The sequence below is a fragment of the Pedobacter sp. SAFR-022 genome, from assembly GCF_051965375.1.
Classification (GTDB): Bacteria; Bacteroidota; Bacteroidia; order Sphingobacteriales; family Sphingobacteriaceae; genus Pedobacter.
In genome coordinates this window covers 230,687-288,357 of record NZ_JBQCME010000006.1, presented here as the reverse complement: position 1 = coordinate 288,357, position 57,671 = coordinate 230,687, and the positions used below count along the sequence as shown (strand labels likewise).

The following is a 57,671-nucleotide window of genomic DNA, read 5'->3' as shown; positions in this document are numbered from 1 at the left end:
TTAGTTAGGTTTTTTTATTTTTTGGAAGCCCTGCAGCGATGCGGGGCCTTTTTTTGTGAGAAATGTGATCTTAGTAGTGATGGGGAAGTGGAATCGAAGTTAGATGCTAATAAACGTCTTCAGCAAAGCAGATTTGAATCGTTAAGAACATATACTTCTCGCAATGGTTATCAAAATGCGTAAATTGCTGTCTAAAACAAGGAAACATTGTTATGAAAAAGGAAGTGGTGTTAAGCAAGTTTGAGGCTGATATTATCTCCCATACTGATGATATTGAGCGTCTAAAAAGAGATGTTTTTAGGCCTGACATTGAAAAATTGAAATTATTTACAAAAATGCTTCGTACCAATGCTACACTAAAGAGGGCTAAAATCATCCATAAATAAATATGGATATTATGGATGAAGCATTGTTACGCTTTTGGAGCTTGCTAAACAGTAATGATGTGCAGTATATAATGGTGGGCGGATTTGCCACCAGAAATTAGACGTTATGACTACCATGAAAGGTCTTGAATAATATACTTTTCAAGATTGTCTTAACTGTGCCTCTATTGCAGACTTTGAAGGAATACAGGTTCCTTTCCTCCATATCAATCAGCTTATCCTGAATAAAAAAGTCGTAAATAGGCCTAAAGATCAGATCGATGTGATTGAGCTTGAGAAAATCAAAAAGCTAAGAAATAGCTAAATGCAATTTAATTTGAATACTAAGTTATAGATAGGGCAGTTTCTGCGCTATCTATAACTTAGTATCTTAACTTAAAACTTCACAGTTGGCGGCAAATATTTCGCAATCAATTCCTCGTAGTAAGGCTTCAATTCAGAAAGCACCGGCGCCTTTGGACTTTTCGAATAAAGGTCGTAAGGATTAAATTTATCCACCCATTTAAACATCTCGTGATCATGCGCGTTAAGCAGGTGATCATAGGCATGCTCCCGGTGCTGTGAATAGAAGGAGTGATACCTGATCATATACAAGGCTTCTTCAGGAAGATAGTCTTTGGTAAGGTGATACATGTACTCATCGTGGCCCCAGGACATATGTACCTGATCCAAACCGCAGTGTTCGGAATATACGCCCAACTTCGTGTTGAACCTTTCATCATGTGAGTCAGGATTGGCCTCGAAGAACTCTGGAAACACGATTTTGTCAGAAAACTTGCAACCTACTGGGAAAGAATCTCCCACTACATTCCACTGTGGTTCACCAAAGAGACAAAGCACTTTGCCAAGATCATGAATGAAACCAGTTAGCACAAACCAGTCCGGGTGACCATCCGCTCTGATCGCTTCTGCCGTTTGCAGCAGGTGTTGCAGCTGATCCAATGAAGTATCCGGATCTGAATCATCAACCAGTGTATTCAGGTACTCCATAGCCGACCACCAAGGCATCTCCATCTGTTCGAACTTCAAGAACTTCGCTTTTTTCGCTAAGACATTATCGTAGGTCTGATAGGTGTGGTTAAGCCTATAGAATTCACGGATTGGGTTATCCGTTTCGCTGTCATAGGTTCTAAAATCCGACTTTGTCTTGGCCGGTTCAGGATAACGTGCTACGACATCGTCCTCCCATACTTCAAGGCTCGATAATGGTGACTTTTCTTTTTCGCTTAGCTGTTTCATAATTAAGGTGTTTATTTGATATCTAATTACCAGAAAACTGTGTACAGTGCCGCCAGAATACCACATATCACAACAGAGGCGACGATAAAGCCAGGTGTTACCCTGAACATTTCTTTGTTTATTTCAAGTCCTTTCGGATTGTTCTTGCTTTCGGGATCTGAAACAGTGATCAGATACATTAAGATAAGAATAATGCAGAACACCCAGGACATCCGGTTTAAAAATGGAATCGGCTCAACTGCGCCGCCGGTAAGGGTGGGCAGAAACTTGAACAGTACAGATAAAGGAATGGTGAGTAACGCTGCGGTGAGTGCTGCCCTGGAGGTTGTTCTCTTCCAGAAAAACCCTAAAAGGAATATTGCAAATACGCCAGGAGATATAAATCCAACATACTCCTGTATAAATTGATAAACCTGATCAAAACTCCGCAATGCAGGTGCCACAATAATGGCAATCAATGAAGAAACGACCACTGCCCACCTGCCGATGCTCACCATCTTGCTTTCCGTTGCTTCAGGATTGATGAATTTCTTGTAAATATCTAAGGTAAAGATCGTTGCGATGCTGTTACACTTGCCGGCCAGGGAGGCAACAATGGCTGCGGTAAGCGCCGCAAAGGCCAGTCCTTTTATGCCTACGGGCAATAGGTTCATCAATACAGGGTAAGCATGATCTGGCTTCACCGTACCATTAGCGTCCACCATTTCCGTTTGAAAATAACCTTGCTGGAAAAGCACGAATACGGCGATGCCTGGGATTACAACAATAACCGGGATCAGCAATTTAAGAAATGCAGCGAAAAGTAATCCCGCACGTCCGGTTTTCAGATCGGCACCAAGTGCACGTTGAACGATATACTGGTTACATCCCCAATAGTTTAGATTGTTGATCCAAAGTCCACCTGCAAGAACTGCAATGCCCGGCAGGTCATCATAATACTGGTGTCCTTTGGAGAAGATCATGTGAAAATGATCATCAGCTTCAACCCGCAGTACGGCAAGTGCGTCAATGATGCCATTGCCGTTTACTTTGTCAGAGACAAGCTGTAGTGCCATGTAACAGGTGACCAGTCCTCCAAGGACCAACACCAGCACTTGGATCACATCCGTGTAGCCAATCACTTTCATGCCACCAAGTGTAATGATTGCAGAGAATATAGCCAGCGCTATTACACAAACATAGAAGGGGATACCTGTAATGGTTTCTATCGCAAGTGCACCAAGAAAGAAAATGGAGGTCAGGTTCACAAAGACGTATACCAGCAACCAGAATACGGCCATGAGTGTGCTTACGGTGTTGTTATAACGTCCCGACAGGAACTGCGGCATGGTATAGATATGGTTCTTGACGTAGATGGGGAGGAAGAAAACAGCTACAATGATCAACGTGGCAGCAGCCATCCACTCATAACTCGCGATGGCAAGTCCCATAGCAAATCCAGATCCCGCCATGCCAATGAAATGCTCTGCGGAAATGTTTGAGGCGATAATTGATGCACCAATCGCCCACCAGGTTAGGGAACCTTCAGCCAGAAAGTAGTCCTTAGTGTCCGTTCGTGTCTGCTTTTTTCGCTGATAAACCCAGTATCCATAACTTAATATTACAATGAAATAGATTAAAAAGATAACGTAGTCGTAAACGGAAAGGTGGTTCATGTGTCGGCTTAAAATTTGGTTGATTCAATTTGAGAATAAATTTCATCAAATCCTTCATCTGCTGAATTTTATTTGCCGGAATAATATGAAAGTGTAAAATGTTGTGACCTGCTCCTGATTGCAAGGTTAAGCCATCAGACTGTATTTTTAGGTAGTCTGATAAGCGTCTTTGTGATTGAAAAGGATGTTGTTTTAACTAGTCGATCTTCCAATAAGGATTAGGAGTTCTGGCAGACTTAAACCGCTTATGGAATTCAGAAACAACTTTTGGGTGTTGGTTAGCCACGTTAATACGCTCGGCTCTGTCCGTTTCGAGGTTATAGAGTTCGAGCACTTTCGTGTTGGCGTAAAGCACAGCTTTCCATTTGCCCTTCCTTAAAGCTTGAACGGGTTGTTTTCCCTCATGGAACTCCCAATATAGATAATCATGATTTTTCTGCATTTTGCCTTTGCCTGACAGCACCGGAACCAGGGATATGCCCTCGGTCTTAATTCCGTTCTGCTGCAGGTTCACACCTGCGTAAGCTGCAAGAGTAGGCAGTATGTCGGGAAAACCGGAGATGTGGTCAGAGATAATGTCCTTCTCGATACCCGCACCGGATACAATGAAGGGTACACGGATTCCGCCTTCATAAACATCACGTTTAGCACCCCTTAAGCCGCCTGCACTGTTCAGTATATCGGGATCTGCGCCGCCTTCTTTATGCGGCCCATTATCACTTGAAAACATGATGATGGTATTCCTATCCAAGCCTTTTTCTTTAAGCTTGTTCATAATGCTGGCAATATCGCGGTCCAGCCTTACGATCATCGTTGCATAAGCAGCAATGGGGTTTGCCGAACTTCCATAACCACCCACTGAAGCTTCGCGGCTGTAATCTTTACCTGTATAGGGCTGTTCCTTGAATTTGCCTTTGAAGGATTCAAATAGTTCATCATCAGGGACAATCATTTCGGCATGTGGCGTGATGTAGGCCAGACACAGGAAAAAGGGTTCATTCTGCTGCTGCCGGTCTAAAAACCCCAGCGCCTCAGTAGTGAACAGATCACTGGAAAATTTTTCTTGTCGCCGGTTGGCATTTTCTGGAATTTGGATCTTCCCCTCGTTGCGGTACAGGTACTCCGGATAATGATTATGGGCATGTGCCTGGTTAAGGTAACCATAGAAATAGTCAAAGCCCTTTTTGTTTGGGTGACCGCTGGTGCCATCCATACCCAGTCCCCATTTGCCAATAATGGCAGTTTGATAGGCTGCTTTTTTAAGCACTTCAGCAATGGTGATATCCTCTTGGCGGAGTGGCAGTCCTGCCCCGAGGCCCAGGGGTCCCTTTTCGTAATTCCCTCTGATCCAGCTATGTCCAATGTCTCGGCCAGTCATCAGCGCTGCCCTGGATGGTGCACAAACAGGCGCCGCAGCATAGTGCTGCGTAAACTTTAGTCCGTGTGCGGCAAGGCTGTCGAGTGTAGGGGTTCTGAAATGACGCTGCCCATAGCTGCTTAGATCTCCATAACCCATATCGTCTGCAAGAATATAAATAATGTTGGGTTTTGCAGGTTTGCTGGTTTGCGCTTTAAGCTCAAGGTGAGGTTGGGCGCAGACTGCAACAAGCGCTATAAGGCAGCATCTTTTCAGTATGTCCATTCGTAATTATTTGTTTGTTTTAACTTGCACATCTGGCGCTTCATTGTTCAGAATGGTTTCTGTGACCACACTTCTTTTTCCGCTTGGCATAATTACGATCGTTTTCAAAATGCGTTTTTGTCCTTTTGGAACATTCACTTTAATCGCTGTTTCATAAGGATGTGCCGTTTCAGATGGCCGGGTATTATCCAGGGTATAGTAAATCTTTGCGCCCTGAGCTGCTGCTTTCAACTCAATGTTAAAGTTTTCGCCGTTTAAAAGCGGCTCTTCCTGTCCGATGGGAGTTGGTACCCAGTAGTTGGTGCCTGTTTTGTCTAAACGGGAAAGGTGCGCCGGAACGCGTTCTTCATAGAAATTCTTGAAGTCTTTACGGTCCTTTTGGCTCCATGCAACTTCTGCAAGTGAGTATAACCTTGGAAAGATGGTGTATTCTACTTTCGCTGGTGTTTCGATATACTCTGTCCAAACGTTAGCCTGTACACCGATGATGTACTTCTGTTGTTCAGGTGTTAATGCTGCCGGAACCGGATCGTATGCATAAACTTTAGTTGCCGTAGAGTGTCCACCGATACTAAGTGGTTCATCCGGCGATTTGGATTGTTGGTGGTCGAAATACAATCCACCACTGTTTGGCGTCATAATTACATCGTGATTTTGTTTTGCTGATGCGATTCCACCATCTTCACCTCTCCAGGACATCACCGTTGCGTTCGGTGCTAAGCCACCTTCCAGGATCTCGTCCCATCCAATGATCGAGCGACCCTTGCCATTTAGGTATCTTTCCATGCGCTGGATGAAATAACTCTGCAAGCCATGCTCATCTTTAAGGTTGTTGTCCTTGATGAACTGCTGGCAGAATGCAGATTGCTTCCAGTATTCTTTCGGGCTTTCATCACCACCAATATGAATGTACTTCGATGGGAATAGGGCAATGACCTCGTCTAAAACATTCTCCAGGAATTTAAAAGTATTTTCAGTTGGCACGAATACATCGTCGAAAACGCCCCAGGTTTGCTGAACCTGCTTGCCTTTTCTAGATCCTGACCATGGTGTCTTAGGGTCAATGAAAGTATCCCGATCAGGGAATGCACTCAGCTCCGGATAGGCTGCGATTGCTGCAGAGGCATGACCGGGCATTTCAATTTCGGGTACTACATTAATGAATTTCGTAGCTGCATAAGCAACCACTTCTTTGACTTCATCTTGGGTATAGTAGCCTTTGTACACTTCGTTGTCGGTTCCGATACCTGGATGACGGCCAATGATGGTTCCATTACGTGAAGCGCCAACGCTAGTTAACTTGGGGTATTTCTTGATTTCGATTCTCCAGCCCTGGTCTTCAGTTAAATGCCAATGAAAGTTATTTAACTTATAAGCAGCCATCATATCGATGTACTTCTTGATAAAAGACACCGGGAAGTAGTGACGTCCTACATCCAGGTGTAATCCGCGGTATTTAAATCTTGGGAAGTCATTGATCTCAGCTGTTGAAATGGTGATTTTATCATTCTGTCTTTCCGGCATCAATTGCATTAGCGATTGTACGCCGTAAAACAAACCGGCATCCTTGCCCGTAACAGTGATCCTGTTGTTTTTAATAGAAATCTTGTAACCTTCAGCAGGTAACTGGTCCGCACCTTCAGAGGTAAGTACTACCGCTTTTGTTTTCGCATCAGCAACTTTAACCTCGCGGAGCGCAAATCCCCCTTTGGTAACAATAAAGGCGTTTAACAAGTCTGCATGTTTTTGGTTCTGGGCATCTGTAGCGACAAGTACAGCCGTTTTATCAAGTACAAAAGTTCCGTTCGATTTTTGGATAGAAACGGGTACCGGAATGATACCCATGTTTGCATCATGCTGTGCAAACGCCGGAACAGCGATAGCTGCGGCGATAATACAGGTTAGAATTTTTTTCATTTTTGTGTTTAGTGAATAAGGCTCCAATATAAATACAAAAGGGACTTTTTTATGTAACAAGCAAATTCCTTGTACAAATTTGAACAGAAAATAGACAGTATTGTACAGCTGACCTCAGCTTCAAATGAGCCTAAAAGCTGTTCCGAATGGTTTCGCGCTATTCATTTAAGAATTTATCTGTGCTTTGGAGCACTCCGTAGTTTTAAATAGGTGATAACTAGAAATGCACCCAGCGGGCTGGCTAGAAAACAAAGCAACACGGAACCCCAGTATCCTAATGCCGTGTTTCGGCCATAGTTACCCAGTGCTACAATGAACAATAATATCACTGATAAGATTCCGAACTCGGTCATGCCGAGGTTGAGAAATGGTAAGTTCATACACCTTTTTAATTGTTGATACAAGTTATGCTTATTTTAAATTGCTCTCATCCCACAGGTTAGTCGATATATAATTTTGGAAGAAAAATGGACGTTTGAAAACATGCAAGCTTTGATCCTAAGCTATATTTGCGCCCAATTATGGCTAAGAGCTGCCACATTTTAATAGATACCGATGACCGATAAATCAATTCCTTTACCTGATAATGAGCTGCAGCGAATTATTGGACTTTCTGATCTGGATATGGACTTCATAGATATGGAAGGCGCTTTTAATGACCTGACCTTGTTAGCAACAAAAATTACCGGTATGCAAACCTCATTAATCAACATCATTGATGCCCATACGCAATGGACCATAGCGAAGCAAGGAATCGATGTTAAGCAGGTGCCGAGAGCAGATTCTGTGTGTCATTATACAATCTTGGGAGATAAGTATGTTGAGATTCAAGATCTTAGGCTTGATGCGCGCTTCAGTTATAGAGACTTCGTAGCACGGCCTGACGGCTTCCGGTATTATTTTGGCATTCCGCTTCGAATCACCGAAGGCATTAACATCGGGACCTTATGTGTTTTGGACACCAAAGTAAATTCGCTCAGCCCCGAAGAGATTGAATTGTTGAAGCTGGTTTCGCAGACGGTGGTTGAGCGGCTGAAATCGATGACCGTTATTCGCCAGTTAAATGAAAAGCTGCATGAATTAGAAGCTTCCAAAAGGAAGGCTGCACATGATATTCGTGGACCCCTCGCAGGAATTGTAGGGCTTTCATCGTTGCTAAAAGAACAAGGGACATCAGTAGATGCCGAAGAGTTAAGTAAATACGTAAGTATGATCTATAAGAGTGGGCAGTCATTGCTTGATCTCGCTGACGAGATCTTGACTGACGGTGTTAACAGATCGGTCATACCGCAAGGCTTCGATTTAACCTTGTTTAGCGAAAAGCTCACCACATTGTATCAGCCTCAGGCGGAAGCCAAGCATGTAGAATTGGAATTCATGCTCGAACCATGCAATCAGATCGTGCCATTTTCTAAGAACATGCTCATGCAAATCGCCGGAAATCTGATTTCAAATGCTATTAAATTCACTTCAGCGGGGGGGAAAGTTCAGGTGAAACTTAGAATGATTTTAAGAAGGAGCAAAGTATTTCTCCGGATCCATGTATCAGATACCGGTTCGGGCATGGACGAAAAGTCAATACAACGAATCCTCCTTGGAAAAGCAGAGACTACTCCAGGTACAATCGGCGAAAGAGGATATGGGCTTGGTCTCAGCCTCGTAAAACATCTGGTAGAACTTAGAGGTGGGAAGATAAAGATCACTTCAATTGTTGATCAGGGTTCGGTGTTTGTAGTCACACTGCCTCAATACCTTTAGTTAGGCCTGGGTTTAACAGCTGTTCAAGTTAAGATTGAACAAAACGTAGACAGGAATGAACACGCAGACCACGCTCTAGAGGGTAAATTTGGTATAATGCATTATTCAAATGCGGCCTCTTTCTTATATTAACGATTAACTTTAGAATTAACACCCTGAACCTAGAATGAAAAAAAGAGCTATACTGCTGAACGGTCTTTCCTTAGTATTGGCCTGTTCCACACTCCAAATCAAAGCACAGTCTGGCGTAACTAAGGCCCTGCAGCAACAATCTTCTCCAGCTGAAGGTCCTGCTAAAGCGCGGGTGAAGTGGAAACTGGTATTTTCCGATAAATTTGATTCCAACGGTGCATTTGACCAAAGTAAGTGGGTGTACAGCAGCCGGGGAAATCCGGCATGGGCCAGATACCTTACTGCCTCACCTGAATATGTATATCAAAAAGGTGGCAAGCTTCTGCTGAAAATGGATAAAGCTAACCTGCCAGGCGATTCGGTGCCCTACCACTCCGCAGGCATTCAAACCTCTGGTAAGTTCAGCCTGCTGTACGGAAAAGTTGAAGTACGTGCAAAATTTACAAAAGGGAAGGGCTCCTGGCCAGCGATTTGGATGATGCCGGAAGGCTCCGGTGCTTACGGCGGCTGGCCGAATAGCGGTGAAATCGATATCATGGAGCACGTCAACAACGAGCCGGTAATTCACCAGACCATCCATAATACCGCCATGACAGACGCTGCAGGCGCAAGTAAAGCGACACATCAGGCCAGTTATGATGCCGAGGATTTCAACACCTATGGAATTATCTGGAATGCCGAAACCATACAATTCTATGTAAATGACGTGCTGCAATACACCTATGCCAAGCCTGAAGGTTCGACTTTCAAGGAATGGCCTTTCGATAAACCTTTCTACCTGATCTTAAACCAGGCTGGTGGAGCAGGTTGGCCTGGAGCACTTGAGGAGCAGGATCTTCCTTTTGAAATGCAGGTCGACTGGGTGAAGGTTTACAAACAGAAATAACCTATACGCCTTCGGCTTGCTTCTCCCGGTTCCGGTAGGTCGTTGGCGTGCAATTGTAGTACTGCTTAAAGACCGTGCTGAAGTACCGCTGATTGTTGAATCCCAAGCTGTCTGCAATCTCCATAATGTTTTTATCGGTATGGAGCAGCAGTTGTGCTGCTCTTTCCAGTCTTAGTTTGTTGATGTAGTCGTTCACACCAATATCCGCGATATTCTTCAGTTTGTTGTAGAGCGTTGCCCGACTCATGGCCATCTTATCGGTCAAAAAATCCACATGCAGATTCTTACTTTCCAGATTGTCATTGATGAGCTGGTTCAGTTTGCTGATAAATCGTTCATCAGCAGTGCTGAAAGTTCCGTCGACAGCTGGAATAGGTGCCGCTGAGCTTTTGTATCTCGCTTTCACCAACTCCCGGTTTTGCAGTAGATTGGCAAGGATGGTTTGCAGGTAATCCAGATCAAATGGCTTAGCGATGTATGCGTCGGCACCCAGTTTATAGCCCAGGTCTCTGCTTTCGGCATCACCCTGCGTCGTTAACAGCACAAAGGGCGTATGACTCACGTACAGATCTTCCTTTAGTCTCCGGCACAATTCAAAGCCGTCCATGCCTGGCATCATAACATCGCTCAGCACAATGTCGGGACGGTTTTTCTCCAGCAGTGCTAAGCCCTGCAGACCATCAGCAGCGACCAGCACTGCTTTAAAATGTGGCCGCAGGCTTTCTTCCAGGAAGGCCAGCAATTCGGGTTCATCCTCAACGATCAAGAGCGTATAGCTTTTGGTTTGTTGAGCCAATGACTGTTGTACCGGAGCGGGGTACTTTCTTTGTGGCGTGGTAAGAGGCTGAAGATCAGCAGGCAGCTCGAAGTAGAAAGTTGCACCTTTTTGAGAATTGGCCAAACCATCTATACGGCCGCCATGCATCTCAATAAGCGTTTTTGAATACGATAAACCAATACCACTCCCTGGCTCCTGATGTGCACCCTGATAAAATTGTTTAAACAATTGCCCGGTCTCTACATGGGCCAGCCCAATACCTTCGTCTATTACAGACACGCGCACAAATCCCTGATTCCGCCCGGTACGCACCGTGATATTGCTGTTTGCGCTGCTGAACTTCAGTGCATTGGCCATTAAGTTTGTTAACACCAGCGAACATTTTTTAGAATCAAAGACCAATTCGCCTATGTTATCATCCAGTTCATAATGGAGATTTATACCTTTTTGATTCAACTCGGCGGAGAAATTTTCAACAATGTTTAAAACCCAGTCATTCAGGTCGACCCGCTCCAGTTTAAGTTGTTCCTGCGCGAGTTCTAATTTTTGCAGGTCAAGCACCATATCAATGATATTCCGCATATTTCCGGCCTGACGGTAAATACCTTCCAGTATTCTGGCCAGTTCACCACTGAGGTTCTGCTCACTGATCAGGCGCCGTAGTGGGGAATAGATCAGCGTGAGCGGTGTTCTGAGCTCATGACTGATGTGGATCAGGAAATTGATCTTAGCCTCATCCGTACGCTGCTTGTGTTCCTTAAGATCCCAGCGCAGCTTGCGTTCACGTTTTGCAATTGCCATACGGTATAAGATCAGAATGCCGGCGGAGAGCAGCACTAATACCAATGCGATGAACCAGAACCGTTGAAACCATGGTGGGTTGACTTTAATTTCCAGGATTCTGGTGTATTCACTCCATCCGCCGCTCTTTAGGTTACAGGCCACCAATATCTCATATTCGCCCACTGGTAGGGAACCGAGTGCAAGGGCATGATCGTAAGTTTCGATCACCCTTGAATCCTGGCCGGTTATTTTATATCGAAACATACGCTTGCGGAATACATCCTTTTCACGTGCCATCACCGTCACCAGCAGCGAAGTATGGTTCCAGGAAACAGTGGCTTTATTTTTATCCGGCTGAAGTGGCACGCCATTAACCTCCAGTGACATTAATTTTAAAAGGGGTGCATTGAAGACCTCTGATGCGGTATTCTTCTTGATTTCAAGCAGTCCTTTTACCCCGCCCAAATAGGTGTTGCCATTTTCTGCAACAATGGAGGCTTTATAAAATAGTTCATTTGGAAGTACGCCGTCTGACTCATCATAAGCTACAAATTTCTTTTCGCGGGCATTAAAGGAAAATATCATGTGCTGTGCGGCGATCCAGAGTCGGTCCTGTTTGTCGATCACCAAGCTGGAAACCTCATTAAACAGGCTTGTTGGCACCTTGGTTAGTTCTTTTTGTTGTGGATCATAGTACATGAGGCCATCACGGTTACCAATCCAGAAGGTTCCCTTGCTGTCGCGAGCCACAGCGGTAATCGGATCTCCATTGCCCGGGAGTTCCAAAACCGGACGGAACTTATTCGCAGCGTGGTTAAGTTCAAAAATCCCGTAGGGTGCAAACAGGAAGGAGCGGGCTTTATCAGAATGTATTTTCAGGAGGGAGCTATAGGCATTTGAAGTCGCTTTATAGTCCACGGGGTCGACTTTTCCCGTAGGTATATGGTAGCGGATGATCTGGTCTGCAAAAAGATATAAATATTCGTCTGAAACACGGTTTACATTAATCGAGATTCCTGAGGTGCGGATATAAGCGATCTGCTCCCTGGTAATACCAGGAACAGGCCTGATGCTGCCAGTGTTTTTATTAAATAGATGCAGGCCTTTATTAAAGAAGTAGACCAATAGTTCTGTGTCGTTGAAAGCAGTAATAGAAGCTACTTTAAGTCCGTAAGTTGGCAAAAAGTGTTTAAAGCTGGCGGTTTTCGGGTCAAAACGGTTCAGGCCTCCGCCATCAGTGCCGAGCCACAAGTAGCCCGAACTGTCCTCGTGTACACTCAATACCGTTTTATGGCTTAGTCCGTGCGTGCCGCCGAGTGCTACTTCGCGATAGGTGGTCATGCCTGCTTTTTGAATAGCGATCAGCCCGCCGCGGATACTACCTGCCCAAAGATTATCCTCATGATCATGATAGAGGCTGAGGATAGAATTTTCTGGAAAGGAACCTGGACTACCAGGTACCTGCTTCAGCACAGAAAACTTGTTCGTTTTCAGATCAAGAATGTTGATTCCTCCGCCGTCAGTGGCCAGCCATAGCTGATGATCATCTTCCAGGATATCGAGTACCACATCATTAGTAAGCCCCGAGTTTTTAGTGTCGTACTGCCGGATCAATTGTCCGTTCCTGTCAAAGCCCTTCAGGCCCTTGGCGTAAGGAGAGACCCATACCTGTTGTGCCGCGTTTACATAAAGGCCAACCAGCTCGCGGTCGGTTAAAAATCCGGCCCGTTTCAAGCTATTGTCTTTTGGATTAAACAGCCATGCGCCATCTCTGCGCGTTTGTAGCAGTACTTTGTCTTGCCATTTTACCATTTTGGTATATACTTCCGCGCTCTTCTCCTTTCCTTTTGTTGGGATCTCCAGCAGGAGGTTTTTTGAAGTATCATACCGGTATAAGGCCCCGGTTCCGCCAAACAGCATACCACCAGGAAGCTCCACCACCGAACGGGGCGTGATGGTCCTGGGCCGGGATTCGATGGTTTTGAATTTATCCGTAGCGGGATCATACAAGGCCAAACCGTTCTCCGTACCCACCCAGATGTTACCTGTGCGATCTTCGGACAGAAAATTAATCTGATTTCCGGGAAGGGAACCTGGATCATGCTTTTTATAAAAATAACTTTTTAGGTTGTACCGGTCATATCTGTTCAAGCCGGACCTGGTGCCGATCCATATAAAACCGCGTTGATCATTAAGCATGCAACGGACGCTCGATTGCGTCAGTCCGTCCTCCAGCGAAATTTGCTTGAAATAGTAGCCCTCTTGCGCTTGGATTGTCGCAAACCCTGCAAGAAAAAAATAGAAGAGGGAAATAAATATCAGCCTGGGAATTTTCAGTTTCAACGATTTTTCGGTTAGAAATATAAAAGTAAATAAAGAAGCTCCGCAATACGAAACTATTGGCCGGTTTAATTTCATTTATGCCCTGTAAATAAGCTAATAGACGATTTTAGATCATTTTCGGACGGTTTCGAACACTCACAATTTCGCTGCGCGGTACATTTGAATTCATTGTTTAACCAAATTTGAACCTAATGACAGGTGTATTTACGTACAAGAGAAGGTCTTTGATTTTTACTGCACTGCTCCTTTGCTTTTTCCTGGATGTCTCCGCACAAGGTGGCGCTGAAAAGCGTCCCAATATTGTGATTATTGTTTCTGATGATCATGCTTACCAAGCCATAAGTGCCTACGGTGCCGGGTTGATGCAAACACCGAATATAGACCGAATTGCGAAATCGGGAGCCCGTTTTGATAAGGCCTATGTAACCAATTCTATCTGTGGTCCGAGTAGGGCAGTTATCCTCACTGGTAAGTACAGTCATAAAAATGGTTTTAAGGATAATGAAAGCTCCGTATTCGACGGCAGCCAGGACTCCTTTATAAAACAACTCGGCAAAAACGGCTATCAGACAGCATGGATTGGAAAATGGCACCTGGAAAGTAAACCGGAAGGATTTAATTACTGGCAAGTGCTGCCCGCCCAGGGTGATTACTATAATCCTGATTTTGACATGATGGATGGGAGCAGAAAACGCTTTGATGGCTATGTCACTAATGTTATTACGGATGTGAGCGAAGAATGGCTCGATAAAAGAGATGCTGCTAAGCCATTTTGCCTGGTAATCGGGCATAAGGCCACCCACCGCATCTGGTTACCAGATACGGCGGATCTTGGAAAATTTGACAAGAAAAAATTCCCACTTCCCGCAAATTTCTATGACCAATACGATAATAGGAAAGCTGCAGCTGTTCAGGACATGTCGATCGAGAAGACCATGCTCATGGACTACGATCTTAAAATGTTCGGTTCGAAAGAGCATAAGGATAAGAGCGGCAATTTCAAACGCATGACGCCCGAACAACGTGCCAAAATGGACGCCTACTATGAACCGATAGAAGCGGAGCTGAAGGCATTAAATTTAAAAGGCAGAGCGCTTACGGAATGGAAGTACCAGCGTTATATGCGCGATTACCTGAGTACGGCCGCTTCGCTGGATCGTAACATTGGTCGCACGCTTGATTACCTGGATGAAAAAGGGCTTACCGAAAACACGATCGTGATCTATCTATCGGATCAGGGATTTTTCATGGGTGAACACGGCTGGTTTGATAAACGCTTTATGTACGAAGAGTCATTCCGCACGCCAATGGTGATGCGTTACCCTGGCAAGGTTAAACCGGGTACAATATCCGACCGGCTGGTGATGAACCTCGACATCGCACCTACATTGCTGGATGCCGCTAAAGTGCCTATTCCAAAGGATATGCAGGGTACCTCCATGCTGCCGGTGCTTACCAACAAAGCTGATGCTGGTCGTAACGCTTTATACTACCATTACTACGAGAATGGTGAACACTCCGTATCACCGCATTTCGGCGTCCGTACTAAAAACTATAAACTGATCCGGTTCTATAAACGGGTTGAAGGATGGGAACTGTATGATCTTGAAAAAGATCCTAAGGAGATGCAGAACATTTATGGTAAAAAAGGATATGAATCTGTTACCGCCGATTTGCACAAGGCATTAAAGCAACAGATTAACAAATACGAAGATAAGGATGCCTTAAAGATTTTAGAAACTGAATAATATGAATGCTTTTAGAAAAAAACTTATGCTGGGTTCATTGCTCACCTTGTCGCATGTGGTTTATGGGCAGACAAACTTCAGCTTAATACAGCCCGGAGACAGCCATGCAGAAATCATAGCCAAGGCGGCAAGCGTAAGGCCCTCTGCCAAACAGCTGCGCTGGCAGCAGCTGGAACTCACTGCCTTTTTCCACTTCGGCATCAATACTTACAGCGGCACCGAATGGGGTACAGGCAAGGAGGATCCAAAGATCTTTAATCCTACCAAGCTGGATGCCGATCAATGGGTGCGGGTAGCAAAGGAGGCCGGCTTTAAGCAAGTGATCCTTACAGCAAAGCACCACGATGGCTTTTGCCTCTGGCCCACAAAGACAACCAAACAATCTGTAGAAAGTAGTCCTTGGAAAAATGGAAAGGGTGATGTGGTCGCTGAAGTTGCTGCAGCATGTAAAAGATATGACATCGGATTTGGGGTGTACCTTTCACCATGGGACATGAATTCGCCGGTTTATGGTAGTGATGCCTATAATGATTTGTTCATCGAGCAGCTCACAGAGCTTTTAACCAAATACGGCAAGGTGGATGAAGTATGGTTTGACGGTGCAAACGGCGAAGGGCCAAATGGTAAGAAGCAAGAATATGACTTCAACCGCTGGTATGCGCATATTCGAAAACTGCAGCCACAAGCCGTAATTGCGATCATGGGACCTGACGTACGTTGGGTAGGCACGGAAACCGGCTACGGCCGGGAAACGGAATGGAGTGTGCTTCCCGCGGACAACCTCGATCAATCATCCATTTCCGGAGATTCTCAAAAAGACATTAACGTTAAGCCCTCAGGCTTCCTGAAAGGACAGGATATTGGCGGTCGGGAGAAACTGAAAAATGCAAAGGGGTTGGTCTGGTACCCTGCAGAGACAGACGTGTCCATTCGTCCGGGCTGGTTTTACCATGAAAAAGAAGACAGCAAGGTGAAAACACCAGAAAAACTGCTCGACATCTACTACAGCTCCGTAGGACGAAATGGGGTGTTACTGCTGAATATCCCGCCGAACAAAGAAGGGCTGATCGCAGATAGCGACATAAACAGCTTGAAAGAACTGACCAGACTTCGTACGGAAACCTTCAAAAAGAACCTCGCTAAAAACGCGAGCATCGTGTCAGCTAATGGGAAGAATGCTAAAGCCATGCTCGACGGAAAGTACAATACGAGCTGGACGACCAAAGGTAGCGACAGCACGGCTGTCATTGAGTTGAACCTGCCGAAGGCTGAGACCTTTGATGTCCTTGCTTTACAGGAAAACATCAGTATTGGTCAGCGCATCGAGAAGTTCAGCTTCGAATACTGGGATGGCCAGGCATGGAAACAAGCAGCAAGTGGCACAACGGTAGGCTACAAGCGATTGCTCCGCTTTGAACCTGTAAGTGCGTCAAAGGTACGACTGCGGATTGCGGAATCCAGGCTTAATCCAACGCTTTCTGAGTTTGGGCTATACAAACAAATCAAATAATAAATCAAACCAAATAGATGTATGAAACACAATTACGTAAACCCGTATGTTGCTTCAGCAGCCTGGAAGAAATCACTTCTGGTCCTCAAAGTAACGACATTCTTGCTGGCGGCTGCCAGCATGCCGGTAGCTGCAACAACATACAGCCTTGAAACCGAGTCTGGTTTTGTGAAAGGCAGTGTTGCACCCATTACTGTTAGCGGTAGGGTCGTAGATGAAAAGGGAGAGGCGATTCCGGGTGCCACCGTCAAAGTTAAAGGTAGCAAGATGGGGGGCATAACGGACAGTAACGGACGTTTTACACTCCAGAACGTGGATGAGACAGCTACGCTTGTGGTATCCTATGTCGGCTACGATTCTAAAGAAGTGAGGGTCAGCCGTTCGGCCATGATCGTAAGTCTGACGTCCCAATCCAATAACCTAAGCGACGTGGTTGTAGTGGGATACGGTTCCCAGAAGAAAGTAAATCTAACAGGGGCCGTGTCTAGCGTTGATGCAAAAGCACTGGAATCGCGACCGGTACAGAATGTGGGTCAGGCTTTACAAGGATTAATTCCGGGATTAAATTTCCAAACCGGTGGTCTGGGTGGAGAGCTTAACCAGAACCTGAGCTTCAATATCCGTGGTACGGGAACCATTGGTGCGGGTTCTTCTTCTTCACCATTGGTGCTTATCGATGGTATGGAAGGTGATTTGAATTCCATCAACCCACAGGATGTGGAAACGGTTACCGTTCTGAAGGATGCTGCGGCTTCCTCCATTTATGGTTCACGTGCGCCATTCGGGGTGGTTTTAATCACCACCAAGAAAGGTAAAATGGGGACCTCAAGTGTAAGTTACAGCAACAACTTCCGCTGGACCAAACCTATGGGCTTGCCGACTATGATGGACTCCTACACTTTTGCAAACTATTGGAATGAAGCCGCTGCGAACGGTGGTGAATCACCGAAGTTTGCCGAAGAGGTACTGGACAGAATCGTTAAATACCAGAAAGGGGAGATCGATTATACCACAATTGCTGATGCAAATGGAGATAAATGGCAATATTACACTGGTTCTAATGCGAATACCGACTGGTTCAAAGAACAATACCGCGATTATTCCTTTTCTCAGGATCATTCCATTAACATCAGCGGTGGTAGCGAGAAAACACAGTATTTCGTGTCGGGAGGTTTTCTGGATCAGGGTGGGATCACTACTTATTCAGGTGATGCATTCAAGCGTTACTCGCTAACGGGCAAGGTATCAACAGCGTTAAGCAAATTCGCCAAGTTTAATTATACCAGCCGGTTCATACGTGAGGATTATACTAAAGCCTCACACCAGAATGACCTGTTCTACCATAATGTGGCCAGACGCTGGCCCACGGTGCCGGTGAAAGATCCGAATGGCTTTTATTCGGAGCCTAGTGAAATTGCACAAATGCTTGATGGTGGTCGTGTAATTAACCAGCGGGACATATTATTCCAGCAGGCTCAATTGATCCTAACACCTGCGAAAGGATGGAATATTGTTGCAGACGGTAATGTCCGCATCACCAACCGGAATAACCATGAGGATATATTGCCTGCTTATGGCTACAATGTGGCAGGTAATCGTTATCCACTTGCAGTTGGGTACAATGCCGCGGATTACAGCTATGTATATGAATTTAATGACAAGGCGAACTATTTCACGGGAAATATTTATACGGATTATGAATTCAAAGTAAATGATGCACATAATTTCAAAGTGCTTGCCGGTTTCAATACGGAGCTGAACAAACTAAGAACATTAGGTGCTTCCAGAAGCGGGTTGATTACACCAGAACTGCCTACGATCAACACCGCGACAGCGGATAGCAGGGCGACTGAAGGTGCTTATCAGAACTGGGCGACCACTGGTTTTTTCAGTAGACTAAACTATAACTTTAAAGAGCGTTATTTATTGGAGATCAATGCCCGTTATGACGGTTCATCGCGCTTTTTGAGAGATCAGCGCTGGAACTTGTTCCCTTCATTCTCTGCAGGCTGGAACGTGGCGCAGGAGGATTTCTGGATGCTGAAAGATTATGTTCAGGTATTTAAAATCCGTGGGTCTTATGGCGAGCTGGGTAATCAGAACACCGATTTATGGTATCCATTTTTCGCTACCATGCCTGTTGGTGTGACCAATGGAAACTGGCTGCTGAATGGTCAAAGACCAAATACTTCGAGCGCACCGGGACTGGTGAGTACGATGTTGACCTGGGAGCGTATTGCCAGCTGGAATATCGGCTTTGATATGGCCATGATGAAGAACCGCCTGAACCTGAGCTTCGACTACTATAAACGCAACACTTTCGATATGGTTGGTCCGGCTCCGGAACTGCCGGTGACACTAGGGACGACAGTACCACAGGTAAACAATGCAGACATGGAATCTTATGGTTTTGAGGTAGAGGCTAAATGGCAGGATCGTATCGGTGATTTTGGATATTCCATCCGTGGTGTCTTATCTGACGATCAGCAACGAGTTACCAACTATCCGAATCCAACTGGAAATATTGCAAACTGGTACAATAACAAAATGAATGGCGAAATTTGGGGTTATACGACTGTAGGCATTGCAAAAACTCAGGCGGAGATGGATGCACATCTTGCCACGACCAACCAGAATGCCATGGGTGGAAACTGGACCGCCGGAGATATCATGTATAAAGATATCAATGGTGATGGTAAAGTAGATGGTGGAGCAGGTGTTCTGGGTAATACCGGCGACCGTTCTATCATAGGTAACTCCTCGCTCCGTTACCGATTCAGTCTGGATCTGGGTATGGATTACAAAGGCTTCGATTTCAGGGCATTCTTTCAGGGTGTAGGTAAACGTGATTACATGCCCAATGGTCCATATTTCTGGGGCGCAAGTGGCGGCATGTGGCAATCTGCCGGATTTACGGAACACATGGACTATTTCCGAGACGAAACATCGGTGATGGTAGCCAGTGGTCTTGCCGGTGTGAATTCAGATCCTTATTTCGCTAAACCATACTTCAACACCACTAAAAACCAGCAGGCACAGACCCGTTACATTCAGAATGGCGCATACCTGAGGTTGAAAAACCTTCAGCTGGGTTATAGCCTGCCAAAAACGGTTACTTCTAAGCTGGGGATTGCGCGGGCAAGGTTCTACCTGTCGGGAGATAACCTTTTCACGATTACCAAGATGGCTAAAACATTTGATCCGGAAACTGTAGGCCTGAGTGGCTACGGCGATGGCAAAACCTATCCATTAGCGCAGGTTTATTCTTGTGGTGTAAACATTACCTTCTAATTCAAAGTCATGAAAAAAAATTTTAATAAAGCATATTTAATCCTGCTGCTTTCCGGCCTTACCACAGTTGTGGGTTGTAATAAACAGTTGGATATGGAGCCGCTATCCGCGGTAACACCGGACAAATTCCTCTTTACGGAAGCCGACCTGGCAGCATATACCATTGGACAATACCGCTTCCCAACACATGAAGGCTGGGGGCCGGGCAGATTTGCAGCCGACAATCATACCGATAATCAGGCGACATCAGGGTTTTCCACCATCTGGGTGCCCGGAGAAAAAAGAGTGCCTCAATCCGATCAAGCCGAACTCGACGAAAATTGGAACTTTGAACAGATCCGCAATGCAAACTATTTTATCCAAACCGCTGTGCCACGTTGGAAGGAAAAGAAGATCACCGGTGCTGCTGCAAACATTGAACACTACATTGGTGAAGGTTACTTCCTGCGGGCTTATACCTACTTCAATAAGGTTCAACATTTTGGTGACTTCCCAATCCTGAAGAACACCCTTCCAGACAGAATGGATGAACTGGTGCAGGCATCCCAACGCCGTCCAAGGAATGAGGTTGCCCGCTTTATCCTTTCAGATCTTGATTCCGCCATTACTTTATTAAAGACTGTGGCACCAAATGGATCGAACCGTTTGTCGAAAAATGCGGCGCTTCTGTTTAAGTCCCGTGTGGCCTTACATGAAGCAAGCTGGCTAAGCTACCACAAAAACACGGCGATGGTACCTGGTGGACCGAACTGGCCGGGTGCGGGGAAAGTACCGGGCTTCAGCATCAACATCGATGCAGAGATCGACTATTTCTTAACGCAGGCGATGGACGCTGCGGCGCAAGTTGCTGATGCCGTGCCGCTGGTGATCAACACGAAAGACGATGGTTATAATTCTTCGGCCAATCCTTATGCAGCTATGTTTGCCGACATCGATATGAGTAAATATGCTGAAGTGCTCTTATGGCGCCGTTATGATCCAACGCTTGGGCTTAGCCATAATGTGAACCATTACATCAACAACAATGGCGGAAATACTGGTTATACCAGGGGTTTTGTTGACAATATTTTAATGCAGAATGGATTGCCAATTTATGCACCGGGGTCGGGCTATGCAGGTGATGATTCGGTGCAGCTGGTAAAGGTTAATCGCGATAACCGTCTGCAGTTGTTTATGAAGACGCCAGGAAACCTAAGGTTTACCGATAAGACCAACCCAGATGGTTCGCCAGTACTTAGCGGCAGACCCGATATCGTCGGCCTGGCAGAAACCAGGGATGTGACCGGGTACTCGGTAAAGAAAGGCTTTTCTTACCTCGCGTCGAATGCTGAAGGTAGTTTGGGCAATACCGGAAGTATTGTGTTCCGTGCCGCAGAAGCTTACCTGAACTACATCGAGGCTTCGTACATGAAAGAGGGTGTTGTAAATGGAAAGGCAGCTCAATACTGGCAGGCACTGAGAACCCGCGCAGGATTAAACCCGGACTTCAATGTGACCATCAACGCAACGATCATGACGGAAGAAGCGAAGCATGATATGGCCGCTTATTCCGCTGGAGCATTGCTTGCAGACAAAACTTTATATAACATCAGACGGGAGCGTCGTACCGAGTTGATGGCAGAAGGGATGCGGATGTATGACCTGAAAAGATGGAGAGCATTGGATCAGTTGAAAAGCAATCCCTACATCATTGAAGGTATGAAGGTTTGGGGTCCTATGGAAAAGTGGTTTGTAAATGCTACTGGTTCCAGTATCCTGATCGAATCCGGTACCTCCGGTAAAACGCCTAATATTTCGAAACGTTCAGAAAGTCCTTATATTCGACCATACAGGATCAATAATACCCCAAGTAATTTTGTTTTCAATGGTTATAGATGGACCGAGGCCCATTACTTGGAGCCGATTGCAATACAGCACCTGGTAATTACCGCCAATGGCGGCGATCTGGCGAATGCAGTGATTTATCAAAATCCTGGATGGCCAACAGTAGCTAACCAGGGTGCTAACTAGTTATCGGAACCATATGAACTATAAACAAACATTTGCCAATTAGACTTCCTGCAGTCATTTGCGAGCCTGCTCCAACAAAAAGTTGAACCCGGTAATGCAAGGGACAGTGAGAACCACCTGGAAAGCTTTCTTGGCAGAAGTACTGCCGGCAGGTCCATCTATGTAAAGCAGGGGGCTACATAGTCCATAACCAGGGGAAATTGGAAATACATTAGTCCTAATGCCGGGCCTGCAGTATCCAAACTGGTGAATATTGAAACTGGAAACTTAAAGACGCCGCAACTGTACGATCTGCGTACAGACAAAGGCGAGCAAAATAACGTCGCTTCTAAATACCCGAAATGGTAAAGGAGTTGGCAGCATTGCTGGAAGCGACAAAGAAATAGAACATGATGATTCCTAAGACTGTATGTTTCGCCACCTTATCCTGCATGCTTGCCCTGGCAAGCTGCAGGCATGAGGAACGTCAAGCTTATGCCGGGCAAGTAAGTACCTGCAGCAGCATGCCGGAAGTACGCTTTGCAAGCTACACCGAAGCTGAAAACACCAATAGTATGCCCGGAGATACTACCGGGATGGCCTGGATCCCCGCAGATCAAGGTTTTTGGATGGATAAATCAGAGGTCACCAATGCCGAGTTTGCCGCTTTTGTGGCAGCTACGGGCTATATAACTACAGCCGAGCAGGTGCCGGATTGGGAACAGCTGAAACAACAGGTTCCGGAAGGTACCCCGAAACCGCACGACAGTGTTTTCGTGGCTGCGTCACTGGTTTTTACGCCACCTGTCCATGCGGTTGCGCTAGATGACCCTTCCAGATGGTGGACCTGGACTAAAGCGGCGAACTGGAAACACCCGCAAGGTGCAGGCAGTAACCTGCATGGTAAGGAAAACCACCCGGTTGTACATGTTTCTCATGAAGATGCAAGTGCCTATGCGCAATGGGCGGGAAAAAGGTTGCCAACAGAAGCGGAGTGGGAATTCGCAGCAAGGGGCGGCATAGCAGACGCCCTTTTTCCATGGGGCAATGAGCCTGTTGAATCCGGACGTCCTAAGGCCAATACCTGGCAAGGATCCTTTCCAAATCAGAATACCAGCTGGGACGGTGTGTATGGCCTGGCCAAGGTAAAGTTATATGCCCCCAATGCTTATGGCCTGTATGATATGGCAGGAAATGTTTGGGAGTGGTGTGAGGGAACTGCAATTGTCCTCAAAGGGGGGTCATTTCTTTGTAATTCTTCCTACTGTGAAGGCTACCGGGTGACATCAAGAATGCCGACCGCACCTGACACCGGACTCGAACATACCGGCTTCAGATGTGTGAGGGACTAACACGACTATTACTGCTCCTCGATTTCGCAATTGGTAAATAATCTTTAATTTCGCCATATACATAGGAAATAGCGGAAAATGGATTATCAATTCAAAGAAATAGAAAAAAAGTGGCAGGGCTTCTGGGCAGAAAATCAAACCTTTAAAGCAGCGCAAACGACTGACAAGCCGAAGTTTTATGTTTTAGATATGTTCCCGTATCCATCTGGTGCCGGACTACATGTTGGACACCCACTAGGATACATTGCTTCTGACATTTTTTCCAGATATAAAAGATTAAAAGGCTTCAACGTGCTGCATCCGATGGGCTATGACTCGTTTGGCTTGCCGGCAGAGCAATATGCGATTCAAACCGGACAACATCCGGCATTGACAACCGAGCAGAATATCAATACCTACCGCAGACAGCTGGACCAGATCGGATTTTCTTTCGACTGGAGCAAGGAAATCCGTACCAGTGAACCATCTTACTACAAGTGGACCCAATGGATCTTCATGCAGCTGTTCAATTCCTGGTATAATGTCGAAACTGACCGTGCAGAAAACATCAGCACCCTGATTGCGAAGTTTGAAACTTCTGGCAGTGCCGGCATTAAGGCTGCGGCAGATGAGGATGTGCTTACATTTGATGCTTCGGAATGGGCAGCAATGACCGAAGAAGCTAAACAAACAGAATTGCTGAAGTACCGCTTAACATATCTAAGAGAAAGTACTGTGAACTGGTGTGCGGCACTTGGGACGGTACTTGCAAATGATGAGGTGATCGGCGGTTATTCAGAACGTGGCGGTCACCCGGTAGAGCAGAAGAAAATGATGCAGTGGAGCATGCGCATTTCTGCATACGCAGAACGTTTACTTCAAGGTCTAAATACGGTTGACTTCCCGGAGCCAGTAAAGGAAATGCAACGCAACTGGATCGGCAAGAGTGTTGGTGCTAGCGTGAAGTTTCCAATTGAAAATCATACCGGCCATATCGAAGTTTTCACCACGCGTGTGGATACAATTTATGGGGTATCTTTTCTGGTACTTGCGCCGGAGCATGAGCTTGTGGCGGAACTGACCACACCTGAACAAAAAGACGCGGTAGAAAACTATATCGCACAAACCCGTAAAAAGTCCGAGCTGGACCGTATGGCAGATACCAAGACGGTTTCTGGTGCTTTCACCGGCCGTTATGTGCTTAATCCGGTAAGTGGTGAAAGGGTGCAGCTTTGGATTGCCGACTACGTACTTGCAGGCTACGGAACTGGTGCAGTGATGGGTGTTCCAAGCGGTGACCAGCGCGATTGGCTATTCGCTACGCATTTCGGTCTGCCCATCCTGCAGATCTTAGATAAGCAAGCCGACCTGGATAAACAGGCGGATCCGACCAAAGAAGGTCAATACATCAACTCTGGTATCATCAATGGTATGAGCTACAAAGAAGCCATTGATACTTTGAACAAATGGCTGGAAGATAACAAGGCGGGTAAAGCGAAAATCAACTACCGTATGCGTGATGCCATATTCGGGCGTCAGCGTTACTGGGGTGAGCCGATTCCGGTGTATTTTAAAGCCGGTATTCCATACCTGATTAAAGAAGAGGAGCTTCCTTTATTGCTGCCTGAGGTAGATAAATATCTGCCTACAGAAACTGGTGAGCCTCCGCTGGGCCGGGCCACAAACTGGAGCTACGAGCAGCAATATGAATACGAATTGAGCACCATGCCGGGCTGGGCAGGTTCCAGCTGGTATTGGTACCGTTATATGGATTCAAAAAATGAGGCAGCTTTTGCGTCTAAAGAAGCGATCGACTACTGGCAGGATGTGGATCTTTATATCGGTGGTGCGGAACATGCTACCGGTCACTTGCTGTACAGCCGTTTCTGGAACAAGTTCCTGAAAGATCTTGGCTATGTGCAACAGGAAGAGCCTTTCAAAAAATTGATCAATCAGGGCATGATCCAGGGCCGCAGTAATTTTGTTTACCGCGTGATGGACGAAGATGGTAAATCCACAAACACCCTGGTATCTCATGGGCTTAAAGGCAGCTATAAAACCACTGCACTACATGTGGATGTGAACATCGTAGAAAATGAGGTACTGAATATCGAGAAGTTCAAGCTTTTCCGTCCGGAGTTCAAAGACGCTGAATTTATCCTGGAGAATGGTAAATACATCTGTGGCGTTGAGGTGGAAAAGATGTCAAAATCTAAGTTCAACGTGGTGAACCCGGATGTGTTGATCGAGAACTATGGTGCTGATACTTTGAGGATGTACGAGATGTTCTTAGGACCACTAGAGCAGAGTAAGCCCTGGAACACCAATGGTATAGAAGGTGTATTCAAGTTTTTGAGAAAGTTCTGGAGGTTGTTCCATAACGATGCATGGGAATTCAAGGTAAGTGATGCCGAGCCTACGAAAGCGGAGTTGAAAGCATTGCACAAGATCATCAAGAAGGTTCAGGATGATATTGAACGTTTTTCTTTCAATACATCTGTTTCCAGCTTCATGATCGCGGTGAATGAACTGACGGACCTAAAGTCTAACAACAAGCAGATCCTCCAGGATATGGTGATTGTACTATCATCTTATGCACCACATATATGTGAAGAACTTTGGACCTTGTTAGGTAATGAAGCAGGTACATTATCCTACGCTGCATATCCGACATTTAATCCGGATTACCTGGTTGAAGATGAGATCAGCTACCCGATTTCTGTTAACGGAAAAACTCGTATGAACCTGAGTATCAGTTCTACAATGGAAGCAAAGGAGATCGAGGAACTTGTGTTGGCTAACGAACAGGTTCAGAAGTATCTTGATGGTAAATCGCCTAAAAAGGTGATTGTTGTGAAGGGTAGAATTGTGAACATCGTGGTTTAATAAACACTAACTAACATAGTTGTTAACATTTAATGTTGATAACACAACGCCGCATTTTTTGAAGATGCGGCGTTTTTTATTGCCTGTGAGTAACTAACATCTATACCAGGGTTATGAACAGCTATTGCACAGCATATAAACACTAGTTAACATAGTTGTTAACAGCTAATGTTTATAACCAAAGAACGCCAATTTCAACATTCGGCAATCAATGCAGGAATGCATTAGACTCTTTTTTGCTGACTGGTGTTGTACTGGTGTGTCTATATCTTATTGTTAAACAGGCGACTAGGCTATTGCAGAAGCTCCTGCGCCATAGTCAACAAGCGCAGGCTGAATGATCAGCAGGCTTCAGATGAAGTGTAGACTTATTAACATAAGGCCTAGAAGTTCAGAGGCGCATGCGTTGTGAAGGGTCATTCAGATCATCCAGAATATAAAGCTGTCCTTTTTCAATCAACAGGCCCTTCGTTTTTCCACTGAATTTATCCTGACCATGTTTCAGGTCTATCTTAATTACACGACCCTCGTAGGCAGATTTGATATCACTGACAATGCTGTGTCCGATAATGATCTTTGAGGCCTTATAGTAGTTTAGAACTTTCTCCAGATCCTGCTGGCTTTGTGCGGAGGGTATTGGCTTGAAAGGTGCTCTATAGAAATATTGTATCTTGTAGAAGATGTTCATGGATAGCGTACGGTCCCAATACGGGCTATGATTTGATTTTAAGATCAGGTAAGCTGCTCTATCCAGACTGTCTGCATCTGGATTGCGTCCATAGTACTTTTTGGCGATTTCGTTGATGTGGGTTTGTGTGATACCTTCTTCAACAAGTATTTTATTTAAACCTGCGTGCACAAAGATGTAATCCCCAATCTTCTCCATGACGTTTTTACTCCGCAGCCATCGGCCTAAGAAAGACTTTTCACCATAGAGGTATTTGTTTGCGCGGTTCCAATCGGCTTGTTTGCTGATCTGTTTGGCAGCTTCACGGTATTTGTATTCTGCATAGGAAGTATTGCCATACATATTCAGGATCTCATGGTTCCCGAGAATGTAGTGAACCTTTCCACCCGCTAAGGCGGCCTGCTGTTCCAGGTGGTAAATTAACCAGAGTACTGCCGTGACATGTTTTCCTCGATCTACAAAGTCGCCATTCAGCAACAGATGACCCTTTCCGAAGATCCAGCGATAGCTTTTATCCATCACTTTATTCTTTATCAGGAAGCTGTAAAAGCCGTTGAAGTTCCCTTCTATATCTGAAATGGCAATCAGCTTTTCCGGCATGGCCGATGTTTCTGGCTGTGGCTGTAAGGTCTTGTCTAGATGTACCCGAAAGCTATCCAGATCTTCGTTGTTCACACGAACCATAACAGATTGAGTACTATCGAGGAGTGATGCGGTCAACTGGTTCTTCGCGCTAACCTGATACACTAAACTGTCGATGATGTAAGGGCCATCAATTCCGTCGAAACTCGTTTTAACCCTACCTTCGGATTTAAACCCAAAAGTTCTGTCCTTTTGCCATAGTGCATTTAATCCAGACCAGTAGAAGCTGTACCTTCCGGTTTGCTCGTCGATATTTTGATGTCCAAAGAATAAGGTGGCTATAACCCAATAGGCTATGCCAAGGCCGACCGCCCATTTGAAAACCTTTTTAAGGAATGCACTTGCTTTCTTCATTGATAACCTGTTCAAATTTTCTGCATTGGATACTTCTTTTGAACATTCGTTACATGGGCCTTCCTCGTTTATGAATTCCGGACAGTCGTGAATACACTTGCCTGAGTCTTAAAATGAAAATCCAACGGAGATATAGGGTAAAGCACCTTCTCTGGAGAAGCCCACCGTTCCTTGAATCAGGATCAACTCCGCTGGTCTTACATACAGGCCTCCGCCAAAACCATCATGCCAGGTTGAGGAGGATTCTCCAGGCTCCCAAACTCTACCGACATCATTGAAGGCAATCATACCCACTTCCCCGGGGGTAATGTAAGATGTAAAATCAAAAAGCTTCAGACGCAGGTCCAGGTTATAGTATACTGCAGATTTTCCGCTGAACCTGTTACTGTGAAAGCCGCGGAGGTTTCTTGCGCCACCCAGCTGCATGCGCTGGAAGAATGTGGGGTCTCCGAATGTTGTTCCAGCTCCAATGCGGTTCGCGATCACCAATCCGGAATTACCAGGGTTCAGGTAAAACCTGAACTCCGAACGCAAGTAGCCGTAACGGTCTTGCGCTTCAGCTACCTGCTGTTTCCCGCTGATTGCGGTTTGCCAGTAGATACCTTTGGTCGGAATTGCCTCATTATCCCTGGTGTCGTAGGTGATCAGTCCGATAAGTCCAGCGTAGAAGCGGTTGTTGAATACATCCTGCGCAGGATTAAGCCGATCGTATTCGCCAAGGAAGTGTTCTGCATTTCTGGAAGATTTGCTGCTGTAAAACTCGGTGGAAATGCCACCTTCAAGCGTCAGGTTCTTGACAACTTCCCGTTTTAATTTTATATCTGCATTTAGGTAATCATATCTGTTCCGGTAAAAGGAGATCTCCCTTGGTTCATCATCTTCAAAACGGGTGTCATTACCTAGTCCAAAGAAGTTACTTTGATTGTTTGGACCCAGGTAATCTACATCGATCTTTAGATCATTTTTCCCGATCGCTTCCTTGAAGTCTCCTTCATAGGTAAGGTGAAAAGCTTGCCGACCGGTGGAGTAGTTGACCCAGAACTCATTATGGAAAGCATATGGTGTTTTGCGAAACCCTTGTTTTTGGTAGATCAGACCGACACCTGGCTGTAGTCCCCGGTCGATGCTGTAATTAAGTCTGAACAGTGGACCAAGCTGGTCGAAAACGAAGCTGCGCTTGTTAAAGGAATTTACCACGGTATCATTTGCCAGCCTGAGTTTAGCGTATGATCTTGATGGAACCTGATTTTGCTCATCCTGCCGGTCATAGACAAAAGGCTTTTTACCTCCTTTTAAGCTTTCTGCGATGTTGAAGCGATCATTACCCGCGCCGCCAACAAACCTCAGCCGAATGGGAGCGCTTGCCTGGCCTTTAACGTCAAAGATGTCATCTCCCCCAAAGCCATATAGGCGGATTTCCTCCGTTTCATCTGCTTTGAAAGTACGATGGAAAATGCTTCTGCCCAGGGTGCTGTCCTTTTTGATGTTCTCAATCCGAAGCTCAAGGTCGCCGTTAGCTTGATGATTTATGCTGAACTGTTCGCGCTTGTCCGAAGCGGGGATGTCAACGGTCTTAGCCAGGAACCTGTAGTACTCCAGGGCGATCTGCTCGAGCTGCTGAATGCGACCGTTCAGGTTTGTGCTGATCTCCGCTTCATTCTGACTTCTTATTTCAGGTGGGAGTAAGCTGAGTGCCCGTTTTACAAGTTCGGGACAAAGCTGTTGCTGCACATACTTGATCTCCTTACGCCAGTCAGCCTCATTCAGGTCGGTAAGGAAATAGCGGTCGAAATACCGGTTGTTAAAATTCCATGTTTTTACATCTCTGATCCCTGGGGAGTAGGGCTGAAGATTTGCCTTCAGCCACTGATGGGAAAGCACCCAAGGGAGAATACCACTGGTTTTATAGAATACTTTATCTCTATCCCGTGGAATGGGAATGTAAGTGGTGACGCCACCTTTTTTCTCATCGCCCCAGCGCCAGTTGTCTTCGTGCCGATCCCAATCGCCGATGACAAAGTCCAGCAGCCTGGCTCTTAGTGTTAGCCGCTGGTCGGCAACATGATCATTATCCTCCTGCAATTCCGTCTGCACCTTCTCCGTATTGTCGGTGTCTTCAAATTGCAAAGGCTCACGTTCCTCAAAGAGGTAGGCCGCATTGGCAAATTCCTGGCGGTATTCACCGAGGCCAGGATCATCACCCACATAAACGATTTCTGGATTAGCATGTGGAATTTGCAGTGCATCCGCCAGGGGCGGAACGATCAGGGCTCCAAATGGATGCCCTGTAGATACCTGATCCTGTACAATATCCCTTGCGATTGTTGCTTTCAATCCTTCCGGCAGTGCACGGTCCGGATATTTCTGGATGGTTCGAAGCACCCATTCTTTTCCTTTAGGGTCCACGAAACGGATGGACTTGGTCTGATTGCCACCACCAAGCTTCAGGATCTTCAAGCCACCCTGTTCTTTTTGGATGTTCAGTATACGCAGCTTTACAGGTGTAGCCCAGAGACTGCGGTAGTTCTCGCCGAAGAACTTCCGGTGCAGCGAACCTACCGCGTCATATTCCGGTGCAATCGGTTTAATGATAAACTGCTCCGGATCATATTGCTGCCCAAGGCTGAGCAGGGGTGAAAGCATGCAAAGGGATAATAGGAATTTCTTCATTTTATGCTAATTTTCTTGTTGGCAGCAAAGCATTTCAGCTGGGTAAGCTGTCAAGGTTAAGACTTACTCTTAATGCTTTTAATCCTTCTACACCCTGTAATTCTTCAATTTCTAAAAATTCCACGTCCGATTTTAAGATCTCCTGCGTTGCCAAGATGTTAAAGTAGTTGAGGTATTCTTCGGCTTCCCATCTATTCATATAAACAATTGCGAGCTTGCCAGGTTGTGTCAGTCGTTCATCGGTGAATTTAATATGCGCTTTATCAATGCGCTTTTTCACCAGCTGATAGCGGATGTTATAACCGCCTTCTACGTCAAAACGCTGCTCATCAGGCCGGAAGCTGATGTCGATCAATTTCTCATGAACAAAGATAAGCTGTGTAGTTCGTAAGGGGATCGGTAAGCCAGGAATCAGGTTATGCGCAGCACGGGCGATGTTTGCGACCGCTGCAAGGTGTTTAAATCTGAAAACCTGCAGCAGATCTGCCGGCATTGGGCGATCTGGTGTAATGGACTGCCCTAGATATATATCGAACTCAACGCCATCTGTTCTGAACTTTTCAAAGTAGCATGGGAAGGTATTCTGTATATCTGCATTGAACTCGTCTAACATGGCATTGATGCTGCGGTTAAGCGTCTGCATACTATGCTCGAACAGGTTCCGGTTTTGGTATAGAGGCCCATTAAGGGCGGTTTGTTCAAAGTAGTTATCGATGATGTGTCCAATCTCTGGCCTTGCTTCCTTTAACAGTCGCAGGTATGGTGGCAGCTGCCGGATCAAGTAATCTTCGATACGGATGATCTGCCGGTCACTCAGATGCGTTTCCTTTTTATAGTTCCATACCTGTTCCTGATCAGGCAGGTTTTTCATGACGTCCGTTTCTGTAGATTCTTTGATAGCTTTAAAGGTTTGCTCAAGCACCTGAAAATGGGTATTCAGGTCTTTTCGGATGGCCAGGTTGCGGGAAACGCTGGAATCCTTCATGTCAATAGCGGCATAGAAGGGCTGCACGTCTTTAAATACAATGGGCTCAATTGGCAGGTCTTTCTCTTTACAATCAAATCTAAGATAGTTGTATGCCGCCTGATTAAAACGCCAGGCTACTGCCGGCTGAATCGCAGTAAACTTACTTGTGATCACTCTGGTGATCTCGTTGTTGAAATCAGCGGCAATGTTATGAAACAGTTGAGCAAGTAAAGGAAAGGCTGCTTCAATCTTGGAAAGCGTTTTAGCCGTTAAATATCTTGGGTTTTTGGCATAGATTTCCAGGCAGCCCACCAGCTTACCACTATAGTAGAGCGGAAACAAGGCATACGAACGGATGCCACTTTTACTCAAAAGCTTTAATATTGGATATTCCTGTTGCTCTTGCTCCAGGATCTCAGGAAATATCAGGGTTCTGGGGTTAGACAGGTACTCTTCCAATAGTAGTCTTGCATTGCTGGCACTTTCCTGCTGATTGACGTAGGTAAGGAGAATACTCTTGAAGCTGGAGTGATCATCAAGCAGCGTCTTCCCGCTCAGCCTTACATAAGGTAGAATACCGAACTCCAGCGCATTGGTACCGGCGATGGTCTTTAGTGCTTTTGAGATCCCTTTATCATAACTCCCGCTGGCACATTCATTATGTGCAATAATCACATCTTTGATGGATTGTAAGGCATGTGTTGCGGTAACATCAATCATCTCCACCACGGCAAAGCCTTCCAGGCGAAAGCGCTCTGGGGGCATCAGGCGTTCAAGTAAATGCAAGGTGTTATTTTCACCAAGCAGGTTGTCTTTGAAGTTCTCCAGGTTGAGCTTAGGCAGTTCCATATCGGTATGGATTTTCACGAAGCTGTTGTTGACATGTAGCTGGTAATATTTAAGCAGCTGTGTTTTAGGATCTATAAGGGTTTTGATGGTGAAATCCCAACCCGACAAGCTAACATCGTAGTATTTTTCCAGTACAATATTGTAAAAGGTCTTTAGCAGACTGTCACGCATTTGATCAAGTGAGGGCAAGTTAAGACCTGCCCGGAGGTTTTTGCTCAAAGGGTCGACCAGTACGCTGTAAAAAGCGGGTGTGCCGAAATAGAACGTCCCGGTAAGTGGGGCTGACAAGGCCCAAAGGTGCTCTGTTTCTTCTGCAAGAATCGGGGATAAAGAGGTATAGATCAGCTCAAACAGCGGTGTATATTTGGTGAGATTGTCCGGATCAATTGGCTCCTCCAACTCTGGGAATTTCTTGAACTGGTCCAGAATATAGCTGAAGATATTTCGTTTGGCAGTCGTTTCAGCACTAATTCTTTTTTCCAGATAATCAATAAAAGGTTGTAAACAGAATTTGGTCTCTGCGCCATTGATTCCTGGTGTCAGATCGGGGTATTGCCTGGTTAAATCAACCGTAAGTGCTTGCATTTAGTAAATATATTTTTTAACGGTTCGCCTTCTATCTCTAGGGATAAAGAACTAATCTGTGATTGCCGTATAATGTTTTACAAATCTAAACGTTTCGGCTATTCCGCCTGCTTGCTCTTCGTAAAATTTGATGTGGAGGCTTTTGTCTGGAAATAGGTCCATGACCACATACCCCTGAACTGCTTTGCCATAAAGCGCATGTTTGCCCCTGACAACCTCACTGGTTTTCGTTCCTGCACCACTGACAATCTGAATGTAGTCATTCTCTTTGATAAATTGGAGTCCATGGTCATGTCCCGCGACATGGATGAGGTTCGGTATTCCTGTAAATGCAGCATCAACGCCATTGATCATTTGCTTGTATGCTTTATTTCTAAGGTCTTCCGGGCCGGGGAAGGTACGTCTGATCAACGGGTAGATGGAGCCGAGGACCGGGAGTGGAATATATAGGTTTTTATGGAGGTCTCTTAGTGGAAAAAGATGTTGCATGAAACTGAATCTGCCACCATGGATGCCGTAGCTTCGGAAGGGATGGTGGGCAGCAAGTAGGAGGATTTGATCTTTGTGTTTTTCTGCCAGCGACTTCATTTGCCTGAGCACTTCCCCCTTGCTGTTGCAGGCGCATGCTGCTTCCCCGGTGTCTTTTTGATGGGGGTACACCCACCACTCGCTGTCGAAAGTAACAATGGAAAGGTTTGCGGTAATGGGTAGCAGGACAGGACCGGGACATCCGTTTTCGGGCACCATTCGCAGGTTAGCGTCTTGCTGGTTTTTAAGGAATATAGATTGGGCTTTGACTTTCGCCAGGCCCTGTGGGCCCGACTTATCCCAATCGTGATTACCCGGAATGAAATATACTTTGGCGCCCTTTGCCCGCATAGGACTGAACTGTGAACGTAGCACCTGTCCCGTTTCCTTTTCCTCAACACTGCCGGGTAGGCCCATGCCCTTTGGATAAATGTTGTCGCCGAGATAAACCACAGTTGTTTTCCCCGGAAGTACCCGCTCAGCAGCATGACTTATAACCTGACTTTGTTCTGGATCAATTTCACCAGCGTCGCCAATGAAGATCAGCCTGGAAACAATGGTGCTGCTATCTTGTGCCTTGCTGGTAAAACTTAAGAGGAATATGCAGCAGATGCCTAACAGCTTTCTCATTGTTCTTTATTTTGTAGCCAAGGGTTTGAACTTCAGGATATTTCCATTCGTGATTTCGTCGCCTTCATTAGAAATATACAGGTTCAGGTCTTTATCGAAAGTGATGCCTTCAGGCTGGTTGAACGTTGATGAATCAAGGTCATATACCCCTTTGATCTGCCAGTCAGAGCTTGCAACAACAAGCAGTTTCTCTGCAGAAGAGAGGATGTACCATTCCAGGCTTTTCGGTTGCCGTGTAATTGCCGATACACGCAAGCCTGACTTGAGTTTAAAGCCGAGTTTTTCGACGACATCCTGGTCAAACTTTAATTCCGAAATGGTACCCAGGTCTTTGCTGTTGGTATCGATCTTGATTTTATACCCCAGTGTATTACGTTTTTTCTTTCCAGCACTTTTTGTCAATACATACAGGCTTTGCCCCTTTACATCAGCATATAGACTTTCATATTCTGCTTTCGGCAGGAAGTTTTCCCAATGTTGTACCATTGAGCTGATATCATCATTGTCTGCATTCAGCGGAAAGCTGTAGAAGTCGCTTGAGCTGGTAATTACATACACACGCCCGTTTAGAATGGCCAGATCTTCATAATCGCCTTTAGGACCAAACTTGATGCTCCGGGCTTTTTTTATGCCCCAGCTTAGGCTAAAAAGGCGGCCGTCCTCATCCTGAATCGCATAGATGCTTGAGGGATCATCGTTGTTGAAGGTTATTCCGGAGATTTCCAACAGGCTTTCGGGCATGTTGAATTTCTCAGCTGCTGTTAAATCATAGTTCAACGCTGGTTGCTGGACACTGCTCTTAGTTTTGGGTTTACAGGCAAAAAAAGAGACAATGCTCAGCATTACCAACAATTGAAGTGTTTTCGATAGTGCTTGCTTCATGATAGTTCCTGTTTAAATTGAGCTGCCCTAAGCAGCTTATAAATTTCCTCCTGTGCACGTATTCCGTTTCTTTGAGCTATAGGGATGTTCTGGAGCATCGGATCCAGCTGTACTGCTTGTTCAGTATCGTTGAGTTGAATATCCAGGAGTTGCTCGAGCTGTGTCTTCAGTTTTGGGTCATGGATTGGAAAACACACTTCTATTCTGGAATAAATATTCCGGTTCATCCAGTCTGCGGAGCCCATAAATACGTCTTTGTTTCCGTTGTTATGAAAGATAAAAATCCGTCCATGTTCCAGATAGCGGTCTACGATCCGGATAATGCGGATGTTTTCGCTTTGCCGCGGCACCCCGGGTATGAGGCAGCAGATTCCCCGGATGATCAGTTTAATTTTTACGCCGGCATTGGAGGCATCATAAAGCTTGCGGATCAGTGTTTGCTCTTCCAGATTATTCAGTTTGATGGTTATGGCTGCGGGGCGACCGGCTTTTGCGAACTGTATCTCGCGCTCAATAAGTAATAAGAATTGATCCTGAAGGTTAAACTGCGCAACCAATAACTCCTGGAAGTTCAACGCTTTCTTTAGTGCCATGGTCTTCTTCGGAGTAGCTAAAAACTGAAAAAGCGATTCGAGTTCTTGCAAAAGGTTTGGCGCTGCGGTAAGTAAGGCATGATCGGTGTAGAACTTCGCGGTATTCTCGTTTAAGTTTCCGGTCGACAGTAAGCCAAACCGTTGGATGCCCTGGCTGGAGCTTCTTTTTACGACTGCGACCTTCGCGTGGACTTTGTACTTCACACTGCTGTAAATGACTTCTGCACCTGCTGCCTTAAGTTTTGTTGCCCATTTGATGTTATTCTCTTCGTCAAAACGGGCTTTTAACTCCAACATCACCACCACTTTCTTGTTGTTCTTCGCCGCATTGATCAATGCAGTGACTACGCGGGAGTTCTTGGCCGCCCGGTACAGTGTGCAATAAACTTCTGTGACTGCTGGGTCTGTAGCTGCGGTTTCAAAAAAATGCAGTATCGGTTCGAACGACTGATAAGGCAGGTTTATCAGCAGATCCTGCTGCTGTATGCGGTCAAAGATGGAACGTTCATGTCCCTGTGGAAACAGCTGCATTGCGGGCCAATCGGGATAGTTGAACTCCGGTCCGTTTAAGGGAAAGCTGTTTAAATCCTTAAGATTATGATAATAGCCACCCAATACGATCGACGAATGCTGCAGATTAAGTGCATAAACCATCTTATAGAGATGTCGGAGGGGGATATCGGGCTGACAAAGGAACCTCGAGGCAATGCCATAGTCTCGCTTAGCCAATTCTTTTTCCATAGCAGCAATAATATTCTCATCTACTTCTTCCTCCAGGTGCAGTTCGGCATCTCTGGTTACCTTCACCGCGTAAGCTGCCGTTACAGTATCATGCTCAAACATTTTTTGTAGGTTGAAACGAATGATGTCGTCTATAAACAAGATGTGTTTGATCTCTCCGTTCGGAACTACGTACAACCTTTGCAAAACGTCTGAAGGGATATTTAGCATCAGCAGCTGCTCGATATCGGCACTATTGCGGAGCACAACACCAAGGTACAGCTTGTTGTTTTCTGCAAAGAAGGCCGTATTTGCCTGTTCCATATAAACAGGTTTTAGCAAGGGTTTTATGTTATCGTCGAATAGCGCACGCACAGTAGCGGCAATGTTCTCCGGAATGTCTTTCCGGTAAAGCCAATGGTAGTTATTCGCGGCCAGTTCAGGAATGATGATGTTGCGCAGGATTTCCCCGTATCGCTGTTGTTGCAGGTTTATGCGCCTTTTCGCTTCACGGTAGGCGAAGTCATCACTTTGAATATCCTTATCCACAGCCTTCAACACAGGCATACGTACCCGGTAAAACTCATCGAGATTGGAAGAGTAGATGGAAAGGAACCTGATCTTCTCCATCAACGGCACCTTTTCAGAGGCAGCCTCTTCCAGCACCCTCTGGTTGAAGGTGAGCCAGCTCAGATCACGGTTAAAAAAGGTGTATTCATTCATGTTATACTTCAAACGCTACAGCCAGGATAAATCCTAGTACAGAAACAATAATTCCGAACATGAATACATTATAAGCAATTCTCAACAAACGGTATTTTCTGCCAAGCACTATACCTTGCGAGTAGATGTCTTTGATTAAACTTCCGTAAAGATAATCCCGGTTGTCCATCATCTTCTCCATAGCTGCATTATAGTCATGGAGGCTCATACGATAAAAATTTCCGAAGAAGAGCAGATTGGGCTTTTTCTCCAGTACCTCTTCTGGCGTAAACCTTCCGGGCGGCACTGTAGGTCGCGTGGCAAGGATGGAAAATACCATGGTCACCAGGCAGATCAACAACAAGGTAACAGTCGGCAGGATCAGGTGTTCGTTGTCTTCCAATTTTCTAAGTAAAACACTGAGCACTACAGAAAGGATGATGGAGTTGATGGAGATCATGATGTGAGCTTTATTATCCGCCATATCACTCAAACGCTGGTGGTTGTTGGAGGTGATCCGGAACATCGTTTCAATCCCTTTTTCCGGTCTGCTATCTTTATCGTCTTTCTTCTTTTTTTCTTTAGCAGCGGATTTGTCTTCCATCGTGTTCGTAGGAGTATTTTCAGGGACAACCGGCTGGAAGGACTCTTGCAGCTGTGTTTTCAACATTCGCATGTTCTCTTTTTTCCTTGCAGTAAGTTTATCAATGCAATACTGCGTATGGTAATTATGTGACTCAAGCAGCTGTAGTGTCCCAAGCCGCCAGATGTTTTTATCGATCTCTTTATTACAAACGGCAATGGTCTCCTTGCGCATCAACTTATTACGTTCCTTGAAATCTTCACTTCCCAGGTGGTACAGGTCGGCATCACACACAATCTGCTGCAGGAGGGTTTTCGGGGATTGGGGCATCTTGGTTGCCAAAATACAACCTTGCACTTCCTGGATACTTCCCTCATCCACATTTAAGCTTCGGAGAAATTTGGCGGCAGTCTCTGCACCTTTATTTTCATGTTGCTCAAGCCCTTCCAGATATCCGACGTCGTGGAACCAGCAGGCGCATTGTACAATAAAGAAATCCCGGTCTGACAGTTTGTAGAAGTTTGCAATTTCTACAGCGTGTTTAATGACATGTTCGGTATGCTGAAGGTTGTGGTACACCAGCTGTTCATTGCTTCCGCTCTGGAATAAATGTTCAACATGGGTCTTTACGTCGTCTAAGATTTCAAGATAATTCATAATAGGTAAATATGGGGAATAACCTTGAAAAATGGTTATTTCTGCACTATAAACCCTGCATTCTTCATATTGTTTCTTGAGAAAGTTTTGCTGCAGCCTGTAACAAATAAACACCTTTGCATACTAAATGGACATACATTAAGATTTTATATGAAAAGATTGATACTCTTATTTTTTTCGGTGCTGACCTTTCTACAAACGAAAGCACAATTGCCAATTCCTGGCGCTACCACCAGGGTTACTGTTGTAGGGAAGGTCTCTGCAACAATTATTGATTCCCTGACCAACAAACCTGTAGACTACGCCAGTACATCCCTGGTAAGAATCTCCGATAACAAAGCCGTAAACGGTGCCGTTTCAGATGAGAAGGGAAAGATCTCTATTCAAAATGTAAGTCCGGGTAAATACAAGTTGACCGTAGGATTTATCGGCTATACCACCAAGGTGTTAAACGTAACCACAACACCAGAAAAACCAGATTTAAGCATCGGGACCATTCGGCTGGCTTCTACAGCAAACAACCTTGCAGAGGTAACCGTTACCGGTCAGAAGGCCCTTGTAGAAACGAAGATTGATAAGGTGGTATATAATGCAGAGCAGGATGTAACCATTGCTGGCGGAAATGCAAGTGATGTGATGCGTAAGGTGCCGATGCTTTCGGTTGATATTGATGGCAATGTTTCCCTTCGTGGAAGCTCACAGGTGCGGGTGTTGATCAACGGTAAACCCTCAGGAACCATGGCCAACAGTGTTGCCGATGCGTTGAAAATGATCCCTGCGGAGCAGATTAAGAGCGTTGAGGTCATTACCAGTCCTTCTGCCAAGTATGACGCTGAAGGATCAGGTGGTATCATCAACATCATCACCAAAAAGAAAACCGCTCAGGGGGTAAGTGGTTCTGTAAACGCATCTGCCGGTATTCGTCAGAATAATGGAAACTTCAGCCTGAATACCCGCCAGGGCCGATTGGGCGTGACCAGCAACCTGGGGGTTCAGTATGCCATTCCTCAGGATACTCGTGTAGTGCTACTAAATGAAAACTATAATCCTGCTTCTTCATTAGCTCAGGACGGTTTTACAAAATCCAAGCGCTGGGGCGGTAATGGTAATATTGGTGTGGATTACGACATTAACAACTACAACAACATCTCAACCAACTTGAAGTATAACCGCTTTGAAACCGGCAATGACGGTATGTTGGCTGTTTTGCGCCAGGTAGCTGACCTGCAGTCTGCATTCTCACGGGAGACAAATAGTGAAGCTTCCATGAGCAACTTCGACTGGACTGCAGATTACCGCAGGACAACCAAAAGAGAAGGCGAGGAGTTCAGTGTTTCCGGCCAGGCGTCTTTTGGCCGAAATGTGAATGACTTTGTGACCAGATATTTATATCCAGATGAAAACCCTATGGAAGTAAATGGTGACAACACGGGTAAAAATAATGAGTATACGCTCCAGGCCGATTATACATATCCGTTTTCAAAGGTTGTTGTTTTAGAAACAGGGTTGAAAGGTATCTTCAGAAGTATTGAAAGTAAGTACCAGGATACCGAGCAGGACTTTAACTACGGTCAGGATGTGGGTGCAGCCTATGGTGTGATCAGCTTCAAGCTGGCCAAGAAGTTATCTTTTAAAGGTGGCTTACGTGCGGAGTATACGAACATCAATGGTACCGCAGGATCTTCGCTCGACTTCAAAAATGATTATTTCAACCTGTTCCCGAGTGCAATCTTGTCTCAGGCTTTTTCTCCAAGGACAACCTTGAAGCTGAGCTATAACAAAAGGATGCAGCGTCCGAGTTTATTCTACCTGAACCCTTTCTTAGATGAAAGCGACCCGGAGAATCAGCGTCAGGGTAACCCTGCCTTGAGCCCCGAAATAACAGACATCATTGAGCTTGGTTATTCGACCTACGTAAAAGGTTCAGTGATCAATGCTTCAGTATTCTACAGAAACACGCAGGATGTGATTGAAAGTGTATTCAATCCCTCACAAAGGCTGACTACATATTTCAACGTCGGAACCAGCAAGTCTTTCGGTTTTAACACTTTTGCAAGCTATAACCCGGTTCCAAAATGGACACTCATGGGTAACTTCAACATCAACAGCTATGAGGTTATGGACCCAAGTACGAATTCAAGTACAGGTGTTTATGCCAACTATTCGGTATTCCTAAGATCTGCACTGAGCATTAAAGGCGGCTGGAATACCGAGATCTTCGGTGTTTACAATGGTTCACGGAGATCCTTCCAGGGTACAACAGGTGCGATGGCCTTCTATGGCGGTGCCTTGAAAAAGGACATCATGAACAAGAAAGCTACGGTGGGTTTGAACGTTTTCAACGTGTTTGCGAGAGATCTGCATATTGAAACACGCAATGAAACGCCTGAGTTCTTGCAAAGCACAAACATCTATTACCCAATCCGATCCTTTGGTGTAAACTTCAGCTACAACTTTGGAAAGATCAACTTCAATGCAAAACCAAAGAAGAAGTCTATCAAAAATGACGACTTGAAACAAGGTGAACAACAGATGGGTGGCCAAATGGGCGGCCCGGGTCAGGGATAAACCTTAGCCTTTTTTAACCCGCTTAAGGATCATGAGATTAAGCGGGTTTAACGGAAAACCGCTGATGTTGTTTTGCAGCATCACGACCGACTGATCATAAAATAGCGGGATCATGGAGCCATGCTCCATGATCATGTTATCCATCTGGTGGTAAAGCGCGTAGCGCTTCTCTGCATCATTCTCATAGTAGCTTTGTTCAAAAAGCTTGTCAAATTCCTTGTTGAAATAACCGGTGTAATTAGGGCCGAAAGGCACCTTGTTCTTCGAATAGAACACAGAAAGGTAGTTTTCCGCATCCGGGTAATCGGCAATCCAGGAGCCACGGAAGAAGTTTACTTCATTTTTCGCCATCAACTCGCGTAAACTTGCATTCGGACTTACATCTACTTTTACCTTTATGCCGATGGCATTTAACTCACCTTGTACAAATTCGATCAGATCTTTATAGGTCGTCGAGGTACTTAGCTTAATCAAGGGCAGGTTCTTCCCGTTAGGATATCCGGCTTCAGCAAGTAGCCTGGATGCTTTCGCAGGATCATAATGGTAGCCTTTTACAACGGTGCTGTCGAAGCCCGGCATACCCAGCGGTACAAAGCCAGCAGTAGCGGGAATACCCACACTATTGCGCAGGTATTTGATAAGTTTGGGTTTATCTATGGCGTACTGGATCGCCTGGCGTATCTTTTTGATTCTCAGTGGCGAGTTCTTTACAATGGATTTCGAGGTGTCTACCAGGATGCCAATGTACTCCGTACAAAGGTAGGGTCGCTTCAGGAGCTGAAACTTGCCCTCATATTTCTGTGTCATCTTGCCGCTCTTGCTGAGAATATCATCGCGGTAGCTGCCATCAACCTTGTCAAAGAAGTCCAGATCTTTTTTGATGAAGTTCATGAAAGCACTTTGTTTGTCGCTGATGAACGTTGCCTTGATGGCATCCAGGTAGGGCAAGCGCTGGTCACCATCTTTCTCCCAGTATTTTTCATTTTTCAGCAGGACAAGGATTTCATCTTCCTTCCAGTACTTGAACTTAAAAGGACCGGTTCCAATGGGATGGCTGCGGAAATCTTTGCCGTAATGTTCCACAACTTCCTTAGGAACCACGGAGCAGTACTGCGCAGTGAGCAGGTTCAGGAATGCCGGAAAGGGTTTGCTGAGCGCGATGCGAAAGGTGGTATCATTGATGGCTTTGAAGCTGTTGATATCTTTGACTTTGTCGTTAAAGATCCATCCACCTGAAGAAGCAACCTTTGGATCAATCAGGCGGTAAAAGCTGTAAGTAAAATCTTCAGCAACCACCTTGCGACCTTTACCATCCTTGAACAGCGGGTCGTCATGGAAATAAACATCATTCCGCAAGTGGAAGGTGTAGTGTAGCCCATCCTCAGAAACTTCCCAGGATTTTGCAATGGCAGGAACGGTATTGAGGTTGCTGTCGACCTGCACCAGCCCATTGAAAACCTGGTTGATCATCCAGATCGCATTCTGGTTCCTGGCAAAAGCCGGGTCCATGGAAGTGAGATTCTGATCGATATTCAGGTTGAAAACGGTCTTGTTTTCATTGGATGATTTGGTCTTGCAGGCACTAAAGCTCAGGAAAAGCAATCCACAAAATATATATTGAATAATACGGCGCATCTGTTCAGGAATACTAATTTTGCACAAAGTAACCAATTTAATAGTATGTCTTTTTTAAATGAAGTGATAAATAATGTTGAAGATGAAGTGTTAAGAGAGACGCTTCAGGAGCGTGTAGACCTCGTCTTACATAAAATCAAGTTCATGGAAAAGGTACATGTAATCTGCCTAAATTCACAGAATCAGCTAAATACCAGATTGAAAGAACTGGTGGAGGCAGCAGGTGGCATTATGCAGATCGACCCGCTTGAAGCCAGGGTATTGATCTATGAGGAACCTGGAAAAGGCATGCTGGAGCTCATGGGTATCGTGCCTGGCTTGCTACAGAAAGACTGGCCTGCGGTTACTTACAACCGCGTTTACCTGTTTGATGAACTTGATGTAGCTGACATGGATGCACCTGCACTTGTTGCTGCCATGGAAGACATCGCAGAGCTGATGTACCCTGGATATTTTGTGTTCGGCAATGAAGGCAGGACCTGGACTTCATTCGGCGTTTAACAGGAGATCGGCTGACGGTTCCTAAAACTTGATCAGCTTGTTGATCTGATCATTTGTGAACTTCAGCGTATCTTCCTTGAAGAAATCTCCCGCTTCATTCAACTCATATTTTATCGCAGGAATGTGCAGTCGTAAGGGCAGCACATTCAAATGCAGATATCCGCAGATGCCGGAGAAATGATCTATGCCCCGGATGTTTCCATACTTCCCGGAGGATATGCCGGTTAGCGCTGCCTTTTTATTGTAAAAACTATCCGGGAACTCGCAGGCATCAATGAAGGTTTTAAGCACCCCGGGGAAGCTTCCATTGTATTCGGGAATGATAAACAAGAATTTTTCTGTGTTTGCCACCATTTGCTGAATGGGCTCGAATTCGGGGCTGCGTTTACCGTAAAGGTCGGTAGCGATAAGTCTTTCCGGCAGGCTTTCCAGGCTGAAGAGTTGTGCCTCGGCCCCAAGTTGCTGAAGTGTTTTAAGATAATATCTGGACACTTTAAGCGTATTACTATTGGGTCTGTTGGTGCCGGAAATGATGGTGATCATAGCTTGTAATTTGTTAGTAAGATGTGCAAAACACTTGTGGCTTTAACAGTATAATTGCTATTTAGTTTGTATCTTAGCTATTTGTTAAAAAGCCCCTGAAACGTACAAAAATAGTACTTTCAGGCCAAATAAACGCTAGTGTTCAAGAGCCTCATACACTTAACAGGTAAATTTAAATAGATAGATGAGTAAAATTATTGCGTTGGCAAATCAGAAGGGTGGGGTAGGTAAAACGACATCAGCCATTAATCTCGCCGCAAGTTTAGCCGTATTAGAATACAAGACCTTATTGGTCGACGCTGATCCGCAGGCCAACTCTACATCAGGAATAGGGTTTGATCCAAGAAACATCAAGAACAGTATTTACGAGTGCATAATCAATGATATAGAACCAACAGAAGCGATTCAGAAAACCGAAACGCCAAACCTGGATCTTTTACCTGCACATATTGACCTGGTAGGTGCCGAGATTGAGATGATCAATCTGACCAACCGCGAGTTTAAAATGAAGTCCGTCTTGGGGAAAGTGCGCGATCAATATGACTTCATTATCATTGACTGCTCCCCATCTTTAGGTTTAATCACAATCAACGCGCTTACTGCTGCGGATTCTGTGATCATTCCGGTACAATGTGAGTACTTTGCATTGGAAGGGCTAGGTAAATTACTAAACACCATCAAGATTGTACAAACCCGTTTAAACACGGAGCTGGAAATTGAAGGTATCCTGTTAACGATGTATGATGTTCGTTTACGTTTATCTAACCAGGTGGTGGAAGAGGTGAGAACACATTTCCATGATCTGGTGTTCGACACGATCATCCAACGAAATACCCGCTTAAGTGAGGCGCCAAGTTATGGTGTATCTGTAATTATGCACGATGCAAACTGTAAGGGCGCAATAAACTATCTGAATCTGGCTCGCGAGATCGTCCGCAAAAACGGACTTGTTCCCGAGCCTGAAGAATTGACAACGGCAAAAATCAAAAATATTTAATGACATCTTTCCAGCGAAAAACAGGTTTAGGCAGAGGATTAAGTGCGCTTTTGGATGATACCGAAACTGCACATGCGCCAAAGAAAAGCGTAACGCCTGCCGCCGCTGCACCTGAACCACGTCCAGAAAGCAGCATCGGTAGCATTGCTATCGCGGACATCGAGATCAATCCATACCAGCCCCGTACTGACTTTGACCAGGTATCGCTGCATGAGCTATCGGAATCTATCCGTGTGCAAGGTCTTATTCAGCCCATTACTGTACGTAAACTAGACACTGGCAAGTATCAGCTGATATCCGGTGAAAGAAGGTTCCGTGCCGCAAAACTTGCCGGGCTTGATGATATACCTGCTTATGTGCGTTCCGCAAATGATCAGCAGATGCTGGAAATGGCGCTCATTGAGAACATACAACGTGAAAACCTGAATGCCATTGAGGTTGCGCTGAGCTTCCAGCGTATGATGGAGGAATGTAACCTTAAACAGGAGCAGCTGGGCGAACGTGTCGGTAAAAACCGTACCACCATCACTAACTACTTACGACTGCTTAAACTACCACCTGAAATCCAGGTATCCATCCGCGACCAAAAGATCTCTATGGGTCATGCTCGTGCGTTGATCAACGTTGATGATGTTGAAAAGCAGCTATTCATCCATCAGGAGATTATTGACAAAGGTTTGTCGGTAAGAAGGGTGGAAGAGATGGCCAGAAGCATTCATGCGCTGCAAGTTAAGCCTAAGGCAGTAAAACAACCTGCAGCTAGCTCTTTCGAATACCAGAAACTACAAAAAGACCTGGCTTCCAAATTCGCCACCAAGGTGAAACTGAAAGTGGGTCAGAATGGTAAGGGCGCCATTGAGATTCCTTTTGTGTCCAATGATGACCTGAGCAGAATTTTAGAATTATTAGATTGGTAATGGCTGGTAGAATATGGTTTATCGTAGTTCTTGCGCTTGCATCGTTATCGGTGAAAGCGCAGGACCCAATAACCATAAAGGCTGATAGCTCCGGTGTTAAAGTGGCTAAAGTAGATACGCTTAAATCGAACTACGTGAATGTGGGTAAGATTGCAGCACGCCGGGCCATTCTTCGATCGGCGATCATTCCAGGCTGGGGCCAGTTTGGCAATGGCTTAAACGTGTACCGCGGCGTGAAGATCGCCGCTATTTACACCGGCGCCACACTACTCACACTTTCTTACATCGACAACAATAACAAGTACAAAGAATTTCTCGCCGAATTACGTGACCGCCAGGCCAATGGCGGAAAGGCGGTGATCGGTAGTCCTTACTACGATGTCCAAACGGCGGGGCTAACCTCCGCAAAGGATACCTACCGGAGGAACCGCGAGGTGGTGATCTTCTCGATGATCGGATTATATGGTATTCAGGTGGTGGAAGCTTATGTTGACGCCCGATTGAAGTATTTCGATGTCGGTGATGATCTTGCCATCAGCATCAAACCATCGATCATCAACTCAGGGACCCTTTTCGGCTACCAATCTTATGTTCCGGCTGTTAAAGTTTCATTTAAACTCTAAACTTTAAATGGCATCCGGAACCGCATTTATAACCTTATTTATTCCTTTAACATGAAAATTGCATTGCTGGGCTACGGTAAAATGGGCCTGATTATAGAACGTTATGCTTTAGAACGTGGACATGAAGTGGTCCTGAAAATTAACCTGGAGAATCAAGCGGATCTTACGCCCGAGAATCTCTCGAAAGCCGATGTAGCTATCGACTTCAGTGCTCCCGATGCTGCAATCACAAACATTTACACCTGCTTTGATGCCAAGATCCCTGTAGTGGTTGGTACCACAGGTTGGTATGGCGAATTGCAAAAAGTAAAAAATGATTGCCTTGGCAGTAACAATACTTTGCTTTATGGGTCTAACTTCAGCATTGGGGTAAATGTGTTCTTTCATGTAAATAAGGTACTTGCTAAATTGATGAATAACTTCCCTGCTTATGATGTGCAGGTGGAAGAAATCCATCATACCCAAAAGCTGGATTCACCAAGTGGTACAGCAATGACCATTGCAGAAGGCATCATTGACAATCTGGACCGTAAAGAAGAATGGGTGAACATCCTGGATGGCGATGCACCTGAAGTAAACCTGAAGCAGGAACAGCTACTTATTGCTTCTGAAAGAGTAGACCAGGTACCCGGAACGCATACCGTGGTGTACAGCTCTGAGGTTGATGAGATAGAATTCAAGCATACCGCACACAGCAGAGCTGGCTTTGCCTTAGGTGCCGTAATTGCCGCAGAATGGCTGCAGGATAAACATGGCTTTTTCAATATTGCCGATATATTTAATTTTAAATAAACTGATATGAACTATAAGTTCTGGAAGAAGAAAGCTACAGATCCAAATACGAAAAAGAAATCTAAAACCAGAGAGTGGGCAGATGCCATCATCTTTGCTGTTATCGCAGCAACCATCATCAGGGTGTTCTTTATTGAAGCCTATACCATCCCCACAGGATCCATGGAGCGGTCCTTAATGATCGGTGACTTCCTGTTTGTGAGTAAAGTGAACTATGGCGCCAGGATTCCAATGACGCCAGTTGCCTTTCCCTTTGCCCATCATACCATGCCGGTTACCGGTGGAAAAGCTTATTGGGAAGGGGTACAATGGAAATACCGTCGCCTGCCAGGACTATCAGATATCAAAAGAAATGATGTTGTGGTGTTCAACTTCCCTGAAGGGGATACTGTAGCGCTTGAGGCACAAGACCAGAACTATTACAACCTGGTTCGTTCAATGGGCCATGCCGCAGTAAATAGCCAGTTTACAGTTACCAGCAGACCTGTCGATAAACGTGAAAATTATATCAAACGCTGTATCGGTATCGGTGGCGATGTCATTACCATGAAAGGCGGGGTAGTTTCGGTAAACGGAAAACCCGAAAAACTAGTGCCTACAGGACAGATCACCTATGCGGTGAAGATGAAATCTTCTGATGTGAACTTCGATGTATTTACCGAACTAGGTTTCGATATCAACTCCGACATTTCCTCATTGGGGCAAGAAAATATGTTCCAGTTTGTAGGTACAGAAGAAATGATGGCTGAGGTAAAAAAGCTTGATTTCGTGCTTTCGGTTGAGGAAGATACAGCACCTGCAGATTACGGAGACATCAGCGTGTTTCCACAGGACAAAAACAGGAGCTGGAATGTCGACAACTTTGGACCAATCACCGTTCCTAAGAAAGGCTGGACCGTGAAGCTCGACAGCGTTACCATGCCACTATATGAGCGTGCAATCCGCATCTATGAGGGCAATAAACTTGAAAAGTCTGCCGATGGCTGGTTGATCAATGGTCAGAAAACGGATTCCTACACCTTCAAAATGGACTACTACTGGATGATGGGTGATAACAGACATAACTCTTTAGACTCCAGGTTCTTCGGTTTTGTGCCGGAAGATCACGTAGTTGGAAAAGCGTTATTCATCTGGATGAGTGTTAGAGATCAGGGATCTTTCTTGAGTAAAATACGCTGGAGCCGGATATTCAAAGGAATTCACTAGAAAATCTAAGAAAGCAATAAATACAAGCCGTTTGATCCGTCAAACGGCTTTTTGTTTTTATGGCTTCAGCTTTTCAACGCCAAGCTTCTCTGCGAGTGTATTCAGATCGTTCACCACCGCATCGATCAAAGGAATACCATTCAACCTTCTTTCCTGTTCAAAGGCCGTCTCAGGCTCACCAGGAATGATCACGCGCTGCGTGGGATCCACCGGTTTAGAATTGCGGAACGTCTCAATCCAATTGTCCAGATGGTGCTTGAAATCTGCCGCCGGGCGGAAGCCATCGATGCGCATGGCCCCAAAGAAATGGCCAATACCTGCGCCAACAGGATCTGCCGGGGGTTCCAGGAATGCAACAAATGGTGGCACCCAGGGGCCGTAATTCGCACCTGAAAGCACTGCAGACAAGATATCAACGGTGGCACCCAGTCCGTAGCCTTTATGACTGCCATGGTCTTTGTCACCACCCAGAGGTAGTAATGATCCACCAGCCTTCAATTGATTGGGGTCTGTAGATGGCTTACCATCTTTATCCTGTGTCCAGCCTTCAGGGATAGGCTTCTCTGCGCGTTGCGCAATTTCAAGCTTCCCATTCGCAGCTGCGGAAGTCGCCATATCTACGACTACCGGCGGATACTTCCCCGCAGGGAATGCATAACACATCGGATTGGTACCAAGAAGCCGTTCATTGGAGTAGGTGGGGGCTACCAGGGGACTGGCATTCGTCATGCTGATCCCAATCATGTCATGTTCCGTTGCCAGCAGGGAATGGTAGCCTGCAATGCCGAAGTGGTTGGAGTTTTTTACAGATACCCAGCCGCTGCCATAGATCTTTGCTTTTTCAATTGCTACTTGCATGGCAAAGGGTGCAACAACAAGTCCCAACCCTGCATCGCCATCTACGGTAGCCGTGGTTGCTGTTTCATGCACCACCTTGATATTTGGGGTAGCATTGATTCTCTTCTTCTCCCAAAGGCGAACATAGCCCACAAGCCTGGCTACACCATGTGAATCTATCCCCCGAAGATCTGATCGTAATAGAACATCTGCAGCAAGTTTGGCATCCTGCTTCGGGCAGCCCATCTTTAAGAATACCTGTTCTGTAAACGAGCGTAATTTAGATTCGGGAAAAGTAAGAAAAGTCATTATTAAAAAGAGTTATCATAAAACAGGAGAGCGGCAATTCAGCGTATCATCAGGATGCGAAAAGCACCGTAAATTTATGATCTAAAGGCCGGAAGGTCTGTAAAAGTGCATCAATAAATCCATCACCATACAAGACGTATAGCGGTGCTAAATTGAGCACACGTTCCTGCAGTACGCCAGAAGGGAAAAGCTTATTTTTTAGCCCATCGATCTGGTTCAGGGAAGTTTGATGTTTGCGTTTTTCTGCGCGCATCATCTTTTTATCCAGGTTCTCAATTAACCTTAACGCACGCTTTTTCGCAGCATCAGTGGACTGGGAGAGTGTCTTGTCGATTTTGTAAGCATTAAGCTTGATGTGATCAAACACTGCTGCAATAGAGCGTTCTTCATCTGCCAGGGACAGGTAAGTATTTACATGTGACTTCACCCATTCCGTTTTTAGCTGTTCATTTTCTTTGAACAAACTTACATGACTGATCCCCAGGATCTGCATCTTGCGTTCACTACGTCTATCGATTACCATAGCCGAATTACGCAGCAATAGCACCGGATAAGGCACGCCGTAAAAGTCGAAATTTGCTTTCAGCTGAAGCCAGTAGGTAACCTCTGCACCACCGCCGATATAGGCCAGGTTGGGGAGAATAATCTCCTGGTACATCGGGCGCATCACCACATTCGGACTAAACCTTTCAGGGTGTGCTGCAACTTCAGCTTTCAATGCTTCGGTATCAAAGGCGATGTCGGAATTAAGCACCTGAAAGGCGCCATTCTCAAAAACAATACGTTCGCGCAGACCTTCCCTCATATAGAAAAAGTTGATCTCACGTGGATTTACCTGCGGTTTATAACCTGCAGCTTCTAACGCGTCGTTGGATGTTTGAATCTGATCAAAGCTGTTCTGCTCCAAGATGTCCCGAAGGATGATCGGGGCGAATTGCTGCTTTAAAGCAGGTTCATCAGCATCAATGCAAACCAGACCGGTATGATTAAACAAAGCATCTACAAGTGCTCTTGTCGCGTCAGCCAGCCGGTAATGATGCTTATATGCTGCTTCCACAATTGCGGCAAGCTTTTCGCCGCTCTCTCCAATACCAAGATAACCCTGGTATGCTGAAAGTATATCGGTAAGATCCGCAGTGCTGATCCTTCCAGTAGCACCCGCTGCATTGGTTTCCCAAACCAGCTTCTTGTCTTCAAGTTTGATGTGGTTGATCTCTTCGAAGTCATGATCCTCCGTTGCCATCCAGTAAACCGGAACGAAGTTATAGTCCGGATAAGCCGCCTTAAGCTCCTTTGCCAGGTTAATCGTAGTTACGATTTTGTATATAAAATACAACGGGCCAGTAAACAGATTTAACTGATGGCCCGTTGTTATGGTATATGTTTTTTCATCTGCAAGCAGCTCAATATGACTTTGAACCAGGCTGCTTGTTTCAATAGAAGTGTACTGCTTTTTAAGTACCTCAACCAGAGATGCTCTGTTAGCTAAAACTGGCCGCTCATTGATAGCAGTAGCAAAGCCCGCTAAATCAACGGAATACTTATAGAACGGTTTTAAGGTTTCGTTTCCCTGAATATAATCTAATACAATAGGAGAGAAGGAGTTCGTTTGCTGATAACTAATGTATTTTGCCTGCATTTGAAACGAAATTAAGTTATTAAAGCATATTCCTGCCCGGCTCGTGTTTTATTTTACAATCTGTCCATACAGGTCAAAGTCTTCCGCACGGTCAATCTTCACTTGCACAAAGCTACCTGGAGCAGCATAGTGCGAAGCCGCATCAATAAGCACTTCATTATCAACCTCCGGAGAGTCAAACTCTGTACGACCAATAAAGAAATCACCTTCTTTACGGTCTACAAGTACCTTGTAGGTGTTGCCAACTTTCTCCTGATTGATCTCAAAAGAAATACCCTGTTGCAGTTCCATGATAGCATCAACACGCTCCTGTTTTACTTCTTCAGGTACGTCGTCTACCAGATTATGTGCATGGGTTTTCTCCTCGTGAGAGTAGGTAAAGCAGCCAAGCCTGTCAAAACGGGTATCTTCAACCCAGTTCAACATCTCTTCAAAGTCTTGTTCCGTCTCACCAGGGTAGCCGGTGATCAGGGTTGTACGCATTGCAATTCCCGGTACTTTGTCCCGAATCTGATTAACAATGTCTATAGTCTTTTGTTTCGTAATACCACGGCGCATAGATTTAAGCATACGGTCTGTAATATGCTGTAACGGCATATCCAGATACTTGCAAATATTCTCGCGTTCATTCATAGCATCCAGGATCTCCATTGGGAAACCGGAAGGGTAAGCATACTGTAACCTGATCCACTCAATTCCGGGTACATCAGACAGTCGTCTCAACAACTCGTCAAGATTACGTTTGCCATAAATGTCCAGTCCGTAATATGTCAGATCCTGAGCAATCAGGATTAACTCTTTGGTCCCATTTGCAGCAAGCACTTTCGCCTCATTCACCAGCTCCTGCATATCCCTGGAAACGTGTTTACCACGCATCAGCGGGATGGCACAGAATGAACAGGGACGGTTGCAACCTTCAGCGATTTTGAAATATGCAAAATGCGACGGTGTAGTCAACAAACGCTCGCCGATCAGCTCGTGTTTATAATTCGCACCAAGGGAGTGCAGAATGTTATTCAGGTCGTTCGTACCGAAGAAAGCGTCAACATTAGTGATCTCAGATTCAAGTTCAGGCTTGTAGCGCTCAGATAAACATCCGGTCACAATCACCTTGCCTACTTTACCTTCATCTTTCAGTTGACTATATTGAAGAATCGTATCAATAGATTCTTGTTTTGCATTATCAATGAAGCCACAGGTGTTAATAACAATGATATCATCTTTATTTACCTGATCCGCTTCGTGTACAACCTCCATTTGGTTACCACGTAACTGGCCCATCAACACCTCAGAATCGTAGATGTTCTTGGAGCAGCCTAAAGTAATCACGTTCACTTTAGGTTTTTTAACAGGCTTAATGGAGGGGATAATTTTAGTGTTCATGTGTTGTTTCCTTGCAAAAATGCAGACTAGCTAAACAAGCTGTCCACAAAAGCTTTTTTATCAAATAGTTGAAGGTCGTTCATCCCTTCACCTACGCCGATGTATTTCACCGGGATTTTAAATTGATCAGAGATACCGATCACCACGCCGCCTTTTGCAGTACCATCAAGTTTGGTAATGGCAAGTGCGTTAACGTCGGTTGCTTCGGTAAACTGTTTACATTGTTCAAAGGCATTCTGGCCGGTAGAGCCGTCAAGTACAAGCAGGATCTCATGTGGTGCATTCGGCACAACCTTCTGCATTACATTTTTGATCTTACCGAGTTCGTTCATCAAACCAACCTTGTTGTGTAATCGTCCGGCAGTGTCAATAATGACCACATCTTCCTGGTTGGCAACAGCAGATTGTAAAGTATCGTAAGCCACAGAAGCAGGGTCGGAGCCCATGGCTTGTGCAACCACACGAACGCCTACACGCTCACCCCAAAGTTTAATTTGCTCTACTGCAGCTGCACGGAAAGTATCCGCCGCACCCAGTACAACCTTCAGGTTTTCTGCTTTAAGCTTATGGGCCAGCTTGCCGATCGTGGTGGTTTTACCCACGCCGTTCACACCAACCACCATAATTACATAGGGCTTGTGCTGTCCATACTCGAAGTTGCGGAAATCATTACTATTGTTCTCTGCCAGCAGGAGTTGGATCTCGTCGCGTAGCAGGCCATTAAGTTCAGAGGTCGACAAATACTTATCTCTCGCCACCCGTGCCTGGATGCGTTCAATAACCTTCAACGTTGTGGTTACCCCAACATCAGAGGTCACCAAAACTTCTTCCAGGTTGTCTAATACATCGTCGTCAACGGTAGATTTTCCGGCAACAGCTTTAGTGATTTTACTCAAAAAGCCCTCTTTGGTTTTTTCTAACCCTTTGTCCAGCGCGACCTTAGCCTCTGGAGCGGCTTCTTTTTTCTTAAAAAAATCGAATAGACCCATATGAACTTATACGAAAATAAAAAAGCCCTCCCGGTTAAAAGGGACGGCTTTAATATGATTAAATATTAAAATTACTTGCCTGCTTGAGGAGTAATAGCATCTTTAACGTGATCGTTGTGAACGATGATTTCTTTGAAAGAATATGCACCTGTCACAGGTGATTTAGTCATCGTGATAACTTTTGAATATTCTTTACCTTTACCCGTTTTAAGGGTTGCAACTACCTTTTTTGCCATGATCTAATAGATTGTATTAATTTAATACCGATGTATTACTTAATTTCTTTGTGTACTGTAACTTTTTTCAAAACAGGGTTGAATTTTTTCAACTCTAAACGCTCTGTAGTGTTCTTACGGTTTTTGGTAGAAATATATCTAGACATACCCGGCATGCCACTAGTCTTATGTTCAGTACATTCTAGAATAACTTGTACTCTGTTACCTTTCTTTGCCATTTTTTTATTATTAAAGCCGGATTACCCAGCTAATGTTATTACAAATATCCTTTTTTCATGAAACGGTTGATCGCTTCATTAATACCAATTTTATTGATGGTTTTGATAGCTGAAGTAGATACCTTCAATGTTATCCAACGATCCTCTTCAGGAATATAAAATTTCTGAAGTTGTAAGTTGGGATAAAACTTACGTTTAGTTTTAACGTTCGAGTGAGAAACGTTAAAACCACTCATTGCCATCTTTCCGGTTAAATCACAAACTCTTGACATGCCTTTAAATATAGTGTTAAATATAAGTCGCTTAATTCTTTTAAGAGTGTGCAAATATCATAAAAATAAATTTGAATGGCAATAGGGTGCGCAATTATTTTTTATAATTCACGTCAAGGTTCCATTTTGCTGGTTCGGTAAGTCTAAACTCCACAAACTCAGTCCCTGAATACATCAGCAACCTTAAAGGAAAACTCAGCTCCCTAAGCGTATAAACGTTCTGTGTGCCTGATTTCTTGTCTACTTTGATGTCGCCATATTTACCCTCTACAATGTCGATCCGGTCGAATACAGGACCTGTGGCGTTTTGTTTATCTGCAGATTTTGTATTACCCGTAACGTTCGCAGCGGTGATATTATTGTTTTGTAGGTCGGTGACTTTCTCCCCGATCGTGATCACCAGGCCGCTTCCTTTCTTCTTGCCCTTTCTAATTTCGACACCTTTAATGCCTGGCGACTTCTTAATCAAAGTATAACCAGTACTATCTGCATTTTCCTGTGTTTGCATTGCAGATACCGGCAGGGGAGAGCCCGCGCTATAAACCAGGCTTGCAAATACCATGGAAAAAAACGTTGATCTAATATCTTTCATCGTGCTATAATCTAGAAATGTAAAGCACAATATATATAATTCCTTGTTTTTAAACTAAACAACAAGCATCCGAATTTTCATTTCGAATATGTAAATTTGGAATAGACCTACTAGAATTTAAATATGATGCAAATTAAAACCTTTGAAGAGTACCAGCAAACCTATAAACACAGTGTGGAACAACCTGAGGAATTCTGGGCTGGCATAGCCGATAATTTCCTTTGGAAGAAGAAGTGGGACAAGGTCCTGTCATGGAACTTTTCCGAACCTAACATCAAGTGGTTTGAAGGTGGAAAACTCAACATCACCGAAAACTGCCTCGACAGGCATCTTGCAGAAAATGGCGATAAGCCCGCCATCATCTGGGAACCCAACGATCCTGATCGAGACGCCATCACCATTACCTACAACATCCTGCATGTACAGGTTTGCCGCTTTGCCAATGTACTAAAGAAGAACGGCGTAAAAAAAGGCGATCGTATATGTATATATATGCCGATGGTACCTGAGCTTGCCGTAGCCGTGCTGGCCTGTGCACGTATCGGTGCGGTGCATTCTGTAATTTTTGGCGGTTTCTCCGCCCAGTCGATCGCCGACAGGATCAACGACGCCAAATGCAAACTGGTGATCACTGCCGATGGGTCTTTCCGTGGCAATAAGCAAATCCAACTTAAAGAGGTTATTGACGATGCGCTGATCGGATGCCCTACAGTAGAGAAGGTGATCGTATTAACCAATACCCGCACCCCGGTTTCCATGATCAAAGGCCGCGACATTTGGTGGGAAGATGAAGTTAAACTTGTTGACGCCAACTGTCCGGCAGAGGAGATGGATGCGGAAGATATGCTCTTCATCCTTTACACCTCCGGATCTACCGGGAAGCCAAAAGGTGTGGTACATACCGTAGGTGGTTACATGGTGTACGCAGGTTATACTTTCGCCAATGTGTTCAATTATCAGCCTGATGAAGTATTCTTCTGTACTGCAGATATCGGCTGGATCACAGGTCACTCGTACATCGTTTACGGACCGCTGTCGCAGGGCGCAACAACCCTGATGTTTGAAGGTATCCCAACATACCCGGATGCATCCAGATTGTGGCAGATCGTAGAAAAGCATAAAGTGAACATCCTATATACAGCACCGACGGCCATCCGTTCCTTAATGAGTTTTGGCAAGGAGCCGATTGAAGGCAATGACCTGAGCAGCCTTCGTGTACTTGGTTCTGTTGGCGAACCAATCAATGAGGAGGCATGGCACTGGTATGATGAAGAGATCGGAAAAGGAAACTGTCCGATCGTAGATACCTGGTGGCAGACCGAAAATGGTGGTATCATGATCTCACCAATTGCCTTTGTGACGCCTACAAAGCCGAGTTACGCAACCCTGCCACTTCCGGGAATCCAGCCGGTATTGGTTGATGAAGCTGGAAACGAAATTGAAGGTAATGGTGTAAGTGGAAATCTCTGCATTAAATTCCCATGGCCAGGTATCCTGAGAACCACCTATGGTGATCATGAACGTTGCCGGCAGACCTATTTTTCTACCTATAAGGATATGTACTTCACCGGTGACGGTTGCCTGCGTGACCAGGATGGCTATTATAAGATCACTGGCAGGGTGGATGATGTGATCAATGTATCAGGTCACAGGATCGGTACCGCAGAGGTTGAAAACGCCATTAACATGCACTCCGGGGTGGTGGAAAGCGCTGTGGTCGGTTTCCCGCATGAAGTAAAAGGCCAAGGCATCTATGCCTTTGTGATTTTCTCCAATTCCCAACATGATGCGGATCTGAACAAACGTGATATCCTGCAAACGGTTACCCGTGTAATCGGGGCCATTGCAAAGCCAGATAAGATCCTTTTCGTATCCGGCCTGCCGAAAACCAGATCAGGGAAAATTATGCGCCGAATTTTAAGGAAAATTGCCGAAGGCGAAACAGCCAACCTCGGCGATACCTCGACGTTATTAGATCCGGCAGTTGTGGAGGAGATTGTTGAAGCTGCAGGGAAGTTAAGTTAAAACAAATCGGCCGCATCGCTGTTCTATTATCAACAAACAGAATTTTAAAACCTAATACATATCATTATGGATGAGTTAGAATTAAAAGGTAAATGGAACGAAATCAAAGGAAAAGCGAAACAAGCTTATGCTGATCTGACCGATGATGATCTAAAATACGAAGATGGTAAAGGCGATGAACTTTACGGAAGATTACAACAGAAAACCGGTAAAACCAGGGAAGAAGTTGTAGACTGGTTGAAATCGTTGTAAACTAGAATAGAAAATTAAGAGCGGTTGTACATTCATTTGTGCAGCCGCTCTTTTTTTTGTGCAAAATACAAGCAAAATTAAACCAAGGAGCACTGCAGATGGCGTTGCTTTCGTGCCCAGTTGTTTATTTCGTTAGCAAGGTGTTAACAAGGGGTTGACAGGGGGTTGACAGGGCCTTGACAAGGCTAACACCTTGTTAACGCCCCGCCAAAGCCTTGTTAACACCTGGTGATTCAAGTGCATGCCTCCGGAAAGGCCATAAAACAAAAAGAGCCCGATGTTTTCATCGGGCTCTTGCATTGAGGTTTGATCAACCTTTATAAAATGAGTGTGCTTGGTTCTTCGCCTAATATCCAAAAATCTGCTCCAGGCTAAGTTTCGTAACGGGACCAAATTTCTCCATATCCTCCAGTTTCACCTTCTTTTCCGAAGCAACGATACAGTAGTTGTATGCTTTGTTTGCAATATGTGTATTATGGAAGTCTTTGACATCGCCGAAGCTTAGTGTTTTCAAGCTGTTGTAGCTGTCCATTCTGGAGTCGTGGTCAATACCCAGCTTTTTATCGGCAAAGTAGTTGTAGATCACCGCATCCTTGGTAATGCGCTCGGTTTCTATGGAATTCAGGGCATTGCTCTTTGAACCATCGAAAGACTTGTCGATCTGCGGCAAGCTGGTTAGCAGTTCATTCATGCCTGCAACCGCATCATTCATCTTGTCTGCCTGACTACCAACATAGGCAATCATGCCATACTGTTTATCTTTATTATCCGGCGCGGAGAAGTAAGCGTTGGTCGAATAAGCCAATGCTTTCG

At 45.2% G+C, this 57,671-nt stretch carries 43 protein-coding genes (2 of these 43 running past the window's edge); 19 read left to right on the top strand and 24 right to left on the bottom strand.

The annotated features are described in order from the left end of the window. On the top strand, positions 1 to 4 hold the 3' portion of the coding sequence (gene map / locus ACTHQF_RS15035) for a type I methionyl aminopeptidase (RefSeq protein ID WP_440431401.1). The gene continues 800 nt to the left of window position 1, outside the view; 4 of the gene's 804 nt are visible here — the last part of the coding sequence; its start codon lies off the left edge, out of view; the stop codon is at positions 2 to 4. Between the two features lie 208 nt (positions 5 to 212). Further along, positions 213 to 386: a hypothetical protein gene (locus tag ACTHQF_RS15030; protein ID WP_440431399.1), complete on the top strand. Its 174-nt coding sequence runs from the start codon at positions 213 to 215 to the stop codon at positions 384 to 386. A gap of 375 nt (positions 387 to 761) precedes the next feature. On the opposite strand, the gene ACTHQF_RS15025 is transcribed toward ACTHQF_RS15030, so the two are convergent. The 5 genes from ACTHQF_RS15025 to ACTHQF_RS15005 form a co-directional block, all read right to left on the bottom strand. Beyond that, positions 762 to 1,625: an inositol oxygenase family protein gene (locus ACTHQF_RS15025; RefSeq protein ID WP_440431397.1), complete on the bottom strand. Its 864-nt coding sequence runs from the start codon at positions 1,623 to 1,625 to the stop codon at positions 762 to 764. Positions 1,626 to 1,651: 26 nt separating this feature from the next. Continuing rightward, entirely contained in the window at positions 1,652 to 3,280 is a 1,629-nt protein-coding gene (locus ACTHQF_RS15020; protein ID WP_440431395.1) for a sodium/sugar symporter, read from the bottom strand. 196 nt (positions 3,281 to 3,476) lie between these two features. Then, positions 3,477 to 4,922 (bottom strand): arylsulfatase, encoded by a 1,446-nt coding sequence (locus ACTHQF_RS15015; protein ID WP_440431393.1) that lies wholly within the window; start codon positions 4,920 to 4,922, stop codon positions 3,477 to 3,479. A 6-nt stretch (positions 4,923 to 4,928) separates the two neighbouring features. After that, entirely contained in the window at positions 4,929 to 6,839 is a 1,911-nt protein-coding gene (locus ACTHQF_RS15010) for a beta-N-acetylhexosaminidase (RefSeq protein WP_440431391.1), read from the bottom strand. Between the two features lie 173 nt (positions 6,840 to 7,012). Continuing rightward, positions 7,013 to 7,219, bottom strand: coding sequence for a hypothetical protein (locus ACTHQF_RS15005; RefSeq protein WP_440431389.1), 207 nt, complete (start codon positions 7,217 to 7,219; stop codon positions 7,013 to 7,015). A gap of 175 nt (positions 7,220 to 7,394) precedes the next feature. On the opposite strand from ACTHQF_RS15005, the gene ACTHQF_RS15000 reads away from it, so the two are divergent. Then, positions 7,395 to 8,597: a sensor histidine kinase gene (locus ACTHQF_RS15000; protein ID WP_440431387.1), complete on the top strand. Its 1,203-nt coding sequence runs from the start codon at positions 7,395 to 7,397 to the stop codon at positions 8,595 to 8,597. Between the two features lie 166 nt (positions 8,598 to 8,763). After that, entirely contained in the window at positions 8,764 to 9,615 is an 852-nt protein-coding gene (locus ACTHQF_RS14995) for a glycoside hydrolase family 16 protein (RefSeq protein ID WP_440431385.1), read from the top strand. A 1-nt stretch (position 9,616) separates the two neighbouring features. On the opposite strand, the gene ACTHQF_RS14990 is transcribed toward ACTHQF_RS14995, so the two are convergent. Beyond that, positions 9,617 to 13,519 carry a hybrid sensor histidine kinase/response regulator transcription factor gene (locus ACTHQF_RS14990; RefSeq protein WP_440431383.1) on the bottom strand — a complete coding sequence of 1,301 codons (3,903 nt, stop codon included), beginning with the start codon at positions 13,517 to 13,519 and terminating at the stop codon, positions 9,617 to 9,619. 191 nt (positions 13,520 to 13,710) lie between these two features. Between ACTHQF_RS14990 and ACTHQF_RS14985 the strand changes: the two genes are divergently transcribed. The 6 genes from ACTHQF_RS14985 (at position 13,711) to leuS (ending at position 26,274) form a co-directional block, all read left to right on the top strand. After that, complete coding sequence (locus tag ACTHQF_RS14985) at positions 13,711 to 15,267, top strand: sulfatase family protein (RefSeq protein WP_440431381.1); 1,557 nt, start codon at positions 13,711 to 13,713, stop codon at positions 15,265 to 15,267. A 1-nt stretch (position 15,268) separates the two neighbouring features. Further along, positions 15,269 to 16,777 (top strand): alpha-L-fucosidase, encoded by a 1,509-nt coding sequence (locus tag ACTHQF_RS14980; RefSeq protein ID WP_440431379.1) that lies wholly within the window; start codon positions 15,269 to 15,271, stop codon positions 16,775 to 16,777. A 21-nt stretch (positions 16,778 to 16,798) separates the two neighbouring features. Continuing rightward, a complete protein-coding gene (locus tag ACTHQF_RS14975; protein ID WP_440431377.1) occupies positions 16,799 to 20,068 on the top strand; it encodes a SusC/RagA family TonB-linked outer membrane protein in 3,270 nt (1,089 codons plus the stop codon). A gap of 9 nt (positions 20,069 to 20,077) precedes the next feature. After that, entirely contained in the window at positions 20,078 to 22,078 is a 2,001-nt protein-coding gene (locus ACTHQF_RS14970) for a RagB/SusD family nutrient uptake outer membrane protein (protein ID WP_440431375.1), read from the top strand. Between the two features lie 389 nt (positions 22,079 to 22,467). Continuing rightward, positions 22,468 to 23,409, top strand: a complete 942-nt coding sequence (locus tag ACTHQF_RS14965) for a formylglycine-generating enzyme family protein (protein WP_440431373.1) — start codon at positions 22,468 to 22,470, stop codon at positions 23,407 to 23,409. A 78-nt stretch (positions 23,410 to 23,487) separates the two neighbouring features. Then, the gene (gene leuS, locus ACTHQF_RS14960; RefSeq protein WP_440431371.1) at positions 23,488 to 26,274 is read left to right on the top strand and encodes a leucine--tRNA ligase; all 2,787 of its coding nucleotides are present in this window, start codon (positions 23,488 to 23,490) and stop codon (positions 26,272 to 26,274) included. A gap of 391 nt (positions 26,275 to 26,665) precedes the next feature. Here leuS and ACTHQF_RS14955 read toward each other — a convergent pair whose 3' ends face one another. The 7 genes from ACTHQF_RS14955 to ACTHQF_RS14925 form a co-directional block, all read right to left on the bottom strand. Next, positions 26,666 to 27,958 carry a metallophosphoesterase gene (locus ACTHQF_RS14955; RefSeq protein WP_440431369.1) on the bottom strand — a complete coding sequence of 431 codons (1,293 nt, stop codon included), beginning with the start codon at positions 27,956 to 27,958 and terminating at the stop codon, positions 26,666 to 26,668. A 108-nt stretch (positions 27,959 to 28,066) separates the two neighbouring features. Further along, entirely contained in the window at positions 28,067 to 30,628 is a 2,562-nt protein-coding gene (locus tag ACTHQF_RS14950) for a BamA/TamA family outer membrane protein (protein WP_440431367.1), read from the bottom strand. 34 nt (positions 30,629 to 30,662) lie between these two features. After that, positions 30,663 to 33,029 carry a GAF domain-containing protein gene (locus tag ACTHQF_RS14945; protein WP_440431365.1) on the bottom strand — a complete coding sequence of 789 codons (2,367 nt, stop codon included), beginning with the start codon at positions 33,027 to 33,029 and terminating at the stop codon, positions 30,663 to 30,665. Between the two features lie 51 nt (positions 33,030 to 33,080). Continuing rightward, positions 33,081 to 34,187, bottom strand: a complete 1,107-nt coding sequence (locus ACTHQF_RS14940) for a metallophosphoesterase (protein ID WP_440431364.1) — start codon at positions 34,185 to 34,187, stop codon at positions 33,081 to 33,083. Positions 34,188 to 34,193: 6 nt separating this feature from the next. Then, positions 34,194 to 35,069 carry an SdiA-regulated domain-containing protein gene (locus ACTHQF_RS14935; RefSeq protein ID WP_440431362.1) on the bottom strand — a complete coding sequence of 292 codons (876 nt, stop codon included), beginning with the start codon at positions 35,067 to 35,069 and terminating at the stop codon, positions 34,194 to 34,196. Continuing rightward, complete coding sequence (gene ppk1, locus ACTHQF_RS14930; protein WP_440431360.1) at positions 35,066 to 37,105, bottom strand: polyphosphate kinase 1; 2,040 nt, start codon at positions 37,103 to 37,105, stop codon at positions 35,066 to 35,068. Before ppk1 ends, ACTHQF_RS14935 begins: the two co-directional genes overlap by 4 nt. Before the next feature lies 1 nt (position 37,106). After that, positions 37,107 to 38,324: a Pycsar system effector family protein gene (locus tag ACTHQF_RS14925; RefSeq protein ID WP_440431358.1), complete on the bottom strand. Its 1,218-nt coding sequence runs from the start codon at positions 38,322 to 38,324 to the stop codon at positions 37,107 to 37,109. A 150-nt stretch (positions 38,325 to 38,474) separates the two neighbouring features. On the opposite strand from ACTHQF_RS14925, the gene ACTHQF_RS14920 reads away from it, so the two are divergent. Continuing rightward, positions 38,475 to 40,892, top strand: a complete 2,418-nt coding sequence (locus tag ACTHQF_RS14920) for a TonB-dependent receptor domain-containing protein (protein ID WP_440431356.1) — start codon at positions 38,475 to 38,477, stop codon at positions 40,890 to 40,892. 3 nt (positions 40,893 to 40,895) lie between these two features. Here ACTHQF_RS14920 and ACTHQF_RS14915 read toward each other — a convergent pair whose 3' ends face one another. Further along, positions 40,896 to 42,554, bottom strand: a complete 1,659-nt coding sequence (locus tag ACTHQF_RS14915; RefSeq protein ID WP_440431354.1) for an ABC transporter substrate-binding protein — start codon at positions 42,552 to 42,554, stop codon at positions 40,896 to 40,898. Positions 42,555 to 42,572: 18 nt separating this feature from the next. On the opposite strand from ACTHQF_RS14915, the gene ACTHQF_RS14910 reads away from it, so the two are divergent. After that, positions 42,573 to 43,028, top strand: a complete 456-nt coding sequence (locus ACTHQF_RS14910; protein WP_440431352.1) for a hypothetical protein — start codon at positions 42,573 to 42,575, stop codon at positions 43,026 to 43,028. A 21-nt stretch (positions 43,029 to 43,049) separates the two neighbouring features. Here ACTHQF_RS14910 and ACTHQF_RS14905 read toward each other — a convergent pair whose 3' ends face one another. Then, complete coding sequence (locus ACTHQF_RS14905; protein WP_440431350.1) at positions 43,050 to 43,571, bottom strand: NADPH-dependent FMN reductase; 522 nt, start codon at positions 43,569 to 43,571, stop codon at positions 43,050 to 43,052. 184 nt (positions 43,572 to 43,755) lie between these two features. On the opposite strand from ACTHQF_RS14905, the gene ACTHQF_RS14900 reads away from it, so the two are divergent. The 5 genes from ACTHQF_RS14900 to lepB are packed head-to-tail and all read left to right on the top strand — an operon-like array spanning position 43,756 to position 48,106. Beyond that, entirely contained in the window at positions 43,756 to 44,568 is an 813-nt protein-coding gene (locus tag ACTHQF_RS14900; RefSeq protein ID WP_440431348.1) for a ParA family protein, read from the top strand. Next, positions 44,568 to 45,485 carry a ParB/RepB/Spo0J family partition protein gene (locus tag ACTHQF_RS14895; protein ID WP_440431346.1) on the top strand — a complete coding sequence of 306 codons (918 nt, stop codon included), beginning with the start codon at positions 44,568 to 44,570 and terminating at the stop codon, positions 45,483 to 45,485. The genes ACTHQF_RS14900 and ACTHQF_RS14895 overlap by 1 nt, the downstream gene beginning before the upstream one ends. Then, on the top strand, positions 45,485 to 46,108 hold the full coding sequence (locus ACTHQF_RS14890) for a DUF5683 domain-containing protein (protein ID WP_440431344.1): 624 nt from the start codon (positions 45,485 to 45,487) through the stop codon (positions 46,106 to 46,108). The genes ACTHQF_RS14895 and ACTHQF_RS14890 overlap by 1 nt, the downstream gene beginning before the upstream one ends. Before the next feature lie 51 nt (positions 46,109 to 46,159). Next, positions 46,160 to 46,900, top strand: a complete 741-nt coding sequence (gene dapB, locus ACTHQF_RS14885; RefSeq protein ID WP_440431343.1) for a 4-hydroxy-tetrahydrodipicolinate reductase — start codon at positions 46,160 to 46,162, stop codon at positions 46,898 to 46,900. A gap of 6 nt (positions 46,901 to 46,906) precedes the next feature. After that, positions 46,907 to 48,106, top strand: coding sequence for a signal peptidase I (lepB, locus tag ACTHQF_RS14880; RefSeq protein WP_440431341.1), 1,200 nt, complete (start codon positions 46,907 to 46,909; stop codon positions 48,104 to 48,106). 57 nt (positions 48,107 to 48,163) lie between these two features. Here lepB and ACTHQF_RS14875 read toward each other — a convergent pair whose 3' ends face one another. The 8 genes from ACTHQF_RS14875 to ACTHQF_RS14840 all read right to left on the bottom strand — a co-directional run bounded on the left by ACTHQF_RS14875 (position 48,164) and on the right by ACTHQF_RS14840 (position 54,581). Beyond that, positions 48,164 to 49,252, bottom strand: coding sequence for an Ldh family oxidoreductase (locus ACTHQF_RS14875; protein ID WP_440431339.1), 1,089 nt, complete (start codon positions 49,250 to 49,252; stop codon positions 48,164 to 48,166). A gap of 49 nt (positions 49,253 to 49,301) precedes the next feature. Further along, positions 49,302 to 50,891 carry a bacillithiol biosynthesis cysteine-adding enzyme BshC gene (gene bshC / locus ACTHQF_RS14870; RefSeq protein WP_440431337.1) on the bottom strand — a complete coding sequence of 530 codons (1,590 nt, stop codon included), beginning with the start codon at positions 50,889 to 50,891 and terminating at the stop codon, positions 49,302 to 49,304. A gap of 48 nt (positions 50,892 to 50,939) precedes the next feature. Continuing rightward, positions 50,940 to 52,274, bottom strand: coding sequence for a 30S ribosomal protein S12 methylthiotransferase RimO (rimO, locus tag ACTHQF_RS14865; RefSeq protein ID WP_440431335.1), 1,335 nt, complete (start codon positions 52,272 to 52,274; stop codon positions 50,940 to 50,942). Between the two features lie 26 nt (positions 52,275 to 52,300). Then, positions 52,301 to 53,263 carry a signal recognition particle-docking protein FtsY gene (gene ftsY / locus ACTHQF_RS14860; protein WP_440431333.1) on the bottom strand — a complete coding sequence of 321 codons (963 nt, stop codon included), beginning with the start codon at positions 53,261 to 53,263 and terminating at the stop codon, positions 52,301 to 52,303. 71 nt (positions 53,264 to 53,334) lie between these two features. Beyond that, a complete protein-coding gene (locus ACTHQF_RS14855) occupies positions 53,335 to 53,499 on the bottom strand; it encodes a DUF4295 domain-containing protein (protein WP_188624814.1) in 165 nt (54 codons plus the stop codon). Between the two features lie 35 nt (positions 53,500 to 53,534). Further along, complete coding sequence (gene rpmG / locus ACTHQF_RS14850) at positions 53,535 to 53,717, bottom strand: 50S ribosomal protein L33 (RefSeq protein WP_008242799.1); 183 nt, start codon at positions 53,715 to 53,717, stop codon at positions 53,535 to 53,537. A 38-nt stretch (positions 53,718 to 53,755) separates the two neighbouring features. Next, complete coding sequence (rpmB, locus tag ACTHQF_RS14845) at positions 53,756 to 53,989, bottom strand: 50S ribosomal protein L28 (protein ID WP_440431330.1); 234 nt, start codon at positions 53,987 to 53,989, stop codon at positions 53,756 to 53,758. Positions 53,990 to 54,083: 94 nt separating this feature from the next. Further along, the gene (locus ACTHQF_RS14840; protein ID WP_440431328.1) at positions 54,084 to 54,581 is read right to left on the bottom strand and encodes a hypothetical protein; all 498 of its coding nucleotides are present in this window, start codon (positions 54,579 to 54,581) and stop codon (positions 54,084 to 54,086) included. Positions 54,582 to 54,707: 126 nt separating this feature from the next. On the opposite strand from ACTHQF_RS14840, the gene acs reads away from it, so the two are divergent. Beyond that, complete coding sequence (gene acs / locus ACTHQF_RS14835) at positions 54,708 to 56,606, top strand: acetate--CoA ligase (protein ID WP_440431406.1); 1,899 nt, start codon at positions 54,708 to 54,710, stop codon at positions 56,604 to 56,606. Between the two features lie 66 nt (positions 56,607 to 56,672). Then, a complete protein-coding gene (locus ACTHQF_RS14830) occupies positions 56,673 to 56,858 on the top strand; it encodes a CsbD family protein (protein WP_440431326.1) in 186 nt (61 codons plus the stop codon). Positions 56,859 to 57,204: 346 nt separating this feature from the next. Here the strand turns inward: ACTHQF_RS14830 and ACTHQF_RS14825 are convergent, their stop codons facing one another. After that, on the bottom strand, positions 57,205 to 57,671 hold the final stretch of the coding sequence (locus ACTHQF_RS14825) for a M16 family metallopeptidase (protein WP_440431325.1). The gene runs 2,467 nt beyond the window's last position; 467 of the gene's 2,934 nt are visible here — the last part of the coding sequence; its start codon lies beyond the right edge, outside the window; the stop codon is at positions 57,205 to 57,207.

What these genes read in the sequence shown, in the direction of transcription:
- ACTHQF_RS14965 (WP_440431373.1), top strand. Translation starts at nt 22,468, where the DNA reads ATGATGATTCCTAAGACTGTATGTTTCGCCACCTTATCCTGCATGCTT.
- ACTHQF_RS14970 (WP_440431375.1), top strand. Translation starts at nt 20,078, where the DNA reads ATGAAAAAAAATTTTAATAAAGCATATTTAATCCTGCTGCTTTCCGGC.
- ACTHQF_RS14920 (WP_440431356.1), top strand. Translation starts at nt 38,475, where the DNA reads ATGAAAAGATTGATACTCTTATTTTTTTCGGTGCTGACCTTTCTACAA.
- ACTHQF_RS15025 (WP_440431397.1), bottom strand. Translation starts at nt 1,625, where the DNA reads ATGAAACAGCTAAGCGAAAAAGAAAAGTCACCATTATCGAGCCTTGAA.
- leuS (WP_440431371.1), top strand. Translation starts at nt 23,488, where the DNA reads ATGGATTATCAATTCAAAGAAATAGAAAAAAAGTGGCAGGGCTTCTGG.
- ACTHQF_RS14905 (WP_440431350.1), bottom strand. Translation starts at nt 43,571, where the DNA reads ATGATCACCATCATTTCCGGCACCAACAGACCCAATAGTAATACGCTT.
- lepB (WP_440431341.1), top strand. Translation starts at nt 46,907, where the DNA reads ATGAACTATAAGTTCTGGAAGAAGAAAGCTACAGATCCAAATACGAAA.
- ACTHQF_RS14995 (WP_440431385.1), top strand. Translation starts at nt 8,764, where the DNA reads ATGAAAAAAAGAGCTATACTGCTGAACGGTCTTTCCTTAGTATTGGCC.
- ACTHQF_RS14940 (WP_440431364.1), bottom strand. Translation starts at nt 34,187, where the DNA reads ATGAGAAAGCTGTTAGGCATCTGCTGCATATTCCTCTTAAGTTTTACC.
- ACTHQF_RS14895 (WP_440431346.1), top strand. Translation starts at nt 44,568, where the DNA reads ATGACATCTTTCCAGCGAAAAACAGGTTTAGGCAGAGGATTAAGTGCG.
- ACTHQF_RS14935 (WP_440431362.1), bottom strand. Translation starts at nt 35,069, where the DNA reads ATGAAGCAAGCACTATCGAAAACACTTCAATTGTTGGTAATGCTGAGC.
- ACTHQF_RS15005 (WP_440431389.1), bottom strand. Translation starts at nt 7,219, where the DNA reads ATGAACTTACCATTTCTCAACCTCGGCATGACCGAGTTCGGAATCTTA.
- acs (WP_440431406.1), top strand. Translation starts at nt 54,708, where the DNA reads ATGCAAATTAAAACCTTTGAAGAGTACCAGCAAACCTATAAACACAGT.
- bshC (WP_440431337.1), bottom strand. Translation starts at nt 50,891, where the DNA reads ATGCAGGCAAAATACATTAGTTATCAGCAAACGAACTCCTTCTCTCCT.
- ACTHQF_RS14840 (WP_440431328.1), bottom strand. Translation starts at nt 54,581, where the DNA reads ATGAAAGATATTAGATCAACGTTTTTTTCCATGGTATTTGCAAGCCTG.
- ACTHQF_RS14900 (WP_440431348.1), top strand. Translation starts at nt 43,756, where the DNA reads ATGAGTAAAATTATTGCGTTGGCAAATCAGAAGGGTGGGGTAGGTAAA.
- rpmB (WP_440431330.1), bottom strand. Translation starts at nt 53,989, where the DNA reads ATGTCAAGAGTTTGTGATTTAACCGGAAAGATGGCAATGAGTGGTTTT.
- ACTHQF_RS15030 (WP_440431399.1), top strand. Translation starts at nt 213, where the DNA reads ATGAAAAAGGAAGTGGTGTTAAGCAAGTTTGAGGCTGATATTATCTCC.
- ACTHQF_RS14830 (WP_440431326.1), top strand. Translation starts at nt 56,673, where the DNA reads ATGGATGAGTTAGAATTAAAAGGTAAATGGAACGAAATCAAAGGAAAA.
- ACTHQF_RS14945 (WP_440431365.1), bottom strand. Translation starts at nt 33,029, where the DNA reads ATGCAAGCACTTACGGTTGATTTAACCAGGCAATACCCCGATCTGACA.
- ACTHQF_RS14875 (WP_440431339.1), bottom strand. Translation starts at nt 49,252, where the DNA reads ATGACTTTTCTTACTTTTCCCGAATCTAAATTACGCTCGTTTACAGAA.
- ACTHQF_RS14890 (WP_440431344.1), top strand. Translation starts at nt 45,485, where the DNA reads ATGGCTGGTAGAATATGGTTTATCGTAGTTCTTGCGCTTGCATCGTTA.
- rimO (WP_440431335.1), bottom strand. Translation starts at nt 52,274, where the DNA reads ATGAACACTAAAATTATCCCCTCCATTAAGCCTGTTAAAAAACCTAAA.
- ACTHQF_RS14975 (WP_440431377.1), top strand. Translation starts at nt 16,799, where the DNA reads ATGAAACACAATTACGTAAACCCGTATGTTGCTTCAGCAGCCTGGAAG.
- ftsY (WP_440431333.1), bottom strand. Translation starts at nt 53,263, where the DNA reads ATGGGTCTATTCGATTTTTTTAAGAAAAAAGAAGCCGCTCCAGAGGCT.
- ACTHQF_RS14855 (WP_188624814.1), bottom strand. Translation starts at nt 53,499, where the DNA reads ATGGCAAAAAAGGTAGTTGCAACCCTTAAAACGGGTAAAGGTAAAGAA.
- ppk1 (WP_440431360.1), bottom strand. Translation starts at nt 37,105, where the DNA reads ATGAATGAATACACCTTTTTTAACCGTGATCTGAGCTGGCTCACCTTC.
- ACTHQF_RS14925 (WP_440431358.1), bottom strand. Translation starts at nt 38,324, where the DNA reads ATGAATTATCTTGAAATCTTAGACGACGTAAAGACCCATGTTGAACAT.
- ACTHQF_RS15015 (WP_440431393.1), bottom strand. Translation starts at nt 4,922, where the DNA reads ATGGACATACTGAAAAGATGCTGCCTTATAGCGCTTGTTGCAGTCTGC.
- ACTHQF_RS15010 (WP_440431391.1), bottom strand. Translation starts at nt 6,839, where the DNA reads ATGAAAAAAATTCTAACCTGTATTATCGCCGCAGCTATCGCTGTTCCG.
- ACTHQF_RS15000 (WP_440431387.1), top strand. Translation starts at nt 7,395, where the DNA reads ATGACCGATAAATCAATTCCTTTACCTGATAATGAGCTGCAGCGAATT.
- ACTHQF_RS14955 (WP_440431369.1), bottom strand. Translation starts at nt 27,958, where the DNA reads ATGAAGAAAGCAAGTGCATTCCTTAAAAAGGTTTTCAAATGGGCGGTC.
- ACTHQF_RS14910 (WP_440431352.1), top strand. Translation starts at nt 42,573, where the DNA reads ATGTCTTTTTTAAATGAAGTGATAAATAATGTTGAAGATGAAGTGTTA.
- ACTHQF_RS15020 (WP_440431395.1), bottom strand. Translation starts at nt 3,280, where the DNA reads ATGAACCACCTTTCCGTTTACGACTACGTTATCTTTTTAATCTATTTC.
- ACTHQF_RS14985 (WP_440431381.1), top strand. Translation starts at nt 13,711, where the DNA reads ATGACAGGTGTATTTACGTACAAGAGAAGGTCTTTGATTTTTACTGCA.
- ACTHQF_RS14950 (WP_440431367.1), bottom strand. Translation starts at nt 30,628, where the DNA reads ATGAAGAAATTCCTATTATCCCTTTGCATGCTTTCACCCCTGCTCAGC.
- rpmG (WP_008242799.1), bottom strand. Translation starts at nt 53,717, where the DNA reads ATGGCAAAGAAAGGTAACAGAGTACAAGTTATTCTAGAATGTACTGAA.
- ACTHQF_RS14980 (WP_440431379.1), top strand. Translation starts at nt 15,269, where the DNA reads ATGAATGCTTTTAGAAAAAAACTTATGCTGGGTTCATTGCTCACCTTG.
- dapB (WP_440431343.1), top strand. Translation starts at nt 46,160, where the DNA reads ATGAAAATTGCATTGCTGGGCTACGGTAAAATGGGCCTGATTATAGAA.